Source organism: Nocardia stercoris (genome assembly GCF_003696265.1).
GTDB lineage: Bacteria > Actinomycetota > Actinomycetes > Mycobacteriales > Mycobacteriaceae > Nocardia > Nocardia stercoris.
In genome coordinates this window covers 113325-161656 of sequence record NZ_RFFH01000015.1, presented here as the reverse complement: position 1 = coordinate 161656, position 48332 = coordinate 113325, and the positions used below count along the sequence as shown (strand labels likewise).

Annotated in this window: 51 protein-coding genes, 1 tRNA gene, 1 pseudogene and 2 riboswitches (1 of these 55 only partly in view); of the genes and pseudogenes, 23 read left to right on the top strand and 30 right to left on the bottom strand. The window is 68.7% G+C overall.

Translation table 11 applies throughout. The annotated features are described in order from the left end of the window. Positions 1-311, bottom strand: a pseudogene (locus tag EBN03_RS26865) (hypothetical protein); the annotation flags it as partial. 82 nt (positions 312-393) lie between these two features. Between EBN03_RS26865 and EBN03_RS26860 the strand changes: the two are divergent. Both EBN03_RS26860 and EBN03_RS26855 read left to right on the top strand, forming a co-directional pair. Beyond that, positions 394-864: a DUF3151 domain-containing protein gene (locus tag EBN03_RS26860; protein WP_122190909.1), complete on the top strand. Its 471-nt coding sequence runs from the start codon at positions 394-396 to the stop codon at positions 862-864. Between the two features lie 11 nt (positions 865-875). Then, positions 876-2024 (top strand): FUSC family protein, encoded by a 1149-nt coding sequence (locus EBN03_RS26855; RefSeq protein WP_407671244.1) that lies wholly within the window; start codon positions 876-878, stop codon positions 2022-2024. Positions 2025-2097: 73 nt separating this feature from the next. Here the strand turns inward: EBN03_RS26855 and EBN03_RS26850 are convergent, their stop codons facing one another. Both EBN03_RS26850 and EBN03_RS26845 read right to left on the bottom strand, forming a co-directional pair. After that, positions 2098-2907: a site-2 protease family protein gene (locus EBN03_RS26850; protein WP_122190908.1), complete on the bottom strand. Its 810-nt coding sequence runs from the start codon at positions 2905-2907 to the stop codon at positions 2098-2100. Beyond that, complete coding sequence (locus EBN03_RS26845; protein ID WP_122190939.1) at positions 2904-3563, bottom strand: hypothetical protein; 660 nt, start codon at positions 3561-3563, stop codon at positions 2904-2906. Before EBN03_RS26845 ends, EBN03_RS26850 begins: the two co-directional genes overlap by 4 nt. 317 nt (positions 3564-3880) lie before the next feature. Here EBN03_RS26845 and EBN03_RS26840 point away from each other — a divergent pair, with 317 nt between their 5' ends. Further along, complete coding sequence (locus EBN03_RS26840) at positions 3881-5170, top strand: adenylosuccinate synthase (RefSeq protein WP_122190907.1); 1290 nt, start codon at positions 3881-3883, stop codon at positions 5168-5170. 115 nt (positions 5171-5285) lie between these two features. Here the strand turns inward: EBN03_RS26840 and EBN03_RS26835 are convergent, their stop codons facing one another. Both EBN03_RS26835 and yczR read right to left on the bottom strand, forming a co-directional pair. Next, entirely contained in the window at positions 5286-5624 is a 339-nt protein-coding gene (locus tag EBN03_RS26835; RefSeq protein WP_147471715.1) for a hypothetical protein, read from the bottom strand. Positions 5625-5774: 150 nt separating this feature from the next. After that, positions 5775-7280 (bottom strand): MocR-like transcription factor YczR, encoded by a 1506-nt coding sequence (gene yczR, locus EBN03_RS26830; protein ID WP_122190905.1) that lies wholly within the window; start codon positions 7278-7280, stop codon positions 5775-5777. A 61-nt stretch (positions 7281-7341) separates the two neighbouring features. On the opposite strand from yczR, the gene EBN03_RS26825 reads away from it, so the two are divergent. Beyond that, positions 7342-7539 carry a hypothetical protein gene (locus EBN03_RS26825; protein WP_122190904.1) on the top strand — a complete coding sequence of 66 codons (198 nt, stop codon included), beginning with the start codon at positions 7342-7344 and terminating at the stop codon, positions 7537-7539. A 90-nt stretch (positions 7540-7629) separates the two neighbouring features. Then, the gene (locus EBN03_RS26820; RefSeq protein WP_122190903.1) at positions 7630-8184 is read left to right on the top strand and encodes a methylated-DNA--[protein]-cysteine S-methyltransferase; all 555 of its coding nucleotides are present in this window, start codon (positions 7630-7632) and stop codon (positions 8182-8184) included. A 322-nt stretch (positions 8185-8506) separates the two neighbouring features. On the opposite strand, the gene EBN03_RS26815 is transcribed toward EBN03_RS26820, so the two are convergent. The 4 genes from EBN03_RS26815 to EBN03_RS26800 all read right to left on the bottom strand — a co-directional run bounded on the left by EBN03_RS26815 (position 8507) and on the right by EBN03_RS26800 (position 12705). Next, entirely contained in the window at positions 8507-8938 is a 432-nt protein-coding gene (locus tag EBN03_RS26815; RefSeq protein WP_147471714.1) for a hypothetical protein, read from the bottom strand. 167 nt (positions 8939-9105) lie between these two features. Then, a complete protein-coding gene (locus tag EBN03_RS26810) occupies positions 9106-10200 on the bottom strand; it encodes a CaiB/BaiF CoA transferase family protein (RefSeq protein WP_122190901.1) in 1095 nt (364 codons plus the stop codon). 145 nt (positions 10201-10345) lie between these two features. Next, the gene (locus tag EBN03_RS26805) at positions 10346-11242 is read right to left on the bottom strand and encodes an amidohydrolase family protein (RefSeq protein ID WP_233608662.1); all 897 of its coding nucleotides are present in this window, start codon (positions 11240-11242) and stop codon (positions 10346-10348) included. A 74-nt stretch (positions 11243-11316) separates the two neighbouring features. Continuing rightward, complete coding sequence (locus EBN03_RS26800; protein WP_122190900.1) at positions 11317-12705, bottom strand: FAD-dependent oxidoreductase; 1389 nt, start codon at positions 12703-12705, stop codon at positions 11317-11319. Positions 12706-12947: 242 nt separating this feature from the next. Between EBN03_RS26800 and EBN03_RS26795 the strand changes: the two genes are divergently transcribed. The 3 genes from EBN03_RS26795 (at position 12948) to EBN03_RS26785 (ending at position 15266) form a co-directional block, all read left to right on the top strand. Continuing rightward, positions 12948-13412: an Rv0361 family membrane protein gene (locus EBN03_RS26795; protein WP_122190899.1), complete on the top strand. Its 465-nt coding sequence runs from the start codon at positions 12948-12950 to the stop codon at positions 13410-13412. A gap of 56 nt (positions 13413-13468) precedes the next feature. Further along, a riboswitch (SAM riboswitch) is annotated at positions 13469-13583 on the top strand. A gap of 17 nt (positions 13584-13600) precedes the next feature. Continuing rightward, complete coding sequence (locus tag EBN03_RS26790; RefSeq protein WP_122190938.1) at positions 13601-14017, top strand: rhodanese-like domain-containing protein; 417 nt, start codon at positions 13601-13603, stop codon at positions 14015-14017. A gap of 34 nt (positions 14018-14051) precedes the next feature. Beyond that, a complete protein-coding gene (locus EBN03_RS26785) occupies positions 14052-15266 on the top strand; it encodes an O-succinylhomoserine sulfhydrylase (protein WP_122190898.1) in 1215 nt (404 codons plus the stop codon). A 56-nt stretch (positions 15267-15322) separates the two neighbouring features. Here EBN03_RS26785 and EBN03_RS26780 read toward each other — a convergent pair whose 3' ends face one another. Continuing rightward, the gene (locus EBN03_RS26780) at positions 15323-16138 is read right to left on the bottom strand and encodes an HAD-IIA family hydrolase (protein WP_122190897.1); all 816 of its coding nucleotides are present in this window, start codon (positions 16136-16138) and stop codon (positions 15323-15325) included. Positions 16139-16280: 142 nt separating this feature from the next. Here EBN03_RS26780 and fgd point away from each other — a divergent pair, with 142 nt between their 5' ends. The 3 genes from fgd (at position 16281) to EBN03_RS26765 (ending at position 18683) form a co-directional block, all read left to right on the top strand. Further along, on the top strand, positions 16281-17288 hold the full coding sequence (gene fgd, locus EBN03_RS26775) for a glucose-6-phosphate dehydrogenase (coenzyme-F420) (RefSeq protein ID WP_122190896.1): 1008 nt from the start codon (positions 16281-16283) through the stop codon (positions 17286-17288). A 138-nt stretch (positions 17289-17426) separates the two neighbouring features. Next, complete coding sequence (locus EBN03_RS26770) at positions 17427-17747, top strand: hypothetical protein (protein ID WP_122190895.1); 321 nt, start codon at positions 17427-17429, stop codon at positions 17745-17747. A 3-nt stretch (positions 17748-17750) separates the two neighbouring features. Further along, positions 17751-18683 (top strand): zinc-binding dehydrogenase, encoded by a 933-nt coding sequence (locus EBN03_RS26765; RefSeq protein ID WP_122190894.1) that lies wholly within the window; start codon positions 17751-17753, stop codon positions 18681-18683. Here EBN03_RS26765 and EBN03_RS26760 read toward each other — a convergent pair. After that, entirely contained in the window at positions 18680-19291 is a 612-nt protein-coding gene (locus EBN03_RS26760) for a TetR/AcrR family transcriptional regulator (protein WP_233608661.1), read from the bottom strand. The two genes, EBN03_RS26765 and EBN03_RS26760, sit on opposite strands and share 4 nt — an antisense overlap. Before the next feature lie 89 nt (positions 19292-19380). Between EBN03_RS26760 and EBN03_RS26755 the strand changes: the two genes are divergently transcribed. After that, positions 19381-19803 carry a nuclear transport factor 2 family protein gene (locus tag EBN03_RS26755; protein WP_122190893.1) on the top strand — a complete coding sequence of 141 codons (423 nt, stop codon included), beginning with the start codon at positions 19381-19383 and terminating at the stop codon, positions 19801-19803. Positions 19804-19855: 52 nt separating this feature from the next. Here EBN03_RS26755 and EBN03_RS26750 read toward each other — a convergent pair whose 3' ends face one another. The 3 genes from EBN03_RS26750 to EBN03_RS26740 all read right to left on the bottom strand — a co-directional run bounded on the left by EBN03_RS26750 (position 19856) and on the right by EBN03_RS26740 (position 25235). Next, positions 19856-21184: a serine hydrolase domain-containing protein gene (locus EBN03_RS26750; RefSeq protein WP_122190892.1), complete on the bottom strand. Its 1329-nt coding sequence runs from the start codon at positions 21182-21184 to the stop codon at positions 19856-19858. Positions 21185-21883: 699 nt separating this feature from the next. Further along, positions 21884-23524 (bottom strand): chloride channel protein, encoded by a 1641-nt coding sequence (locus EBN03_RS26745; RefSeq protein WP_233608660.1) that lies wholly within the window; start codon positions 23522-23524, stop codon positions 21884-21886. A gap of 97 nt (positions 23525-23621) precedes the next feature. After that, positions 23622-25235 (bottom strand): GMC family oxidoreductase, encoded by a 1614-nt coding sequence (locus tag EBN03_RS26740; protein ID WP_122190891.1) that lies wholly within the window; start codon positions 25233-25235, stop codon positions 23622-23624. Between the two features lie 159 nt (positions 25236-25394). Here EBN03_RS26740 and EBN03_RS26735 point away from each other — a divergent pair, with 159 nt between their 5' ends. Next, positions 25395-25877, top strand: coding sequence for a glutathione peroxidase (locus EBN03_RS26735; RefSeq protein ID WP_122190890.1), 483 nt, complete (start codon positions 25395-25397; stop codon positions 25875-25877). Here EBN03_RS26735 and EBN03_RS26730 read toward each other — a convergent pair. Next, positions 25874-26689 carry a crotonase/enoyl-CoA hydratase family protein gene (locus tag EBN03_RS26730; protein WP_122190889.1) on the bottom strand — a complete coding sequence of 272 codons (816 nt, stop codon included), beginning with the start codon at positions 26687-26689 and terminating at the stop codon, positions 25874-25876. The two genes, EBN03_RS26735 and EBN03_RS26730, sit on opposite strands and share 4 nt — an antisense overlap. 125 nt (positions 26690-26814) lie before the next feature. On the opposite strand from EBN03_RS26730, the gene EBN03_RS26725 reads away from it, so the two are divergent. Further along, the gene (locus EBN03_RS26725; RefSeq protein WP_122190935.1) at positions 26815-28398 is read left to right on the top strand and encodes a succinic semialdehyde dehydrogenase; all 1584 of its coding nucleotides are present in this window, start codon (positions 26815-26817) and stop codon (positions 28396-28398) included. A gap of 92 nt (positions 28399-28490) precedes the next feature. Here EBN03_RS26725 and nicT read toward each other — a convergent pair whose 3' ends face one another. The 9 genes from nicT to EBN03_RS26685 form a co-directional block, all read right to left on the bottom strand. Further along, entirely contained in the window at positions 28491-29594 is a 1104-nt protein-coding gene (nicT, locus tag EBN03_RS26720; protein ID WP_122190888.1) for a Nickel transporter NicT, read from the bottom strand. A 6-nt stretch (positions 29595-29600) separates the two neighbouring features. Continuing rightward, positions 29601-29744, bottom strand: a riboswitch (adenosylcobalamin (AdoCbl) riboswitch). A 220-nt stretch (positions 29745-29964) separates the two neighbouring features. Further along, positions 29965-30492, bottom strand: a complete 528-nt coding sequence (locus EBN03_RS26715; protein WP_122190887.1) for a hypothetical protein — start codon at positions 30490-30492, stop codon at positions 29965-29967. A gap of 380 nt (positions 30493-30872) precedes the next feature. After that, complete coding sequence (locus EBN03_RS26710; RefSeq protein ID WP_122190886.1) at positions 30873-31394, bottom strand: hypothetical protein; 522 nt, start codon at positions 31392-31394, stop codon at positions 30873-30875. A 228-nt stretch (positions 31395-31622) separates the two neighbouring features. Then, positions 31623-31751 (bottom strand): hypothetical protein, encoded by a 129-nt coding sequence (locus EBN03_RS35625; RefSeq protein ID WP_267899311.1) that lies wholly within the window; start codon positions 31749-31751, stop codon positions 31623-31625. A 138-nt stretch (positions 31752-31889) separates the two neighbouring features. Further along, positions 31890-32324 carry a hypothetical protein gene (locus EBN03_RS26705; protein ID WP_199742972.1) on the bottom strand — a complete coding sequence of 145 codons (435 nt, stop codon included), beginning with the start codon at positions 32322-32324 and terminating at the stop codon, positions 31890-31892. Between the two features lie 72 nt (positions 32325-32396). Further along, on the bottom strand, positions 32397-32621 hold the full coding sequence (locus tag EBN03_RS26700; protein WP_122190884.1) for a hypothetical protein: 225 nt from the start codon (positions 32619-32621) through the stop codon (positions 32397-32399). A 314-nt stretch (positions 32622-32935) separates the two neighbouring features. Further along, positions 32936-33009 (bottom strand) — tRNA-Pro (locus EBN03_RS26695). Between the two features lie 55 nt (positions 33010-33064). After that, positions 33065-34330, bottom strand: coding sequence for a hypothetical protein (locus EBN03_RS26690; protein ID WP_122190883.1), 1266 nt, complete (start codon positions 34328-34330; stop codon positions 33065-33067). A 110-nt stretch (positions 34331-34440) separates the two neighbouring features. Continuing rightward, a complete protein-coding gene (locus tag EBN03_RS26685) occupies positions 34441-35397 on the bottom strand; it encodes a metallophosphoesterase (protein ID WP_122190882.1) in 957 nt (318 codons plus the stop codon). Positions 35398-35532: 135 nt separating this feature from the next. Here EBN03_RS26685 and EBN03_RS26680 point away from each other — a divergent pair, with 135 nt between their 5' ends. Continuing rightward, positions 35533-35997, top strand: a complete 465-nt coding sequence (locus tag EBN03_RS26680; RefSeq protein ID WP_122190881.1) for a GatB/YqeY domain-containing protein — start codon at positions 35533-35535, stop codon at positions 35995-35997. 64 nt (positions 35998-36061) lie between these two features. On the opposite strand, the gene EBN03_RS26675 is transcribed toward EBN03_RS26680, so the two are convergent. Further along, positions 36062-38404 (bottom strand): penicillin-binding protein, encoded by a 2343-nt coding sequence (locus EBN03_RS26675; RefSeq protein ID WP_158675748.1) that lies wholly within the window; start codon positions 38402-38404, stop codon positions 36062-36064. A gap of 375 nt (positions 38405-38779) precedes the next feature. On the opposite strand from EBN03_RS26675, the gene EBN03_RS26670 reads away from it, so the two are divergent. Beyond that, positions 38780-39103: a WhiB family transcriptional regulator gene (locus EBN03_RS26670; RefSeq protein WP_122190879.1), complete on the top strand. Its 324-nt coding sequence runs from the start codon at positions 38780-38782 to the stop codon at positions 39101-39103. A gap of 121 nt (positions 39104-39224) precedes the next feature. On the opposite strand, the gene EBN03_RS26665 is transcribed toward EBN03_RS26670, so the two are convergent. Next, entirely contained in the window at positions 39225-40349 is a 1125-nt protein-coding gene (locus EBN03_RS26665; protein ID WP_122190878.1) for an ArsA family ATPase, read from the bottom strand. Beyond that, entirely contained in the window at positions 40349-41368 is a 1020-nt protein-coding gene (locus EBN03_RS26660; protein WP_122190877.1) for an ArsA family ATPase, read from the bottom strand. The genes EBN03_RS26665 and EBN03_RS26660 overlap by 1 nt, the downstream gene beginning before the upstream one ends. A gap of 102 nt (positions 41369-41470) precedes the next feature. On the opposite strand from EBN03_RS26660, the gene EBN03_RS26655 reads away from it, so the two are divergent. From EBN03_RS26655 to EBN03_RS26645, 3 genes are all read left to right on the top strand, one after another. Continuing rightward, positions 41471-41635 carry a DUF4177 domain-containing protein gene (locus EBN03_RS26655; RefSeq protein ID WP_122190876.1) on the top strand — a complete coding sequence of 55 codons (165 nt, stop codon included), beginning with the start codon at positions 41471-41473 and terminating at the stop codon, positions 41633-41635. Next, positions 41635-42102, top strand: coding sequence for a RidA family protein (locus tag EBN03_RS26650; protein WP_122190875.1), 468 nt, complete (start codon positions 41635-41637; stop codon positions 42100-42102). Before EBN03_RS26655 ends, EBN03_RS26650 begins: the two co-directional genes overlap by 1 nt. A gap of 78 nt (positions 42103-42180) precedes the next feature. Continuing rightward, positions 42181-42975 (top strand): MBL fold metallo-hydrolase, encoded by a 795-nt coding sequence (locus tag EBN03_RS26645; RefSeq protein WP_122190934.1) that lies wholly within the window; start codon positions 42181-42183, stop codon positions 42973-42975. A gap of 65 nt (positions 42976-43040) precedes the next feature. On the opposite strand, the gene EBN03_RS26640 is transcribed toward EBN03_RS26645, so the two are convergent. Next, a complete protein-coding gene (locus EBN03_RS26640; RefSeq protein WP_122190874.1) occupies positions 43041-43715 on the bottom strand; it encodes a Crp/Fnr family transcriptional regulator in 675 nt (224 codons plus the stop codon). 277 nt (positions 43716-43992) lie between these two features. Then, positions 43993-44232 carry a hypothetical protein gene (locus tag EBN03_RS26635; protein ID WP_122190873.1) on the bottom strand — a complete coding sequence of 80 codons (240 nt, stop codon included), beginning with the start codon at positions 44230-44232 and terminating at the stop codon, positions 43993-43995. A gap of 160 nt (positions 44233-44392) precedes the next feature. Here EBN03_RS26635 and nth point away from each other — a divergent pair, with 160 nt between their 5' ends. From nth to EBN03_RS26615, 4 genes are read left to right on the top strand one after another with little or no spacing between them, the layout of a single operon-like run. Then, positions 44393-45136 carry an endonuclease III gene (gene nth / locus EBN03_RS26630; RefSeq protein WP_325052096.1) on the top strand — a complete coding sequence of 248 codons (744 nt, stop codon included), beginning with the start codon at positions 44393-44395 and terminating at the stop codon, positions 45134-45136. A gap of 41 nt (positions 45137-45177) precedes the next feature. Beyond that, positions 45178-45819, top strand: coding sequence for a TlpA family protein disulfide reductase (locus EBN03_RS26625; RefSeq protein ID WP_122190871.1), 642 nt, complete (start codon positions 45178-45180; stop codon positions 45817-45819). After that, entirely contained in the window at positions 45816-46559 is a 744-nt protein-coding gene (locus EBN03_RS26620; protein WP_122190870.1) for an NUDIX hydrolase, read from the top strand. The genes EBN03_RS26625 and EBN03_RS26620 overlap by 4 nt, the downstream gene beginning before the upstream one ends. Beyond that, positions 46556-47749: a MarP family serine protease gene (locus tag EBN03_RS26615; RefSeq protein ID WP_122190869.1), complete on the top strand. Its 1194-nt coding sequence runs from the start codon at positions 46556-46558 to the stop codon at positions 47747-47749. Before EBN03_RS26620 ends, EBN03_RS26615 begins: the two co-directional genes overlap by 4 nt. 3 nt (positions 47750-47752) lie before the next feature. On the opposite strand, the gene EBN03_RS26610 is transcribed toward EBN03_RS26615, so the two are convergent. Then, positions 47753-48332 carry the 3' portion of an alpha/beta fold hydrolase gene (locus EBN03_RS26610; RefSeq protein WP_122190868.1) on the bottom strand. 374 nt of this gene lie beyond the right edge of the window, so 580 of the gene's 954 nt are visible here — the last part of the coding sequence; its start codon lies beyond the right edge, outside the window; it ends in the stop codon at positions 47753-47755.

The following is a 48332-nucleotide window of genomic DNA, read 5'->3' as shown; positions in this document are numbered from 1 at the left end:
GGACGCGGGCCACCGGGTGCCGGCGGGCGCTGACCGGGCGGCACCGGCGGGGTCGCCGCGCGCGGCGGGACCGGCGGATTCGGCGGACGCACGACCTGAGTACGGTCGGCGGCGGCCCGCGCGTCGGCCTCGCGGGCCGCGCGACCGGGCAGGTCGTCGCGGCTGATCCGCATTGTGCGACCCGCGGCCGGGTCCTCCGGTGCCGCCGGACCACCGGACCGAGACGTACCGTCCGGGCCGGATGTCGGCACGGCACCGTCGGCCGGTGCCGCAGCGGAATCCGGCTTCGGGTCGTCTGTCGGATCGGACACGCTTACCCCTCGCTCAGCGGGAACAACGAAACTAGATGGTCAGCCTAACGAGCATTCGGACCGCCCGTGCACAATGAAGCCCATGACCTCCTTCGGCGATCTGCTCGGACCCCAGCCGGTACTGCTCCCTGAGAACATCGACGCCGAATCGGCGATCGAGGAAGGACAGGACCCGGTCCAGGTCGCGGCCGCTTTTCCGACCGCATCGATCGCCTGGGCCGCGCTCGCCGAGGCCGCACTCGACCGGGCCGTCGCCGGCGGCGCCCGCCTGGACGGCAACTCGGAAGAGGGCACTATCACACCGGATGTGATCGCCGCCTACGCGTTTGCGCGCACCGGCTACCACCGTGGCCTGGATCTGCTGCGCCGCAACGGCTGGAAGGGCTTCGGCCCGGTGCCGTGGAGCCACGAACCCAACCGCGGCTTCCTGCGGGCCGTCGGCGCCCTCGCCCGGGCTGCCCGGGCGATCGGCGAGTCCGGCGAATACGCCCGCTGCCTGGACCTGCTCGAGGACTGCGACCCGCAGGCCGCGGCCCAGCTCGGCCTGGACTGAGCCGTCGGCAGGTGTTCAACGGGCAGCTGCTGACCGACACCGTCCGCGACCGCGGTAGCGAGCGGCTGCGCGGCGGCTGGTTGCGGCTGCGCGGATCGGCGCTGCCGATCCTGCAGTGCGCGCTGGCCGCCGGACTGGCCTGGTTCGTCGCCCACGACCTGCTCGGGCATCAGCGCCCGTTCTTCGCTCCGACCGCCGCGGTGATCTCGATCGGGGTCTCGCTGGGTGCGCGGTTGCGCCGCTCGGTGGAACTGGTGGTCGGTGTCGCGGTGGGCATCGGGATCGGTGAGGTGTTCATCAGCTGGGTGGGCACCGGGCCCGCCCAGATCGCGCTGGTGGTGGGTGCCGCGATGGCGATCGCGGTGTTCCTGGATCGCGGCGCGATCATCCCGATGCAGGCGGCGAGTTCGGCGGTACTGGTCGCGACCCTGCTGACCCCGTCGGTCGGCGGGTCCGGGCTGCGGATGATCGACGCGCTCGTCGGTGGCCTGGTCGGGATCGCCGTGGTGGCGGTGCTGCCGCAGAATCCGTTGCGGCGCAGCCGGGAACAGGCCGCAGACATCCTGGCCGTGGTGAGCCGCGCGCTGACCGACTGCGCCGACGGCCTGCACGAACAGGACGCCGATCTGGTCAAGTCCGCGCTGACCGCGGCCCGCGCCACCCAATCGCAACTGGACTCGCTGCGCAGCGCGCTCGCGGGCGGCCGCGAGGTGAGCCAGATCTCGCCGGTGTACTGGCATTCTCGTTCGCAGCTGGAAACCATCCGGGCGGCCGCCGAACCGCTCGACAACGCGGTCCGCAACGTGCGAGTCCTGTTGCGCCGCGCACTGTCGCTGGTCCGCGACGACGAGATCCTGAACCCCGGCATCGTGGCCGAGATCGAGCAGCTGGCGGCCGCGGTCGACGTGGTGCGCCGGTTCATCGTGGCCGAGCCGGGCGAACAACCCGATGCCGCCGCCGCGACCCGGGAACTGCGGCGGGTCGCCAAGGGCGCGCGCAAGGAACTCGTGGAGGGCGGCGGACTGTCCGCGCACGTCGTGCTCGCCCAGATCAGGTCGGTACTGGTCGATCTCATGCAGGTGTGCGGCATGAAACGGCTGTCCGCGCTGGCGATGCTGCCGCCGACCGTGCCGCACCCGTACGTGCAGCCGGCCGACTGAGGTGGTCAGCGGGCGGAGGCGGCAGCGCAGCGTAACCACGTAGCCCGCCCACCTCGGTCGCGGTAGGCGCGGCTCAGTAGAGCGGCTGCCAGAAGGCGACGTGGTCGAAGCCGTAGGCGATCCAGTTCGGGTTCAGGCCCGACAGATCGAACAGCCGGTACACCAGCGAATAGAACGCGTCCCGCAGCGGCGGCACCCCGATCAGGATCGCGAACAGCAACAGAAAACCGTACGGCTTCACCTGGTCCAACGAGCGCCGGGTCTGGTAGCTCAGCGACGGTTCGAGGATGCCGTAGCCGTCGGTGCCCGGGATCGGGATCAGGTTCAAAACCGTTGCGGTGACCTGTAGGAAGCCGAGGAAGGTCAGACCGAACCAGAAGGCCGCGTGGCCGCCCGCCCGGTGCAGCTGCTCGGGTGCGCCGAACCGGACCGTCGCCAGCAGCACCACCGCGCAGACCGCGTTCACCGCCGGCCCGGCACCACTGATGATCCGGCGGGTCTTGGCCGAGAAGCCCTCCGGGCGGATGTACACCGCGCCGCCGGGCAGCGCGAAACCGCCCATCGCGATGAACAGGATCGGCAACCCGATCGACAGCACCGGATGGCTGTACTTCAGCGGGTTCAACGTGAGATAGCCGCGCGCCTCGATCTCCCGGTCGCCGGCCCGCCACGCCGTGTAGGCGTGCCCGAACTCGTGCAGGCAGACACTGACGATCCAGCCCGCCACCACCAGCACGAACACCCCGACCCGGGCCGGCGCCGACCACACGTCCGAGACCCACGCGAGCACACCACCGCCGACGGCGATCGCCACGATCAACAGGAAAACGGGACTCGGATGGATAGCGCCCGCGGTGTGACTGCGGGTGAACCGATAACTCATCGCACCAGCATCCACGGTTCGTGGTGACTGTAGAAACTCAAGCGGCGCACCGTATGTGGTGCACTGATGCCGTCGCGGACCACGGCCGCGCCCGGCGAGCCCAATTGCATCGCGCGGCCGGTCACCCAGCGGCGCTTGCGAAGTCCGCGCTGCACCGCCGCGCGGACACCCGAACCCTCCAGCGTCGGTGACACCTGCAGGCCACCGACCCGGCCGGTGAACAACCGGAGCTCGTCGACGTAGGCCTCGCCCTCCAGCTTGCCGCCGTCGGGCCCGGTGACGCTGGCCCGGCCGACCAGCACGGTGGCGGTCTCGTCGCGAATCAGGGGGACCGCCTGAGGTTTTCCCTCCAGCGCGCGCTTGGCCGCCGCCGAACCGGTCCCGGTCTGGTAGGCGCGCGAGGCGTAGGTGCGGTCGATCGGGACGTAGCCGATCTCGATGTGCAGCCGCTCGGTCCGCAACAGGTGCGTGAGCACCGCGGCCAGGGCCGCGTCCTCACCGAGGACGATCAGGCGCGGCAGACTGTCGGCCGCGAGTACCGGCAGCAGCTCGTCGAGTTCGGTAGGTTCGGGAATGGCCGCAACCTGGCTGGTCGGCAACGCCGCCAGGGCGATCGGCACGGGTGCGCCGTTGCAGCGGAGAACATGGGTACTCAACTGCCGAAAATCCTCCTCGGATGCGACCGCCGGACGGGTCGTTCTTCGCTGCACGCGCCGGACCCGACCGGGCCGGTCCACCGCAGCCACCATAGTCCCGCGAAGGCCACCGTGCCGATCTCGGCTCGGTCACGGTCTGGCGGGGAGCCCGTCGCAAACGAGACATTCTATGGTGGCGGTCACAAATCTGTCCGGCGGCCTCCGGGGAGCGTCACAGGCATCCATTAGACTTTCCCTCCGGCTTCCGGCCCGGATCGGCAGGTAGCTACAGCGCCGTGGCTGCGGTGGCTGCAGGTCGAACTCGTAGGAGACTCCAGATGCCGGCAATCGTCCTGATCGGCGCCCAATGGGGCGACGAGGGCAAGGGCAAGGCCACCGACCTGCTCGGCGGACGGGTCCAGTGGGTGGTGCGCTACCAGGGTGGCAACAACGCCGGTCACACCGTCGTGCTGCCCAACGGCGACAACTTCGCGCTGCACCTGATCCCCTCGGGCATCCTGACCCCCGGTGTCACCAATGTCATCGGCAACGGTGTGGTCGTCGACCCGGGCGTGTTGCTGGCCGAGCTGGCCGGCCTGGAACAGCGCGGGGTCGACACCGACCGGCTGCTGCTGTCCGCCGACGCGCACCTGATCATGCCGTACCACGTGGCCATCGATAAGGTCACCGAACGCTTCCTCGGCAACAAGAAGATCGGCACCACCGGCCGCGGGATCGGTCCCTGCTACCAGGACAAGGTCGCCCGGGTCGGCGTCCGCGTCGCCGATGTGCTGGACGAGAAGATCCTCACCCAGAAGGTCGAGGCGGCGCTGGAGTTCAAGAACCAGGTGCTGGTGAAGATCTACAACCGCCGGGCGCTCGACCCGCAGCAGGTGGTGGATGAGGTGCTGGCCCAGGCCGAGGGCTTCAAGCACCGCATCTCCGATACCCGGCTGCTGCTCAACCAGGCCCTGGAGTCCGGGGAGACCGTGCTGCTGGAGGGTTCGCAGGGCACCCTGCTGGACGTCGACCACGGCACCTACCCGTATGTGACCTCGTCGAACCCGACCGCGGGTGGTGCGGCGGTCGGTTCGGGTGTCGGCCCGAACAAGATCACCGCGGTGCTGGGCATCCTCAAGGCGTACACGACCCGCGTCGGTTCCGGCCCGTTCCCCACCGAGCTGTTCGACGAGTCCGGCGCCTACCTGGCCAAGACCGGCGGCGAGGTCGGTGTCACCACCGGCCGCGCCCGCCGCACCGGCTGGTTCGACGCCGTGATCGCCCGCTACGCGACCCGCGTCAACGGCATCACCGACTACTTCCTCACCAAGCTCGACGTGCTGTCCAGCCTGGAGGAGGTGCCGATCTGCGTGGCCTACGAGATCGACGGTGAGCGCGTCGAGGAGATGCCCACCACGCAGACCGAGTTCCACCACGCCAAGCCGATCTACGAGACGATGCCCGGCTGGTGGGAGGACATCTCCGGCGCCAAGACCTTCGAGGAACTGCCCGCCAACGCCCAGGCCTATGTCCGCCGGCTCGAGGAACTCTCGGGTTCCCGGGTGTCGTGCGTGGGTGTGGGCCCGGGCCGCGACCAGACGATCGTCTGCCACGACGTGCTGAGCTGATCCGCACCCGCGTACAGACGAAAGCACGGCGGCCGCATCGCGACCGCCGTGCTTCGTAGCTGAGGGCGTGGCATGTCTTCCCTGTCCCGAGGGGAGACACCCACCTATCCGGTGACTAGAGCTCCAACCAGTCCGCCCGGCAGTGGCAGCCCGCTCCGCCGCGGTAATGGATCTCGATCAGGTGCCCGGCCGCTACCGCGATCGAACGGTTCGCGGGGGCCCGGACCGTGTGCGTGGTGGCGATGCCGTCGCGGCCGGTGATCCGGACCACCGCCCGGGGCCGCTGGTCGGCGTCCGCTGCGATCCGCACGACCAGGACACCGGTTCGTTCCGGCTTCTCGGAGCAGGAGGTGGATTCGGTGGACTCGAACAACGCGCGAGGAGGGGCGAAATCGGGGGTGTCGGTGGCGAGAGCCGTGCTCGCCACTGGTGGTTGTACCGCAAGTTCAGGCATGCGTTCCTCCTCGAACCTCTGCCGATCAAGGCGTCGGAGCTCGAAATCGGACTTACCGAATCGGGACATCTCAAGGCTAACCGGAACTACGTCGATAGCGCACGGGAATTCACCCCGACATCACACTGCTGGGTGTTTGCCGGTTACGGATCAGTAACAGGTCAGCGGCGACAGCGGATTTGCGGCGTGCGGGCTGAGCGTCTCGTAGGCCGCGGCAATTCCCTTGGCGGCCAAGCGAAGATCTTCCTCCTCGTGCGTGAAGGGCAGGCGCAGGAAACGTTCGAACGCGCCCTGCACGCCGAAACGCGGGCCGGCTGCCAGCAGTACGCCGTGGTTGGGTGCGGTGGCGGCCAGCGCGGTGGAGACCGGCGCCGGGAGCTGGGCCCACAGCGACATCCCGCCCGCGCAGGTGCCGACGTGCCAGCCGGGCAACTCCTCGGCCAGCGCGGCGCGCAACGCGGCACGCCGGGCCTGTAGGTGTTCGCGCCGCCGGGCCAGGATGGTGTCGGCGTGTTCGAGCAGGTGGACGGTGGCGAGCTGGTCCATGACCGGGGTGCCGAGGTCGATCGTCGAGCGGGTGCCGAGCAGCTTGGTGATCAGCGGCCGGTTCGCCCGCACCCAGCCCACGCGCAGGCCGCCCCAGAACGATTTCGACGCCGAGCCGATCGTGACGATCTCGGTGCCGCGCGCGAAGGAGGCGGCCGGTGGCTGGGGTTCGCCGTCGAGGTGCAGGTCGGCCATCGATTCGTCGACGATCACCGTCATGCGGGTCTCGCGGGCGATGGCGGCCAGTTCGGCCCGGTCCGCCGCGGACATCACCAGCCCGGTCGGGTTGTTGTAGTCGGGCACCAGGTAGGCGGTGCTGGCCGCGGTTTGCCTTGCGGCGCTGCGGATTCCGTCGAGGTCCCAGCCGGCGTGCGGATGCTCGGGACGCAGTGGGACGGGCACCGGGCGGGCGCCGACGTCGCGGATGGCCTCGATCGCGTTCGGGTAGGTGGGATGGTCGATCAGTACGCGGTCGGCGGGGGCGGTGAGCACGTTGAGCAGCAGGCGTAGCCCGTGCTGGGCGCCCACGGTGACCAGGATCTGGTCCGCGTCGGTGGGCAGGCCGCGCTCGGTGTAGCGGCGGGCGATCGCCTCACGCAGCGTGGACACCCCGACCGGGTCCATGCCGTGGGTGCCGAGAAAACGCGGAAGCCCTTGGAGCGCAACCGAGTACGCCTCGGTCATTTCCGGTGGTGCGGACATGGCGGCGTAGGTCAGGTCGATCGCGGGCCGGTCGTCGGGTGACATGGTCACCAGCAGGCTGCGGGCGGGCCGGCTGCCGTCGTGCGGGACCGAGGCCGGCAGCGCGACGGTACTGCGTGAACCCTGGCGGCTGACCAGATATTCGTGGTCGCGCAGCAGTGCGTACGCGGAGGTGACGGTGGTGCGGCTGACCGCGAGCGCGGCGGCCAGATCGCGTTCACTGGGCAGCGCGGCGCCGAGCGGGGCCCGGCCGTCGTGGATCAGGAGCCGAATGCTTTCCGCCAGTGCGAGATACGCGGGCCGTCCGCCGCGGCGCGCGGTCTGCTCGCCGCCGGCCGGTGCTTCGTCGAAGCGCCAGCCGCCCAGGTCGCGGGTGAGGGTGGCGGCACTGATCACGCGCGTCGTCATAGGTCCAGTATTGGGGTAAGTGGATATTTTCTTCAAGTCCAGTCCGGCTCACGCTGGGGGCATGGCTGCTGTACTTCTCGCCCTGATCGCTCTCGCCGTAGCCGGTGCCGGCGGGTACCTGTTGCTGCGCCGACCCGCTGGACCGTGGGTGCGGCCACCGCTCTACGGTGCACCGGACGGGCCGGATCGGGACCGGTCGCGGCAACTGGCCGAACTGGCCGCGGTCGCCGCGCACGCGGAGCGGGCCGTGCTGCCCTAGTTCGCGACACCGTCCGATTCGATAGGTCCAGTTTTCCCGAACTGGACTGCCCGGGCGAGACTTGTCGGTCCACGTGGTGATACTGGGGGTATGCCCGAACCGGAACGCCCTCTTTCCGCCGCGCTGTTCGACACCGCGATCGGTGCCTGCGCGGTGGTGTGGACCGAGGCCGGTATCGTGCGCTTCCTGCTGCCCGACCGCACGCCGGAGATCACCCGAACCGCGATGCTGCGCTCGAACGGGCGGGAGGTCCGCGAGGTGGAGCCGACCGGTGCGGTGGCGCCCGCGATCGCCGGGGTGCGGGCGCACCTGGCCGGCGAGCTCGACGATCTGCGCTGGATCACGTTGGACCACAACGGAATATCGGAATTCGACCTGGCTGTGTACCGGGTCACCAGGGCCGTCGACCCTGGCCACACCCTCAGCTACGGCCAGGTCGCCGCACGCATCGGCGCACCCGGCGCCGCCCAGGGGGTGGGCCGCGCGCTGGGCCGCAACCCGATACCCCTGATCGTCCCCTGTCACCGCATTCTCGCCGCCGACCATGCGCTGCACGGGTTTTCGGCTCCGGGCGGTCTCGCGACCAAGGAGCGGCTGCTGGAACTGGAGCGAACCCCGGGCTTCGGCGAACCTACGTTGTTCTGATGCCGTCGGCAGTCGCGCGGTTCGAACCGCGGCCGGCTCGGCGCTGGGCCGGCGATTTCCGCTGCCGCCGTTGGCAGCGGTGCTGCGAGGCGTTGCCTACTCTGCGTTGAGCGGGCAGTCGCGCGCTGTCGTCGTCGGCAGCGGTGGTCTCGCCTCTGTCGGCACTTCATCGTGCCGAGGTAAATGCGTTGCCCTCGTTGGCAATCGCGGTTTTCGTGTCTGCCGCCGGCGCGGCTCTGGGCCGGCGGCAGACGTACGCCTCAGCCAGGTGAGGCGCAGCAGTGCTCGGCAGCGTCGACAAGCTCTGCGGGCTCGGGGCGGATCAGCGCGACAACGAGTGCTCGCGGGATCCGATGGTGCCGCCTACGGCGTGGACAGTGGGGGTGGCGGTGCGCAGGCCGGCGCCCAGCGGAGGCGCGGCGGGGCGGTGCGGCGCGGGGCGCTCGACACCGGATGGGTACGGCCGCAACGGGTTCGGGGCGGTGAGGTCGACGATCGAGCCGATGCCGGAGCCGGCGAGGGTGCCGGGGTGGGCGGCGCGCAGCGGGCGGGTGCCGACGCGGTGGCCGAGGGCGCCGGTCACCGGGGTGCCGGCAACCGGCAGATGCCACGGTGTGGTGGGCTGCGGGTGGGCGCGCTCGGCGCAGCCGAGAGTGACCGCGAGTGGGAGTACGGAGAGGGCGGCCAGCGAGCGGCGTCGCGACTGTCTCCGCATCACTGTGGATCCACCGCCTTCGACTTCCATGCTGCTCATGGTCATTCGTTCGGAATGACGCCTTGATCACATGGTAGCGGTAAGGTTGCTGAAAAGTCACAGTTTTGTGACGGGCGGAACAAACTGCCCATAAAAGGACTGGCCAGAGCCTTTTTTATGTTCCCGGAACGGGCGGGCCGCGTGGTTACCTAACCCGCCCGGTCGCCTCAGTTCGCCCAGACCGACGTGATCGGGGTCGCCACCGAGGGCGGGGGAGTCGGGGTGCCGCCCTGGGTGCGGGAGAACCGCGGCGCCGGCGCGTGCTGCACGACGCCGTCGATCTCGACCAGGCTGTTTCGGGCGGCGAGATGCTCGTTCCGCTCCGCCTCGGCGAAGGTCAGCACCGGCGTGCAGCACGCGTCGGTGCCCTCGAAGATCGCGGCCCACTCGTCGCGGGTCTTGGTCTTGAACCGCTCGGTGAACAGCTTCTTCAGCTGGTCCTGCCCGGCCGGGTCGAGCTGGAACGGCAGACCCGACGGGTCGATCTCCAGCCCGGCCAGCAGCTGCGCGTAGAACTGCGGCTCGATCGCGCCGACCGCCATGAACCGGCCATCGGAGGTCTCGTACACCTCGTAGAACGCCATCCCAGTGTCGAGCAGGTTCACACCCAGCTCGTCGCGCCACAGGCCGGTGCCGCGCATACCCCAGATCATGTGCGCCAGCGCGATCGAACCGTCGACCATGGCCGCGTCGACCACCTGACCCTTACCCGAGATGCCGCGCTCCACCAGCGCGGCCAGGATGCCGGTCACCAGGAACATCGAACCGCCACCGAAGTCGCCCACCATGTTCAGCGGCGGCACCGGGCGCTCACCCTTGCGGCCGATGGCGTGCAGGATGCCGGTCATCGAGATGTAGTTGATGTCGTGGCCGGCGCGGTCGGCCATCGGGCCGTACTGGCCCCAGCCCGTCATCCGGCCGTAGACGAGTCGCGGGTTGCGCTCGAGCGTGGTGTCGGGACCCAGGCCCAGCCGCTCGGTGACACCCGGGCGGAAGCCCTCGATCAGCACGTCGGCCTGGTCGACGAGGCGCAGCACCTGTTCGATGTCGGCCGGGTTCTTCAGATCGGCCTCGACGATGGTGCGGCCGCGCCACTGCGGGCGCTCCAGCGAACTGTTCAGGCCACCCGCCCGCTGTACGCGCACCACGTCGGCGCCCAGGTCGGCCAAGAGGATGGAGGCATGCGGCGCGGGGCCGAGCCCGGCCAGCTCGACGACCTTGATGCCCGCGAGCGGGCCCTGTCCGGTAGAAGGAGCACTCACGTCTACACCTCTGATCTCACGTCCATCGCCGGGTGCTGGGTCGCACCGGCCCGTCGACTGTATGTCAACTGTATCGGCGAGTATGTCAGCCGTATTGCGACAACTCGGGCGCCACCCCTACCCGTGAGTACGCGGCGCTATGTAATCACCTGTGCCACTTGTGAATCGACCGCGGCTTCCACGGCGTCGCGGGCAGCTCGTCGGTATCGAGCTGCAGATCCGCCGTGTTCAGCCGCAGCGTCGGCGGGTCCTTCCGCTCGATCTGCGGCAACGGCTGGGTCGGCGCCGGATCGGCACCCCGATCCCGGGCCGGCAGCCGATAGCAGGCCCGCGCGTTGTCCTCGAACACCCGATACAGGTCGGTACCGAGCGCGTCCGCGATCAGGCGCACGTCCTCGTCCCGGAACGGCCGGCCCGCCCGCGTGCCCGGCAGATCCGAACCGAACATCAGCGCTTCCGGGTTGATCGCGTGGATGCGGCGCAGCGTCGCCGGAATGTTCATCGACACCCGGCCGAAGCCGGACGCCTTCACCCGGGCACCGCGATCCACCAGATCCAGCAGATAGGGCAGGCAGTCGTCGGACATGCCGAGATGGTCCACCGTCAGGGCGGGCAGCTTGGTGATCACCGGTTCCAGGGAGGCCAGCATCGAACCGTCGATGTAGAGCTCCACGTGCCAGCCGGCCACCTCGTAGGCCCGCACCGCCTGCATGGTCAGCTCGGCGATGTCGCCGGCCGCCCGCTTCAGGTTGAACCGCAGCGCGCGGACCCCGGCGCGGTCCAGTTCCGCGATGTCCTCGTCGGTGGTGTCGTGCGGCAGGTTCACCACACCCACCCAGCCGGGACCCAGCTCCGCGATCGCGGTACGCAGGAACTCGGTGTCGTAGCCCTGGAACGAGGCACTGACCACGGCGCCGCCCTGAACCTCGAACGCTCGCATCCGTTCCCGGTAGTCGGCGATGGTGAACGCCGCAGGGATGAAGCCTTCGTTCTCGATCAGCGGGAACCGCGGATCGATGATGTGCACATGTGCGTCGAACACGTGATCATCATGCCTTTGCGGGGTGACGAAAACGGGCCGGAAGAGTTTCCGGCCCGTTTCTGCGAGCGATGGTTCTAGATCTTGTGCGGTTCGCTGGCCGCGAGCATGTCCTCGCGCTCGACGACCTTGACCCGCTCCCGGCCCTGCGGCTCGCCGAGCGCGCGCTCGTGGGCGTCCAGGCGGTACCAGCCGGCCCAGGTGGTGAACGGGATGCCCTTGGCCTCCAGGAACGCGGTGACCGCCTCCGGGTCCGGCTCGGCGGCCGGGGTGAACCCGGGCGCGTCGTCGAGCAGGCAGGCGATGGTCTCGTTGGCGTCGCCCTTGGTGTGACCGATCAGGCCGACCGGGCCGCGCTTGATCCAGCCGGTCACGTAGGTGGCGGGCATGAACCGGGCGGCGCCGTCGGCGTTCTCGTCGGCGATCACGCGACCGGCCTCGTTGGGCACGGTGCCGGCCTGGTCGTCGAACGGCAGCAGCGGGATGTTCTGCGACAGGTAGCCGACGGCCCGGTAGACGGCCTGCACGTCCCAGTCGGTGTACTCGCCGGTGCCCTTGACGTTGCCGGTGCCGTCGAGCTGGGTGCGCTCGGTGCGCAGGCCCGAGACCTTGCCGTCGGCGCCGATGACCTCGGCCGGGCTCTCGAAGAAGTGCAGGAACAGCTTGTGCGGGCGGTTGCCCACATCGCGGATCGCCCACTGCTCGAGGGTGTTGCAGACCATGTCGACCTGCTTGGAGTGGCGGCGCGCGGCCTCCGAACCCTCGTCGTAGTCGATGTCCTCGGGGTTGACGATGACCTCGATGTTCGGGGAGTGATCGAGTTCACGCAGCTCGAGCGGGGTGAACTTGGCCTGCGCGGGACCGCGGCGGCCGAACACGTGCACCTCGACGGCCTTGTTGGCCTTGAGACCCTCGTAGACGTTCGGCGGGATCTCGGTCGGCAGCAGTTCGTCGCCGGTCTTGGCCAGCACGCGGGCGACGTCCAGCGCAACGTTGCCGACACCGAGGACGGCGACCTTCTCCGCGTCCAGCGGCCAGGTGCGCGGCACGTCGGGGTGGCCGTCGTACCAGGACACGAAGTCCGCGGCACCGTAGGAACCGTCGAGGTCGATCCCGGGCACACCCAGGGCGCGGTCGGCGTTGGCGCCGGTGGAGAAGATGACCGCGTCGTAGAAGCGGCGCAGCTCCTCGAGATCGATGTCACTGCCGTAGTCGATGTTGCCGAGCAGGCGGACCTCGGGCTTGTCGAGGACCTTGTGCAGGGCGGTGATGATGCCCTTGATGCGCGGGTGGTCGGGCGCGACGCCGTAGCGGATCAGCCCGAAGGGGGCCGGCATGCGCTCGTAAAGGTCGATCGACACCTGCGCGTCGGACTTCATCAGCGCGTCGGCGGCATAGATGCCGGCCGGACCGGCACCGACGATGGCGATACGCAACGGGCGGGTCGCTGCACTGGTTTCGGTCATTCTTATGCGCACCCTCTGGTCGAAAACTCGGTCGTCTAGGTCTCAGCCATCATGCTTAGCACAGGCTAAGTCGACGTACGGTGGGCGAGCCCGGGGTCCCGGCCGAGGCCGGTCTCACCCCCGATTCTATCGGGTGCCGTGCGCGGACTTCGCCAGGTGGTGCCGACCCTGCTGTCGACGCGGAACCCGCGACGTCCGGGGGTGATCCGTGACACACCAGGTGGGTGGGGATGATAGCGGGTATGAGTGAGTCCGATCCCGCCGCGAACACCCCGGCCGACCCGGAGCCCGACCTGGTGGTCGACCAGGCCGACACCCGGTCGGCGACCCCGTTCATCGCCGCCGCCGTCGTCGCGGTGCTGGTGCTGATCGGGATCTTCGTGGCCGGCGCGCTGCGCCCGGCCGACCGCAATGTCACCCAGGCCGACCGCATCGCCGACGCCGTCCGCAATTTCGCTCTGGCGCAATCGGATTCCGATTCCGGTCAGCTGGCGGCCAACACGTGTACCGGATTCGACGCTACCCGCTCACCGCTGGGCGCCGACACCGGCAAGCGGGTGGAGATCGTCTCGGTGACCGATCCGAACATCGACGGTGACCGCGGTAAGGCCACCGTGACCAGCAAGGTCGAGGGCGGTCAGCCCAGCACCGGCGTCTGGAACCTGGTCCGGCAGGGCAGCGCCTGGAAGGTGTGCGACGGCAACTGACCTGCGGGCGAGCAGAGGTTTGACACCGGAGCCGGGACCGGGCACCCTCAAATCACGGTCATGAGTACCAGCATCAAGCCCCGGCTCGCTGGTCGGCAACCCTCTTCCGTAGTGGGGTGCTCCGGGTGACGACCGGGCCGCAGCTGGAGTTCGGTGCGGCAAGTACGGATTTCGAGGAGGAATCACTCATGAGTTACGCGGGCGATATCGATCCTGCCCAGGCGTGGGATCTGTTGCGCGAACATCCGGACGCGGTCCTGGTGGACGTGCGCACCGAGGCCGAATGGCGGTTCGTCGGTGTGCCCGACACCAGCCCGATCGAGCGGCCCACGGCCCTGATCGAGTGGGTCGACCTGGCCGGTGCCCGCAACCCGCAGTTCGTGGAACAGCTCGGACGCGTTCTGGCCGAACAGGATCCGGAAGCCCCGGTGATCTTCATCTGTCGTTCCGGGCAGCGGTCGATCGCCGCGGCCGTGGTGGCCACCGAGGCGGGCTTCGGTCCCGCCTACAACGTGACCGAGGGTTTCGAAGGCCCCCTCGACGCCGACGGGCATCGCGGCGGGGCCGGGTGGCGGGCGCGTGGACTGCCGTGGCGGCAGTCGTGACGAGGACCCGCTGTAGCGACAGGAGTTGTGCATCGTGATCACCGGTGGATCGTTCGAGCGGCCGCTGCCCGAAGGCGTCGGCCCGGCCACCTTGGGTGTCCGCGGCGGTACCCGCCGTTCGGGTTTCGAGGAGACGTCGGAGGCGCTGTTCCTCAACTCGGGTTTCGTCTACGAGAGTGCCGAGGCCGCGGAGGCCGCGTTCACCGGCGACGTCGAGCACTTCGTGTACTCGCGCTACGGCAACCCGACGGTCGCCATGTTCGAGGAGCGGATGCGGCTGATCGAGGGTGCCGAGGCCTGCTACGCGACCGCGTCCGGCATGTCGGCGGTGTTCACGGCGCTGGCCGCGCTGGTCGGCAACGGTGACCGGCTGGTCGCCGCGCGCAGCCTGTTCGGTTCCTGTTTCGTGGTCTGCAACGAGATCCTGCCCCGGTTCGGGGTGGAGACGGTCTTTGTCGACGGTGAGGACCTCGACCAGTGGGAGGCGGCCCTGTCGCAGCCCACCCAGGCGGTGTTCTTCGAGACCCCGTCCAACCCGATGCAGACGCTGGTGGACGTGCGCAAGGTGTCCGAGCTGGCGCACGCGGCCGGCGCGAGCGTGGTGCTGGACAACGTGTTCGCGACCCCGCTGCTGCAGCGCAGCCTGCCGCTGGGCGCCGATGTGGTGGTCTACTCGGGCACCAAGCACATCGACGGTCAGGGCCGGGTGCTCGGCGGCGCGATCCTGGGCACGAAGGAATTCATCGACGGCCCGGTCAAAAACCTCATGCGCCACACCGGCCCCTCGCTGAGCCCGTTCAACGCGTGGACGCTGCTGAAGGGCCTGGAGACCATGCCGCTGCGGGTCCGCCAGTCCGTGGAGTCGGCGCTGCGCATCGCGGAATTCCTGGAACGGCACCCCGACGTGTCCTGGGTGAAGTACCCGTTCCTGCCGTCGCACCCGCAGTACGACCTGGCCCGCGCGCAGATGTCCGGCGGCGGCACCGTGGTCACCTTCGAGCTGGACGCGCCCGAGGGCGAAGCCAAGAAGCGTGCCTTCGAGGTGCTCAACCGGCTGCGGATCATCGACATCTCCAACAACCTGGGTGACGCCAAGTCCCTGATCACCCACAACGCCACCACCACGCATCGCGCGATGGGCCCGGAAGGCCGTGCGGCCGTCGGCATCACCGACGGTGTGCTGCGGCTGTCGGTCGGCCTCGAGGACCTCGAGGACCTGATCGGCGACCTGGAACAGGCTCTGGGATAACGGAATTGACAGCAGAGGCCCCGGACGATCCGTCCGGGGCTTCGCTGTTTCCGGGGTCAGGCCCCGAACGGGTCGCCGACGTGGCCGACCAGGTCGGCCACCGAGTCGATGACGCGCGTCGGCCGGTAGGGGTAGTTCTCGACCGATTCGCGGGTGGAGATGCCGGAGGTGACCAGGATGGTGCGCATGCCCGCCTCCAGGCCGGCGATGACGTCGGTGTCCATTCGGTCGCCGATCATCAGCGTGGATTGGGAGTGGGCGCCGATGCGGCGCAGGGCCGACCGCATCATGAGTGGGTTGGGTTTGCCGACGTAGTAGGGCTCACGCCCGGTCGCGCGGGTGATGAGGGCGGCCACCGAGCCGGTGGCCGGGAGCAGACCGGCGCGGGACGGGCCGGTCGGGTCGGGGTTGGTGGCGATGAAGCGGGCACCCCGGTCGACCAGGCGGATCGCGGTGGTGATGGCCTCGAACGAATAGGTGCGGGTCTCGCCGAGGACCACATAGTCGGGGTCGCTGTCGGTGAGGACGTACCCGATGTCGTGCAGGGCGGTGGTGAGGCCGGACTCGCCGACCACGTAGGCGGTGCCGCCGGGACGCTGGTCGTCGAGGAAGGTCGCGGTGGCCAGGGCGGAGGTCCAGATGCATTCCTCCGGGATGTCCAGCCCGGTGTGCCGCAGGCGGGCCTGCAGGTCGCGCGGCGTACGGATGGAGTTGTTGGTCAGCACCAGGTACGGGATGCCGTTGGTCTGCAGCTCGGACAGGAACTTGTCGGCGCCTGGGATCAGGTGATCCTCGTGCACCAGCACCCCGTCCATATCGGTCAGATACGACAGGATCGGTTCGTTGTCATCCACGCCACCAGTGTGCGCCATCGATCGAAGCGTCGGGTGTGCGGCTGTGGTGGCGGCGGTGACGTCCGGTGCGGCGTCGCCTAATGTCGCTGGAGAGCCGTCAAATATCCGGAATGTGGTGTGTGCGTCGTGACGTCGCACGTCCAGGGAACAGGAGTGGCCCGTGAGTGGACTCAAGCTCGGGTACAAGGCATCTGCGGAGCAGTTCGGCCCGCGTGAGCTGGTGGAGCTCGGTGTCGCGGCCGAGGAGCACGGCCTCGACAGCGCCACCGTGAGCGACCATTTCCAGCCGTGGCGGCACGAGGGCGGGCACGCCCCGTTCTCGCTGGCGTGGATGACCGCGGTCGGCGAGCGGACGAAGCGGATTCAGCTCGGTACCTCGGTGCTGACGCCGACCTTCCGCTACAACCCCGCGGTGATCGCGCAGGCGTTCGCCACCATGGGCCTGCTCTACCCGGGCCGGATCATGCTCGGGGTCGGCACCGGTGAGGCGCTCAACGAGATCGCCACCGGATTCCGGGGCGAGTGGCCGGAATTCAAGGAGCGTTTCGCCCGGCTGCGCGAGGCGGTCGACCTGATGCGCGCGCTGTGGACCGGTGAGCGCACCGATTTCGACGGGCAGTACTACCACACCGTCGGCGCCTCGATCTACGACGTGCCCAAGGGCGGGGTGCCGGTCTACATCGCGGCCGGCGGCCCGGTGGTCGCCCGCTACGCGGGCCGCGCCGGTGACGGTTTCATCTGCACCTCGGGCAAGGGCATGGACCTCTACACCGAGAAGCTGATGCCGGCCGTGGCCGAGGGGGCCGAGAAGGCTGGCCGCAGCCTGTCCGATATCGACCGCATGATCGAGATCAAGCTGTCCTATGACACCGATCCCGAACTGGCCCTGCAGAACACGCGCTTCTGGGCGCCGCTGTCGCTGTCGGCCGAGCAGAAGCACGACATCACCGACCCGATCGAGATGGAGGCCGCCGCCGACGCCCTCCCGATCGAGCAGGTCGCCAAGCGCTGGATCGTCGCCAGCGACCCCGACGACGCGGTCGAGCAGATCAAGCAGTACGTCGACGCGGGCCTGAACCACCTCGTCTTCCACGCTCCCGGTCACGACCAGCGTCGCTTCCTGGACCAGTTCGCCCGCGATCTGGCACCCCGGCTCCGGGCGCTCTGACCAGCCGGGCCGTGCGCTCCGAGTGCTCGATGCGAGCATTCGGAGCCGCTCGGCACCCCTTCCCACTCCTGGGAAGGGGCTAACGTGCCGCAGGCGGGAGGGGACTCGCCACTCCCGTTGCGAGAACGGGTTTCATAGATGACATCACTGGTCAAGCGCGTCGGTATTCCGCTCACGATCGCGGCCTCGGTTGTACTGCTCGCGGGCTGCAACGACTCGAAGTCCTCGTCGGGGCCGTCGAACTCGGGTGGTGGCGACCCCAAGTCCGCCATCTATCAGAAGGAATGCCAGGCGATGCTGCCGATCTTCTCCGACCCCAATACGCCTGCGGCGTCGAAGGATCCGGAGAAGGTCATCGCCGGTCTGAAGGCCGGCCCGGGTTGGGGCGCCATGACCAAGCAGCAGCAGGACGACGCCGTGGCGGGAATCCGCAAGGCCGGCACCGGTTCCTGCAACTGAGACATGCGTGGTTTCATCACCGATCCGGCGGGCGCGGCCGGTCTGCGGCTGGCCGACGATCTGCCGGAACCGGTTCCGGCGGCCGACGAGGCGGTTGTCGCGGTCCGGGCGTACGCGCTCAATTCCGACGAGCGGAATCTGATCGCCCGCCGTCCGGACGGCTGGCGCCCCGGTCAGGATGTGTCGGGTCTGGTGGTGCGGGCCGCCGCGGACGGGACCGGTCCGGCCGTCGGTGCGCGGGTGGTCTGCTACCTGGATTGGGAGGGCTGGGCCGAACGGATCGCGGTCCCGGTCCGCAGGATCGCCGTGCTGCCCGACAACGTCTCGTTCGAACAGGCCGCCGCGCTACCGATCGCGGGTATCACAGCGTTGCGCGCGCTGCGGGTCGGTGGCGCGGTGCTCGGCCGGCAGGTGCTGGTGACCGGCGCGACCGGTGGTGTCGGCCAGTTCGCGGTACAGCTCGCGGTCGCCGCCGGTGCGACGGTGACCGCACTGGTGAGCGGCCCGGCCCGGGTCGAGGAGGCGCGGGCGCTGGGCGCGCACCGGGTGGTCACCACTCTGGACGGCGACACCCTGGGCCCGTTCCACCTGGTCCTCGAGGGGGTCGGTGGTCCCGTGCTGCCGCAGGCGATCCGCCGGGTCGCCGCGGGCGGGCACATCGCTTGGTACGGCAATCCGAGTCGCCGAGGCGCCGAGATCACGCTCGCCGACTTCTTCGGCTACGCGCAGGGCTGGAACGCCCATTTGGTCGGCTTCATCAGCCCTGTCCCAGAGGAGACGTTGGGCGAGGACCTGGCGATCCTGGTCGCGCTGGTGTCCGACGGCCGGCTGCGTCCCCTGATCGGCCTCGTCCGAGACTGGACCGAGACCGCCACGGCCTTCGCCGCGTTCGAAGACCGTTCGGCGCGCGGCAAGTTCGTCCTGACCGTCGGCTAGCGGGCGCGCAGCCCGTCCAGGATCACCGCGAAGGCCCGGCGGCGTTGCTCGTCGCCGGCCGCCTGGGCCGTCGCCATGAACGCCCCCTTCAGGACGAGCATGAGATCGTCGACGGCCAGGTCGGGCCGGACCGCCCCGCAGTCCTGTGCGCGATGCAGCAGGGAGCCGATCAGTGCGACCAAAGTCTTCTGGGGTGCGACGAATTCGGGTGACAGCTGGCCGTGGGCCGCATCGGCGCCGCTCTGGGCCGACAGGTTGCCGCCGACGGCATCGGCGAGATCCCGTTTGACGGTGCTCTCGGCAAGGAGTCCGCCGAGGAATTCGAAGAAGGCCGATCCGGGGTCGGCGGCCGCGCTCAGCTCCCGGGCCCGCGCGATCGTCCGTTCCATATTGTCGAGGATCGCCGCGTGGAAGAGCGCTTCCTTGGTCGGGAAGTGCCGGTAGACGGTGCCGGGCCCGACTCCGGCGCGGCGGGCGATCTCGTCCAGTGGCACCGAGATCCCTTCGGCGGCAAAGGCTTCGCGGGCGGCCGCCAGGACGCGTTCGCGATTGCGACGGGCGTCGGCGCGCAGCGGGCGCGGTGTATTGGGGGAGTCCAGAGCTGACACGGGTCGATTCTATCGACACGGTTGACAAACGGGGCGTACGTTCCGGATCATAAGCGGGGCAATGGTTCCGTTTGTCGAAAGGTGAACCCATGACCCAAAATTCCGTCCGCACGCCCCGCGAACTGGTCGAACATCTCTTCGGTGGCCTGCCTTCCCGTGATGCCGACGCCTTCCTGGCCCATTTCGCCGAGGACGCGGTCTTCGAGATCCCGTTCACGGTGCCGGGCATGCCGCAGCGCCTCGAGGGCCGTGCCGCCATCCGGGAGCATCTGGCCGAGCGCTGGTCCGGACCCATCCAGGACATTCAGGTCCACGGCATGCGTCAGGAGATCTACGAGACCACCGACCCCGAGGTGGTGGTGGTCGAGAACGACGTCGACATCACACCGGCCGGCGGTGAGCGGGTCCAGTTCCGCGGTTCGCTCAATGTGATTCGCATCCGGGACGGCCGGGTGGTCCTGTTCCGCGACTACATGGACACCGCCCGGCTGGCCGGTCTCCGCGGGAACTGACCGCCGGGCTCGGGCGAGCGCTGCCCACCGGCGCTCGCCCGAGGTCCGTGGGTCAGCGGATCCCCGGAGTGCGGGGGTCGTCGCCGAGACAGATCGCCAGGAAGCAGCCGGGCGGGGCATCGGTGAACGGCGCGACCATGGGCTGCCCCAGGCAGTCCACCATGCTGCAGCCGGGATAGGCGTCGGGGCCGAAGCCGAGCGCACCGGCGAGCATCGCGAAATCGAAGTCGTTCGAGATGCCCTGCAGGTTGTCCAGCGGGTTGGTGGTGTCGATGTAGGGGCCGGGGTCGGGCAGTGGCGGATCGAAGGCGGAGTACAGGCGGCGGAAGAACTCCCACGGCAGCTCCTCGTCCCAGAGCGTGCCGCCGTTGCCGGTCCACATCACCACCAGGTCCAGATCGGGGACGACGAAGACGTTCTGCAGATTGAACCCGGAGATGGTGTAGCTGTCGGCCGGCAGGAACAGGGGAAGCTCGGCGCAGCCGGGGCCCACCCAGAACAGGTAGCCGTAGCAGTGGTTGGTCCCGGTCGGCGAAAGCGCCTGGTGCAGATACTCAGCGGAGATGACCTGCCGGTCGCCCCAGCGGCCGTCGCCGGCCAGGAGCAGGCCGATCTTGGCGAAGTCGGACGGCGGGATCAGCAGATTCGCGAAGCCGTAGGTGTGGCCGGTCCGGTCCCGCGCCCAGTAGTAGTCGGAGCGCCGGATACCCAGCGGATCGAACAACTCGCGTTGCGCGAATTGCTGAAACGGTTCGCCGACAGCGGCTTCCACGACGGCGGAGAGCAGATCGATGGCCCGCCCGCTGTAGGCGAAAGTGGATCCGGGGGCGGTCACCATCGGGACCGCCATTGCTTCGGCGCCCAGACCCGGATCGCTCGCGCCGAAACTTGTCAGCATCTCCATCGTCGCAGACGTTTTCAATCCCGATGTTTGGGTAAGCAGGTTGCGCGCGGTGATCGACCGATGCGCCGCATCGCCGAAACCCGATGGCAGATATGTGCCGATCGGGGCATCCAGATCCAATTTCCCGTCGTCGGAGGCGATTCCGGCTACCAGCGAGGTTATCGCCTTGGTAGCACTCCAGATATTCCACGGGATACCGTCGTTCCGGTCGTTGGCCGGCCCCCGCCCGACGAGGCAGCCGCGCCGGAATATCTGCACGTCCAGCCGGTTTCGTGATGCCGCGAAGCCGAGCACGCCGGCCAGCCGGGCCGAATCGAAACCTTCCTGTTCGGGTGTGGCGGTCTCGACGGTTCTGCCCGAACTCACCGCGCAGCGCGGCCCTTCGCCGGAATTGTCCTGTGCCGCACCGGTTGCCGGAATACCCAGCGCAAGCGTCGATGCGACGAACAACGAGAATACTGCCTTCGACCACCCCATGATTCGAGTAAAAGGCCGGTCGGCGTATTTCGCGATATGAAATGCCGGACCGTGACCGGTCCGATCAGATAGATATCCGCATCGTCCCGGACGGAGACCATCGGTGGCCGCACCGCTATCGCGTCGCAATGCGTGATCATCATCACCCCGGGGGGTGACACCGCCGGGGAGGGTTTTCCGGCGGTGTCGCGGCAGGCACTGGGTCCCACCCGCGCCGACGCCGCACATGCGCCTCTCGGCGAGTGGTCGCTCTAGGCGACTGAAGGTGAGGCCCGGGGCTGTCCCGGCGCCGGCGAACGGTATCAACCGGGGGGTGGGCGGATCTATTCCGCGCCCCGCGGAACTACAGCAAACCCCACCAATAGAACAGACAGGCCAGCACGAAGGTGACGACCGTTTCCATTGCGGCTCCCCAATCTCGGCGGCGTGCTCACCGACCATCATTCCCGAAGATCGCGTGCGATGGGAGGCGCGGCTCACAAACCGGACACTTCGTCGCCCGTTCGAGATGTCGTCGTTGCCCTGCCATCCCCGCCGTGGCAGGGCAACGGTCCCCGCCGCCCGGTCGGCCGGGCGCGGTCGAACACCCCTCGAGTCCGTTGCGCCCGGCCGACCGGCCGGCGGCGTCACCGGGGCGGTGTCGGAAGTGCCGCGCCCCGGTGTCGAGTACTACGATGCGACGCCCGGCTTTTCAGGTGCTTAACGAGACCTTGTGGTCCGGGAAACGCCTGTTCGAGAGCGGAATCCGAGCAGCCGCTCGCGGTGGCGGTCCTCGTGGACGTCGCGGCGGCGGGCGGCGAGCAGTTGGGCCACGGTGATCTCGCCCAGCAGCCGGTCCGGGTCGGCGCGGTCGACGACCGCCGCGCGGGTGTGCTCGTGGGTGGCGAGCAGATCGGCGACCTCCCGCAAGGTGCTGTCGGGGTGGACGAGCGGACCTGTCCCCTCGGCCACGTCGCCGGGGGTCATCACCTCGTGGGCGAACGACGTCTCCAGCGGATCGATGCTGTATTCGCGGGTCAGGTGCAGGCGCCGGCGGGCGATCTTCTCGGTCAGCACCGAGCGTTTCAGCCACAGCACCGACACCGCGTACGCGGCGACCGCGGACACCACCAGCGGCAGCAGATCCGCCCAGGCCTGGGTCAATTCGCAGGTGAACACGATGCCGGTGAGCGGTGAGCGCATCACCCCGCCGACCACGGCGGCGAGCCCGCACAGCGCCCAGAACCCGGGTGCGGAATGCGGCAGCAGCCCGCCCTCGGCGGCCCCGAGCGCGGCGCCGATCATGAACACCGGGGCGAGGACGCCGCCGGATGTGCCCGAGCCCAGCGACAATCCCCAGATCAGGGATTTCACGACGAGGATGCCGACGATCAGGTCGACGGTGGCGTGCCCGGTCAGTAGCCGGTCGATCACGTCGTAGCCGACGCCGAGGGCGCGCGGCTCGATCAGCCCGCCGATGCCGATGATCAGTCCGCCGATGGCCGGCCACCACATCCAGTGCACGGGCAGCCGCCCGAACATGTCCTCGGCGCAGTAGACCAGCGCGGTCACGGCGATGGCGAGCAGTCCGCCGGTGATGCCGCCGGGGATGAGGGCGAGCACGGTGTTCGCGGTGCCGGGTGCGGTCGGGGGTGCGGGCAGCGCGAACACCGCGGTGTTGCCCAGTAGCCACCAGCGCAGCAGGGTGCCGGTCACCACAGCCGCCGCGACCGGCACGAAACTTCTTGGGCGCCACTCGAAGAGCAGCAGTTCGACCGCCAGCAGGATCGCGGCGAGCGGCGCGTCGAAGGTGGCCGCCATGCCGGCGGCGGATCCGGCGACCAGCAGGGTCTTGCGTTCGTCGGCGGACAGGTGCAGCAGCTGGGCCAGGATCGAGCCGATCGCGCCGCCGGTCATGATGATCGGGCCCTCGGCGCCGAACGGGCCGCCGCTGCCGATGCTGATCGCGGCCGACGCCGGCTTCAGCAGGGCCACTCGGGGTGCGACGCGGCTACCTCCGACCAGGATGGCCTCGATGGCTTCGGGCATGCCGTGGCCGCGGATCTTCTCCGAGCCGTAGCGGGCCATCAACCCGATGATCAGCCCGCCCAGGACGGGCGCGCAGAGGGTGAGCCACCACGGGTGGCCGCCGGCACCGGGCGCGATCAGGTCGGTGCGGATACGTTGGTAGAAGACCAGATTCGTGATCAGCCCGATGAGTTTCAGCAGGCCGTCGGCGGCCAGGGCCGCGGTCGCGCCGATCGGGATCGCGATCGCGGTGATCGTGAGCATGCGCGGGCTGACCTGGAAGTCGCCCAGATGCATGGCGCGGGGCGGCGGGGCCGCGGTACCGTCGTGCACACTGCAACGATTGCTGAGTGCAAGTATTTCCGTCAAATCGATCCGCGCCCACGGTGACGCGAGTCACCCCGGGCGCGGATCGGATCGCCGAAGAAGATCAGCCGTTGATGAGCTGAGCCGCCATCTCGCCGATCATCAGGCTCGGCGCGTTGGTGTTACCACCGGTGATGCTCGGCATGATCGAGGCGTCCGCGACGCGCAGGCCCTCGATACCGCGCACCCGCAGCTGCGGGTCGACGACCGCACGCTCGTCGTTGCCCATCCGGCAGGTGCCGACCTGGTGGTAGACCGAGTGCACGCGGTTCGGCAGCTCCTTGCGCAGCGCCGCCTCGTCCATCAGGTCCGCGCCCGGCGCCTGCTCGTACTTCAGGTCGCCCGCGATCGACGGGTGGGCCATGATCTCGCGGATGGTCCGGATGCCCTCCATGAGGAATTCGACATCGCGCGAGTCGGTCAGGTAGCCCGGGTTGATCAGCGGCTGCTGGAACGGGTCGGTCGAGGCCAGGCGCACCTCACCGCGGCTGTGCGGGTAGATCAGCGTCGGCAGCACGGTGAGCGCGGCGGAACGCTTCACCATGTGGATCTTGTCCGCGTCCTGGTTGGGCATCGGGTAGTTCCACGGCAGCGTGTGGATCTGCATGTCGGGAATGGCGCCGGCGAACGAGGTCTTGGTGAAGGCGACCGACTCGAACACGGTGTTGGCGAAGAAGGTGCTGCCCGGGTTGCGCAGCTCCTTGACCAGGTTGCGGCCGAAGTAGGTCGGGATACCGCGGTGCACGGCCTTCTTCGACACGTAGGTCATGGGCACGAACAGGTGGTCGTGCAGGTTCTGGCCGACCGGCAGGTCCGCGTGCACGGTCAGGCCCAGCTTCTGGAGCTGGTCGGCCGGGCCGATACCCGAGAGCAGCAGCAGGTGCGGCGAACCCATCGCGCCACCGCTGACCACGACCTCCTTGGCGGCGCGAACGATGCGGCGCCCCTTGCCTTCCGCGATCTCGACGCCGGTGGCCCGGCCGTTCTCGATGATCACGCGGGTGGCGTGCGCGCCGGTGACGACCGTCAGCGAGGCGGGCTTGGTCTCGTGCAGGTACGCCTGCGCGGAGCTGTAGCGCAGGCCGTTGCGCACCGACTGCTGGAAGAAGCTGACACCCTCCTGCGTCTCACCGTTGTAGTCGGCGATCTGCGGGATGCCCAGCACCTTCGAGGCCGCGACGTTGAACAGGTCGGAGATCGGGGTGTGGTTCTTCGGGCGGGTGACCTCGACCGGGCCGCCGGCGCCGCGCAGCTCGCTGGCGCCGTCCTCGAAGTTCTCCAGGCGCTTGTAGGCGGGCAGGATGCTCTGGTAGTCCCAGCCCTCCGCGCCCTCGGCGGCCCAGCTGTCGAAGTTGGCCTTGTTGCCGCGGACGAAGAGCATGCCGTTGACCGAGCTCGAACCGCCGAGCACCTTGCCGTGGGTCATCGGGATGCGACGGTTGGCGGCAGCGGTCTGCGGGGTGGAGTACTGACCCCAGGTGACCTTGTGCTTGAGGAACGGCAGGGTGTGGACCATGGAGATCATGCCGGGGATCTGCACGAGCTTGGTGTTGTCGTCGCGACCTGCCTCAAGCAGGATGACCGAGGCGCCCGTCTGGGCGAGCCGAGCTGCGGCGATGGCGCCGGCGCTACCGGCGCCCACCACGACGTAGTCGGCCTCGTTGGTGGATTGGCTCATCGTTGATTACCTCGCGTTCGTGTGCCGCCTGCCACAGGTCGGTCCTGTTGGTCACTGTAGAACAAGTTCTAATTTTTGTGTAGGCGTCTAAGTTTCCGATGTCCGGTTCGTCGGACCGGGGCCGAGCGGGGGGCACGGGCCGGGCCTACCATCGGCGGGGTGACTCTTCGTGAAATCCCCGTCCACACCCTTTCGGGTGAACCGACGACCCTGGCCGAGCTGGCCGGTTCCGGGCCGCTGCTGGTCGTGAACGTGGCCAGCAAGTGCGGCCTCACCCCGCAGTACACCGGCCTGGTCGAACTGCAGAAGCAGTACGGCCCGCGCGGTTTCACCGTCGTCGGTGTGCCCTGCAACCAGTTCATGGGCCAGGAGCCCGGCACCGCCGAGGAGATCGCGCAGTTCTGCGCGACCACCTACGGCGTCGACTTCCCGCTGCTCGCCAAGGTCGACGTCAACGGCGACGACCGCGACCCGCTGTACCGCGAGCTGGTCGAGACCCCTGACGCCGAGGGCACGGCCGGAGACATCCAGTGGAACTTCGAGAAGTTCCTGATCGACCGGGACGACAAGATCACGCGGTTCCGTCCGCGCACCGAGCCGACCGATGCGGCCGTGGTGGCCGCGATCGAAGCCGCTCTCTAACGACCTTCGAAGTTGGGCTTGCGCTTCTCGGCGAAGGCGCGCGGGCCCTCCTTCGCGTCGTTGCTCGCGAAAACCTTTGCGCCGATCTTGGATTCGATGACGAAGGCCTCGTTCTCCGGCATGCCCTCGGTTTCGCGGATGGTGGCCAGCATGGCCTGTACGGCCAGCGGGCCGTTGTTGTTGATCATCTCGGCCAGCTCGAGCGCGGTGGTCAGCGCCTCGCCGTCCTCGACCACGCGGCCGATCAGGCCGATCTCCTTGGCCTCGGTGGCGGACAGATGTCGGCCGGTGAGCAGGATTTCGGCGGCGATCGTATAGGGGACCTGACGCGGCAACCGGACCGCCGAGCCGCCCATCGGGAACAGGCCCCAACGTGCTTCGGACACACCGAATTTCGCGCTCTTGCCGGCGACGCGGATGTCGGTGGCCTGCAGGATCTCGGTGCCACCGGCGATGGCGGCACCCTCGACCGCGGCGATCAGCGGCTTGGTGAGCCGGCGGCCCTTGAGCAGGCCGTCGATGCGGGTGGGGTCGAAACCGCCGCCGTTCATGGCTTTACCGGGATGGTTGCGGTTCATGTTCTTGAGGTCCGCGCCCGCGCAGAACGTGCCACCGGCGCCGGTCAGGATGCAGCTGCGGATCTCGGGGTCGTTGTCGACCATGTCCCAGGCCTGCACCATCAGTTCCAGCATCTCGCCGGAGAGGGCGTTGCGGACCGCGGGGCGGTTCATCGTGACGATCAGCGTGGCGCCGCGGCGTTCCAGGAGGGCGTGCGGTTCGGTACTGCTGTCGGCTCCGGCGGTAGCGGTCATCGTTGTCCTACTCCTACGGTCATTTCGCGCTGTCGGGACGAAGTTACCTCGAACGATGGCGCCTAACAAGAACGTGTTCTATTTTGGTGGTGTGGCCGCCGCCGGGTGGCCGGCAGGAGGTCCGGATGGACGCCACCACTGATGGGGCTACGGCGACGTTGCCGTCCCGCATCACGCCGGAGCTCATCGCCCGGCTGACCGACTACGTCGCCACGGGCAACGGCACCGTCGATCTCGTCGAGGTCTACACCGGAGCCGTCTACGGCACATTGCCGCAGTCCGGCACCGACCAGGTGGCCGCCGCGGTCGCGACCGCGCGCACCGCACAGAAGAAATGGGCCGCGACCCCGCTGAGCGAGCGCCTCGCCGTCTTCCAGCGCTTCCACGACCTGATCCTGGAAAACCACGAGATCATCTCCGACCTGATCCAGATCGGCACCGGCAAGACCCGGCGGATGGCGTTCGAGGAATCGTGCGACACCCCGATGGTGATCAGCCACTACCTCAAGACCGCCAAGCGCGTGCTCGCGCCGATCAAGCGAGCCGGCGGAATCCCGTTCGTGAACGCCTCGATCGAGATGCACAAGCCCAAGGGCGTCGTCGCGGTGATCTCGCCGTGGAACTTCCCGTTCGCGATCTCGCTGTCGGACTCGGCGCCGGCGTTCATCGCGGGCAACGGCGTCGTACTCAAGCCGGACAACAAGACCGCCCTGTGCGTGCTGTTCGCCGTCGACCTGCTGATCAAGGCGGGTCTGCCGCGCGACCTGGTCCAGGTCGTGTGCGGTACCGGCCCCGACATCGGCCCCACGCTGATCGACAACGTCGACTACGTCATGTTCACCGGATCCAGTGCCACCGGCCGGATCATCGGTTCGCAGGCCGGTGCCAATGTCATCAGCTGCAGTCTCGAGCTCGGCGGCAAGAACCCGATGCTGATCCTCGACGACGCCGACCTCGACGTCACAGTGCCCGGCGCCGTGTTCGCCGTCTACGGCAACTCCGGCCAGGCGTGCATGCACATCGAGCGGATCTACGTGCACGAGAGCAAGTACGACGAATTCCTGCGCCGATTCACCGAAGCCGCGGAGGAACTGGGCAAGAAGGCGGGCGCGGCCTACGACTTCGAGCCCGAGTTCGGCTCGCTGGTCTCGGTCGACCACATGGAACGCGTCTCCGCGCACATCGAGGACGCGAAGGCCAAGGGCGCCACCGTGGTCACCGGCGGTTACCCCCGCCCCGACCTGGGCCCCGCCTTCTACCAGCCGACCGTCCTGACCGGCGTCACCCCGGACATGGTGCACGCCAAGGCCGAAACCTTCGGCCCGGTCGTCTCGATCTACAAGTTCCGCGACGTCGAGGAGGCCATCCGCCTCGCCAACGACACCGACTACGGCCTGAACGCCAGCGTCTGGGGCAAGAACATCGCCCGCGCCACCGAGATCGGCGCCCGCCTGGAGGCCGGAAACGTCAACATCAACGACGGTTTCATCACTTCCTACAGCTCCAAGGCCACTCCGTCCGGCGGTGTGAAGCAGTCCGGGATCGGCACCCGCCACGGTGACGCCGGCCTGCTCAAGTACACCGACACCGTCCACATCGGCGTCCAGAAGATCCAGGTGATGGCCGCCCGCGCCAAGCAGCCGTACGCCCAGCAGCTCAAGAGCACGCTCATGACGCTGAAGTTCATGCGGCGCTTCGGGATCCGCTGATCCGATAAAGACCTCGCCGGGTTGCTAGGCCCTGGGGTGAGAGAACTGAGCTCGGCCGAATTTCGGCCGAGCTCAGTGCTTTCCGGGCCTTTTCAGTCCTCCACGGCAGGCGCCGGGGTCCAGCGCTGTTCCACGCGGGCGAGCTTCCAGTAGGCGACCGCGGCGACCCAGGCCGCCACGAACAGGCCCACGATGGCGACGCCGACATTGTTCAGGTCGATGCCGGAGATCCAGTTCGTGATCGGGTCGTCGAGGTCGAAGTTCTTGTGCAGCACGCCGATCAGTTCGATCGAGCCGATCAGGAAGGCCACCGCGATGGACAGGCCGGTGATGGTGAGGTTGTAGAAGATCTTGCGGACCGGGTTGGAGAACGCCCAGTCGTAGGCCACGTTCATGAACAGGCCGTCCATGGTGTCCATCATGGTCATGCCGCACGAGAACAGCAGCGGCAGTAGGAGAATCGCGTACCAGGGGAGGCCGGCCGCCGAACCGGAACCGGCCATCGCGAGCAGCGCGACCTCGGTGGCGGTGTCGAAACCCAGCCCGAACAGCACACCCATCGGATACACCTGGACCGGCCTGCTCACCATGCTCATCAGCGGGCGCAGCAGGCGAGCGAACAACCCGCGCGAGTCGAGCGCGGTCTCCAGCTCGGTGGCGTTGTAGTTGCCCTGCCGAGTTTCCCGGAACACCTTCCAGATGCCTGCCAGCGCAACGATATTGAATGCCGCGATCAAGTACAGGAAGGTGCCCGAGCTGATCGTGGAGATGGTGCCCAGCATGTGCCGGGCCGGTGACTGATCATCGGTGAGGGTGCCGACCGCCTGCGCGCCGGCGATCACCAGCCCGGCGAGCACGAACACGATGGTGGAATGCCCGAGCGCGAACCAGAATCCGACCGACTTCGGCCGCTTCCCGTCCGTCATCAGCTTCCGCGTTGTGTTGTCGATCGCGGCGATGTGGTCGGCGTCGAAGGCGTGCCGGAGCCCGAACGTGTAGGCGGTCAGCCCCAGTCCGACCCCGAAGACCGAGGTGCCCAGCTGATACCGGTGCGGCGCCACCACCGCGAACAACAGACCGAACGCGACCACGTGCGCGACCGCTACGAAACCGAGCAGTCCGGCCGCGGCGATCCAATCGCGGCGGGTCCAGGTGCCCAGCACATCCCGGAAGAACCGGGCTCCGGTGGAAGACATTGGGGTACAACCCTTCTGGGGATTCCGCGTCCCCTTCGGCAACAGTCGCACCGAGGGGAGGTCTGACTCCCAGCACAGGGCTGGACACAGTGGCGCGACCGTTCCGGACTCTCACCGGATTCCCGCACCTCGACGCGTTCGACCTTCGGACTATATCCGCAGGCCATAGGGTTTTTCAGCAGTGAAGTGACAGAGTGAGAGTGGTCACTTCGCCTGGTCGCAACACACGGGCACCCCCGAGCTCGTTCGATCGAGCCCGGGGGTACCGGTGAGTGGTGATCACGACCGGCCGGTCGGCCGCATCTGCCGGTCGTGGGTGGCGAGTGGGCCGGTGTCGGTTCGTTGCGGAACCAGGCGCGGGTCAGCGGGCCTAGTGGGCCAGCGCGCCCGCCAGCCGACCACCGCCGAGGACAGCCGCCGAACCGCCGAGCGCGACGGTACCCACCACGGTGCCCAGTCCGGCGCCGGCCACCGCACCGGCGAGGCAGCCGCCGGGCGCGCCGCCGAAGAACAGCGGAGCGGTGAGCCCGCCGGCGGTCAGCCCACCGAGCACACAGCCGCCCACCAGACCGCTACCGGAGCCGAGCAGGGTGCCGAGGCTGGTGCCCAGCCCGAGCTGGGTGCTGAAGTTGCTCAGGGCGTCGTCGAAGTTGTCGTCCTTGGACTCGTGCTTGTCGTCGCCGTGGATCGGCTGCGCGTCCGGGGTGCCGGCGGGCGCGTCGGGGGCGGGCGCGTCGATCGCGGCGGCCGGAGTGGGGTTCGAGGTCAGCACCACCGAGTGGTCCGCGGTGTTTCCGGACACGACGGCTGCGGCGGGGGCTTCGGCGCAGGCGGTTCCGGCGGCGCCGGCCAGGATGGCGATCGTGGCGGCGGCGGTGAGGGCATAGGTGGTCTTCATCAGAGTCCTAACTGTGCGAACGAGGTTCGCGGAAGAAGGTGTGTCGCAGGGGATGACTGCGGCAGTGCGGTTCGACGTGAATTACCGACGGATATTTCCGGGCAGGCGAGGTGCCTTTCCGCTGGTGTCGGAATATCGGTCGCAGGCACTGGGGAAATTGATTTCCGGCATGCAGGTATCCACAAATGTCCGGAGATCGGAATTCCCTGGAATTATCCGGCGCTCGGCGCGAACTAATTCACGAGAACATGCCGGTACTGGATTGCGGTCGCCGCGGTTGCCGACCGGAACGGTCGGCGTGATCAGCGCGGGATCCGCACCGCCAACCGATGACCGGATGTGGCGGTGAAGCGAGAGCCGCAGGCAGCTGGACCGATAGGTCAGTGTGCGGCGGCGAAGACCGGCGGCCCGCGCCGGGAAATCGAGACGGACAGCCCCCGGCGGCCCGCCCAGGCGATCGCCTGCGGGCCCTGGATCAGCTGATCCGGGTTGTGCGGTCGTGGGTCGAAGAGACGCAGCAGCGCCCAGGCCACCCGCGTCAACGCCCGATGGAACCGTTCGGCCGCCGCGATCAGCAGCGTGCACATTGCGGTAGCCACCGCGTGCGCGCCCACCATCGCCCAGCCCGGCTGCCCCGGCATCGCCATCCCGCCGTGACCAGGCGCGATATCCGCCGCCAGCAGCGCGTGGCACAACGCCTGCCCCGCGCCGAGCAGCCCGAACAACCGGATCCGGCTGCCTCCGGCCACCGCGACCCCGGCCCCCACCAGCGCGCTGACGAGCAACAACAGGGTGGTGTCGCTGGAACCCGGCAGCGTCCCGGCGGATCCGTGCGCCGCCACAGCCAATGCGCCACAGGCGGTTCCGGCCGCGGCCCCGCGCACGCGAGTCGCCGCCGTCATGATGTCACCACCGAATATCCAGCAGCGGAATCGAACTCCGCACCGCGCGCCGAGGTATACCGAGATGCGTCACCAACGTGGGCGAGCGACAACATCATCGAACGACAACCTTCATTTCCGGGCACACGAATGCGAGCAGTTTCGCCAACTATAAAACAGTTCCCGGCCGCCAAAAAATCGGGCCGACCTCCTTGTGGAAAAGAGGCCGGCCCCGGTGTAATCGAAGTCTCAGAACGGCTTGCCCTGCAGGATCTGCCCGAGACCCAGCACGATGAACAGTGGCACGAACAGCGCCGAAGCCACAGGATCCCCGTTCTTGTATCCGGCGATGACCCAATCGAGCGCAGCGGAACCCATGACATCTCCAGTTCTGTTCGGCATGGAACCTTTCCAACCAGATCTTCGTACCCCGCCCCACCGGCGTTAACCATCCCCCGCCCCGACGGCCCGACACTCCCGCACGGACGTAGAAACAACCACACCGCCGACCCGCGACTACACACCATCGTCAACAGGGCGAACGTCGCCTGACGGCTGCTGCTCGACCTGGTCACGCAGGTACCAACGAATATCGTCCAGTCCGTCGAGCGCGCGCCCATCGACATCGGACGGGTCTGCCCCCGCTCGTGCGGCCAGAGCCTCGGCCAGCTCGACCGCTCGATCACTCAAATACCCGAAGCGACGAGCCGTGTGGCCCAAGCACAATCCGGCAAGTCCGAGCAGAGAACTCCCCGGCACAGCCCGTGTCCCCACTTCGAGACAGCAATACTCGATGAACTCCCGGTCGTCGTCATCGAGGGCGATGCCGACCAGGGCCTCCGCCGCAGCATCTTCCCCCGCCCCACCCCCGAGCACCCCGTCCAAGATCTCCACCACATCGGTATGAGGCAATGCCGGCGGGTTCTCGAAACGAGGGAGGTCACAGGGCACCCCGTGAGACTACGCAGTCTGCGTCCAGCGGCCCCGACGACCACGACGGTATCGGCGCCTGCTCGGTGTCACTCAGCCGCGGATTCGTGTCGTCCGGTGCCATCCGGTCCGGTCGTTCTCGAAGTGTCGATACTCCATGACCACCGCGGCGAAGGCGCTGTAGGCGCTCAGGCGGTCCTGTCTCAGTCGCTCGCGGAATCCCTGGCGCACAGTCCTGTCGGCTGTGAGTCGCTGGAATCCAAACGTCACGATGGAGCCGAGAAGCGTTCCACCGACAGCGATCAGCGCGGTAAGCACGTCGTCAACCTAGCGTGGCTGAGAACCCGGTCAGCCACGAATCATTATGCGGCGTGATCGTTCTCACCAGATCGACCGACGGTGGTCCTCAACTTGGTCGGTCATGCCGCGGTTCGGTAGACCGGGCCACAGCCAGGCCGATCGCTGGTGCCGGCGGCTTCGCCCCTCATGCGTGCCAGGCTGCTCGGTGAGGTTTCCGAGGCCGACGGCAGGTACGAAGCGGGCAATAACGTCCAGTTGTCGATCCCGCCAACAAGAACGGCTCCTGACCAGTCGAACTGGTCAGGAGCCGTAATCGTGTCTCCACACACGAGTCGGGGTGACAGGATTTGAACCTGCGACCTCTTCGTCCCGAACGAAGCGCGCTACCAAGCTGCGCCACACCCCGTGATGTGAACGGGATCAGCTTAGCGCAGGGTGGGGGCTGGCGTTAAATCGGCTGGTCAGTGGCCTGAAATCGGGCGAATGGAGGTTACGATGCGCTGGGCGGTGGCGGGGTCGATGGCCTGGCTGATGCCGGTGTCGGCGGCGATGGTCATCACGTAGTAGCCGGCTTCGGCGGGGAAGGCGAACGTGTAGACCGCGAAGGATTTGGCGCAGCCGGGGGCGGCGCCGGTGACGGTACCCGTGGTCTGCACGTAGCTGCCCTGCATCTCGCCGTCGAGCGAGCTGATCTGTTGTGTCGCACCGGTTGTCACGCCGGTGGTGTTGGCCCAGGCGGCCTTCGCGGTCCGGGAGCCGACGTCGACGGCGGCGGAGGGGCCGTCGGACTTGTCGGAGGACGCCAGGAACGCGGTCGTGCGGGACCCCTTCGGGCAGTATCCGGAACCGTCCTGGGTCATGCCCGCGACCTGGACAGCCGTTGCGCCGGAACCGATCTGGCCCGCCGCCTGGGTCTGCCAGCCGGTGGGTGCGTCGTAGGCGGCGCCGTGATCGGGGATCTGCACCATCTGGTAGCCGGGGATCAGCGGGCCGGTCACCGGGGGCTTCGTGGTGGTCGTGGTCTTGGTGGTGCTGGTCGCGGAGGTCGGTTTGGTGGTCGTCGACAGTCCGGCGTTCGGGTCCAGCGAGGTGGTGGCCGCGCCGGTCGTGGTCGCGGCCTGCGTCGTCGTGCCGGTCTTGGCGCCGCTGAACATGAGCACGGCCACGGCGACCACCACGATCACCAAGGCGCCGACCCCGAAGCCGGCCAGCATCATGTTGCGGTTGCGGTTGTTCGGCGCCGGCTCGTTCCCACCCCGATCGGGCTCGGCGTAGTCCGGCTCGGCGGCGTAGCCGCCGGTCTGCGGCCACTGTTCGTCGCGGTACGGGTCGTTGCCGTATCCGCCGCCGGGGTACATCTCGGTGCGGTCGTAGCCGCCTTGCGGGCCGCGGCGGCCGCCGGGAGCGGCGCCGTACTGCTGGGTCGGCTCGTACCGCTGCTGATCGCCGTGCTGCTGGGCGTTGTACTGCTGCGTGGCCTCGTACTGTTGGGCGCCGAACTGTTGCGTCGCCTCGTACTGCCGGCTGTAGGCCTGCTGCTGACCGCCCGGCTGGGCGTTGTACTGCTGGGTCGCCTGGTACTGCTGGGCGCCGAACTGCTGCGTCGGGTCGTAACCCGGTTGCTGCGGCGCCTGGAACATCTCGGTCGCATCGCCGCCGCCGCTGGGCGGCTGACGGCGGATCGCCCGCGTCTGGTCGTCTTCCCGGCCCTCGAACCCACTGGTCACGCTCTTGCCCTGCCTTCTGTCTCGGCTGGGCCGAATACTAGCGCCTGAACGGCCCGCGAGACGACGCAGCGGCGAACCCGCTGCGTGCTCGCGGGCTCGAGCAGCGAAAACTAGTGGGCGCCAGCAGTTGTCGCGGCGATATCGGGAGCGGTGCGGGACTGTTTCGGCGCCGCTGCGACCAGAGTGATCAGTGTGGCCTCGGGCCGGCAGCAGAAGCGGTACGGCGCCCACGGCGAGGTGCCCAGGCCGGCCGACACGTGCAGCCGGGTGTGCGCACCCCAGCGGGACGGGCCCTTGACCCGGGCCCGGTCGATCCCGCAGTTGGTGACCAGGGCGCCGAAGAACGGCAGGCAGAGCTGCCCGCCGTGGGTGTGCCCGGCCAGGACCAGGTCGTAGCCGTCCGCGGCGAACCGGTCCAGCACTCGCGGTTCGGGGGAGTGGGTGAGGCCGAGGCTGAGGTCGGCCAGCGGGTTCGGGGCACCGGCGACGGTGTCGTAGCGGTCCCGCTGCAGGTGCGGGTCGTCGACCCCGGCGGTGGCGATCTTGATTCCGGCGACCTCGACGTCGCGCCGGACGTGCGTCATGTCCACCCAGCCGCGCTCGGCGAACGCCGCGCGCAGATCCTGCCAGGGCAGCGGGTCACCGAAGACGCGCTTGTGGTTCTTGTCGAAGTACTTCAACGGGTTCTTCGGCACCGGCGCGAAATAGTCGTTGCTGCCGAACACGAACATGCCCGGCCGCGACATCAGCGGCGACAGCGCCTGCACCACGGACGGCACGGCCCGCGGGTGGGCCAGGTTGTCGCCGGTGTTGATCACCAGGTCGGGTTCCAGCGCGGCCAGCTCGCGCACCCACTGTTGCTTGCGTTTCTGCCCGGGCGTCATGTGCAGGTCGCTGATGTGCAGCACGCGCAGGCTCGCCGAGCCCGGGCGCAGCACCGGCATGGTGGTCTCACGCAGGACGAAAGCGTTGCGTTCGATGAGGGAGGCGTATCCGACACCGGCGACGGCGACTCCGGTGGCTCCCAGCGCGGCCCGGCGGAGAGCAACAGACGAGATGACGGGCATTCGACCAGGATAGGCGACCGAACCGCCGAACGCGCAGCCCGTTTCCGCCGCCCGGCAGGGGTCGCGCCGACGACGCGGCGACGGCACGGCCGGAATTCACTGGGACCCGGCGCCGGTACGCGTTACGTTGAGCGCATGTCGGAACTCAAATCCACGCTTCGGGCCGATCTCACCACGGCGATGAAGGCCAAGGATCCGCTGCGCGTGAACACGCTGCGGATGCTCCTGGCCGCCGTCCAGAACACCGAGGTCGCCGGCGCCGAGGCGCGGGAGCTGAGCGACAGCGAGGTGCAGGCCGTCCTCGCCAAGGAGGCGAAGAAGCGCTCCGAGGCGGCCGTCATCTACGAGCAGAACAACCGTCCCGAACTGGCCGCCAACGAGCGGGCCGAGGAGGAGATCATCGCCTCCTACCTGCCCACACAGCTGTCCGACGCCGAGGTCGCCGAGATCGCGGACACCGCGATCGCCGAGGTGGCCGAGCAGACCGGCGCTCGTCCGCACATGAAGCAGATGGGACAGGTCATGAAGGTCGCCACGGCGATGGCCCAGGGCAGGGTGGACGGGTCGCGGCTGTCCGCCGCGGTCAAGGCCCGGCTGTAGCGGCCCCGGAACGAACTGTGCCGCCGAACCTCGAAAGGTTCGGCGGCACAGTCGTTTTCGTCGGCTACCGCGGTACCGGGATCGGCAGCGGAGGCAGTCGCGGAATCGGGATCGGGATACCCGGCGGCGGCGGCCCGGCGGGCGCCGGCGCACCGGGCGGCGGCAGTTCCCGCTGGGTGCCGTCGCTGATGTTCATGGTGATCACCGAGCCCGGGATCGCGGACCCGTTCGGTGACGTGCTCGCGACCGTGCCCTTGGCCTGGGTGCCGGGCACCGTCACCGACTGCACCTGGAATCCGGCGGCGATCAGCGTCGAACGGGCGTCGCCCTCGGATTGGCCGGTCACGTCCGGGATCTGCGAGTTGTTCGAGCCGCGCACGTACTTGTCGTCCTGCGGCGGCAGTGCGCTGGGCGGGAAGGTGTTCAACACCGGGTTGATGCCCTTGAACCAGCTCAGCGCCGGCTCGTTACCACCGAACAGGTTTCCGCTGCCACAGCTGCGCAGCGGGAACGAGCAGATCTCGCCGGGGGTCGGGGAGTCGCCGTAGATGTAGGCGGCGCCGGCCATCGAGTTTGTGAAGCCGAGGAAGGCCGAGGACTTGTTGGTCTCGGTGGTTCCCGTCTTCGCCGACACCGGCACGCTCCACCCCGCGGCGCGCGCGGAACCGGCGGCGGTACCGCTGACCGCGTCCTGGCTCAGCGCGTTGTCGAGGGTGTTGGCCAGGCCTGGGTCGACCACCTGCTCGCAGGCCTGCTGGGTGAGCGGCACCTGCTTGCCGAACCGGTCGAGCACCTGCTTGATCGGCGAGGGCGGGCACCACTTGCCCGAAGAGCCAAGCGTCGCAGCGACATTGGACAGTTCCAGCGGGTTGATCGCGAACGGGCCCAGCGTGAACGAGCCCAGGTTCTGCTGCTTCACCATGTCGGCCAGGCTCTGGTTGCCGTAGCCGGAGCTGCCGGGCTCGGTGTAGGAGCGCATGCCGAGCCGGACCGCCATGTCGACCGTCGGCGTCACGCCGACGTCACCGATCAGCTTGACGAAGGCGGTGTTCGGTGAGGTCGCCAACGCCTCGGTCACCGACATCGAACCCTTGTAGTTACCGGCGTTCTTCACGCAGTAGGACTCGGCCGGGCAGCCGGGAGTACCACTGTTACCCATGCCTTTCGCGACGAAGAAGCCGGGCACGTCGAGCTGAGCGTTGGTGCCGAGACCCTTCTCCATGGCCGCGGCGGTGGTGAAGATCTTGAAGATCGAGCCGGCGCCGTCGCCGACCATGGAGAACGGCTGCGGTTGCACGGTCTGGTGCAGGCCCTGGTCCAGGCCGTACACGCGGCTGGAGGCCATGGCGAGCACCGGGTGCGAGTCCTGACCGGTGCCGACGATGCTCATGACCTCGGCGATGTCGGGCAGGTCGGGCTTGGTGACGTCGTTGATCGAGGCCTTGACCGCGTTCTGCACGACCGGGTCGAGTGTGGTCTCGATCCGGTACCCGCCCTTGTTGATCTGGTCCAGGCTGATGCCGGCGTTCTCCATGTACTCCATGGCGTAATCGCAGAAGAATCCGCGATCGTCGGCGCCGATGCAGCCCTGCTGCAGCGACTTCGGTTCGGGGAGCACGCCGAGCGGCTCGTCCTTGGCCTTGCGGTACTCGTCGGCCCGGCCCGGGTTGTTCGTGATCAGGGTGTCGAGCACGGTGTTGCGGCGCTCGGTGACGCCCTTGGGGTTGGTGTACGGGTTGAGCTTCGACGAGCTCTGCACCATGCCGGCGAGCATGGCCGACTGCGGCACGTTGAGGTCCTTGGCGTCGACCCCGAAGTAGGTCTGGGCCGCGTCCTGGATGCCGTAGGAACCGTTGCCGAACGACACCAGGTTCAGGTAGCGGGTGAGGATCTCGTCCTTGCTGAGCCGCTTGTCGAGGGTCAGTGCCATCCGGATCTCGCGCAGCTTGCGCGCGGGGGTGGTCTCGACGGCGGCGCGGCGCTGCGCGTCGGTCTTGGCGACCACCAGCAGCTGGAAGTTCTTCACGTACTGCTGGTCGAGGGTGGAGCCACCCTGCTGGACGCCGCCGGACGAGGTGTTGGTCAGGAACGCCCGGAAGGTTCCCTGCCAGTCCACGCCGTGGTGGTCGAGGAATCGCTTGTCCTCGATGGAGACGATCGACAGCTTCATGTCGTTCGAGATCTTGTCGCTGGGGACCTCGAAGCGACGCTGGTCGTAGAGCCAGGCGATCGGGGCGCCGGTCGCGTCGACCATGGTGGAGACGGCCGGGGCCGTACCGTCGAGTAGTTCCGCGGAGACGTTGTCCACGGCGTCGGCCGCGCGGTTGGACAGGTATCCGAAGCCGCCGGCGAGGGGGAACATCAGCCCGGCGAGGAGCACGGCCGCCAGGACGCAGGCCGTGGCCATCTTTCCGAGCGTTTGTGAGATCGGCACGGGCGACAGCCTAATTGCCCGGGCTGAGAACACGTGGGCCCCGGGTCTCGGCCCGTTGGTGTCATGGGCAATTAGTGACATCTTCGGCGTGTCGCGCTTGGCGTGTCGCCCGAAACCGGGGGACTGCCCGGTTCTATGCGGCATTTGCATGGACGGTCGTACCAAAAAATCCCGAGATGGTCTTGCGCTGCCCCGGTTCCTTTACCTAGATTGGGAAACCAGTGTGATAGAGCTAACACTCAAAGTGGAATGTGGCGTGGTTCGCAGTGAGGATGGGGTACTGCGAGCCGAGCGAGATTCTGGAGCACCGATCGACCTCGGTGTTCGGACTGCAAAGGGGCACACCAAATGCATATGACAACCCCGATCGCTCGATTGGATGTAGAGCAGGCCGAGGCGCGGATCGCGTGGGTCTCCCAGGCGCGCTGCAAGGAAGTAGATCCCGACCAGCTGTTCGTCCGGGGTGCGGCCCAGCGCAAGGCGGCCACCATCTGCCGGCACTGCCCGGTGCTGATGGAGTGCGGAGCCGACGCGCTGGACAACCGCGTGGAGTTCGGTGTGTGGGGCGGGATGACCGAGCGTCAGCGTCGCGCGCTGCTCAAGCAGCACCCCGAGGTCACCTCGTGGGCCGACTTCTTCCGCGCGCAGCGACACCAGAAGGTCGCGATCTAGTTATCAGGCACAACGGTCCGAGCCTGCGGTGTGCGGGCTCGGACCGTTTTCGGCACAGGGGTCATCGCCGGCCGGCGCGGTCGCTCACGGCAACAGTCGAACTCCGCTTCCGGCGGTGGGGCTAACCGCCGACGAGCTGAGCACCGACCACACGCAACGCCTCGAGGTCCGCGACCTCGAACGGCAGCGCCGTGACCGCACTGATCGCGACCTGTGGGTGCGCGTCGGTGAACCGGTGCAGCAGATGCCGTTCCCGGTCCGCCGTGTGCACCCGCTCGGCATGGATCCGCAACACGTCCGCGGCGAGCGCTGTGGACGGGTCCGCGTCCAGCCGCTCGGCTGCGGTCAACGCCTGTTCGGGCGAGAGCGAGCACAACACCGGGTGGGTGCGATTGAGCACCAGCCCGGCCAGCGGCATGCGATCGGTCGAGAGCCGGTCGACGAAGAACGACGCCTCGCGCAGCGCGTCCGGTTCGGCGGCCGCCACCACAACGAAATGCGTACCCGCTCTGGACAGCATCGCATAGGTGCGGTCCGCGCGGGCCTGAAATCCGCCGAACATCGACTCCAGCGACTGCAGGAACAGCGAAGCGTCCTTCAGCATCTGGCCGCCGACGACCGTCGACACCCCGCGCACCGCCAGGCTCATCGCGCCGGTGACCAACCGGCCCACACCGCGGCCCGGCGCCATGATCACCCGGATCATCCGTCCATTGAGGAAGGACCCCAGGCGTTTCGGCGCGTCCAGGAAGTCGAGCGCGTTCCGCGACGGAGGCGTGTCGACCACGATCAGGTCCCACTCCTTGGTCGCGGTCAGCTGACCCAGCTTCTCCATGGCCATGTACTCCTGCGTTCCACCGAACGAGGAGGCCACCGTTTGATAGAAGGGGTTGGCGAAGACCTGCTCGGCCTTCTCCGGCGAGGTGTGCTCGAGCACCATGTCGTCGAAGGTGCGCCGCATGTTGAGCATCATCGCGTACAGCTCGCCGCGCGCGTCCGAGCCGAGTTCGACTCGCTGCGGGGCATTGCCGAGATCGCTGACCCCCAGCGACTGGGCCAGCCGGCGGGCCGGGTCGATGGTCAGCACGACCACCTTGCGGCCGCGTTCGGCGGCGGCCAGGGCGATGGCGGCCGCGGTCGTGGTCTTGCCGACCCCGCCCGAGCCACAGCACACCACGACCCGGGCGGCCGGGTCGTCGACGATGCGGCCGAGATCCAGCCGAGTCGTGTTCGGCGGCAACGTCATCAGCGGACTCCCTGATCGATCAGCAATGCCGCCAGCTCGTAGAGGCCGCCGAGATCCATGCCGTCGGGCAGGGCGGGCAGGAACAGCCGGTGCACGTCGACCTTCGCCAGCTCGTCAGCGTTGTCGTCCTGACCGGTGACGGTGGCCGCGTGCTCGACGGTTTCGCGCAACAGGCCATCGAAGTCGTTGTCGGACAGCTCGATTCCGGCGGCCTCCAGTCCGGAACGGACCGCGTCCACGTCGATCTCGCCGGTGGCGGCGCGCGCACGGACCTCGGGCGGCAGCAGGCTCTCACCGGCCCGGTTCACCACGACCGTGCCGATCCGGAAGTCGGCGGCGGTCAGTTCCGCGACCGCGTCGGCGGTCTCCTGCACCGGCAGCGCCTCCAGCAGCGTCACCAGGTGGATCATCGTCTGATCGGATTTCAGCAGCTTCGCGACCGATTCGGCCTGGTTGGCGATCGGGCCGCCCTTGGCGACCTCGGTCATCGCGGAGGTGACGTCGAGGAAGCCGGCGATCCGGCCGGTCGGCGGCGCGTCCACGACGATGTCGTCGTACACGGGCTTACCGGCCTTGGTGGTGCGCTGCGCGCACTCCTTGATCTTGCCGGTGAGGATGACGTCGCGCAGCCCGGGCGCGATGGTGGTGACGAACTCGACCGCGCCCATCTTCTTCATGGCCCGGCCCGCGAAGCCCAGGTTGTAGAACATGTCGAGGTATTCGAGGAACGCGTGCTCGACGTCGAGCGCCAGCCCGATCACCTCGCCACCGCCGTCCGCGGTCGCGATCTTGGTTTCGGTCGGCGGCAGCGGCGGCAGATCGAACAGCTGCGCTATCGACTGCCTGCCCTCGACCTCGACCAGAAGCACCCGGCGACCACCCGTCGCGAGCGCGAGAGCCAAGGCCCCCGACACCGTCGACTTACCGGTTCCGCCTTTGCCGGAAACGTAGTGCAGCCTGGCCCGAGCTGCCCGTTCCGGCCACCGCCCCTGCTGCTCCGGCTCCGCCGATACCGGCATCGCTGTTGAAACTCCCACGGTCGGAGCCTATAGGCCGCCTCCGCGAATCAGCACCGGATGCACCCAGTGTCCGCTACGACACACACCGATACGCTCTGGCATATGAGTGATGTGACCGTGTGGGAATACGCGACCGTGCCGCTGCTGACGCACGCGACCAAGGCGATCCTGGACCAGTGGGGTGCCGACGGATGGGAGCTGGTCACGGTGCTGCCCGGCCCGACCGGCGAGCAGCACGTGGCCTACCTGAAGCGAGCGAAGAACTGATGGGCGCCGCAACCGATTGGGCCGCCAACCTCGACCGTCTAGGCCTGAAGCTGCCGGAGGTGGCGGCCCCGGCCGGCGCCTACATCCCGGCGGTCCGCTCGGGCTCGATGGTCTACACCTCCGGTCAGCTGCCGTTCGTCGACGGCGCGCTGTCGGTGACCGGCAAGGTCGGCGCCGACGTCAGCCTGGAGACCGCCAAGGACGCGGCCGCCCAGTGCGCGCTCAACGCACTGGCCGCCGTCCACGGCCTCGTCGGCCTGGACGAGGTGGTGCGGATCGTGAAGGTCGTCGGATTCGTGGCCTCCGCACCGGGATTCACCGATCAGCCACTGGTGATCAACGGTGCCTCCGAGCTGCTCGGCGAGATCTTCGGCGACGCCGGCGTGCACGCCCGCTCCGCGGTGGGTGTGTTCGAACTGCCCAAGGGCACCCCGGTCGAGGTGGAACTCATCGCGGAAGTGCGCTGAGGCAAGGGGTGAGCACGTGAGATTTATCGGTGCGTCCAATGCTTCGCGGCAAGCGCGCCTTCTGCGACAGTGGATTTCATGAGTCTCACCCACCCGGCGTACGGCCGGCTGCGGGCGGTCGCCCCGACCGCCTCGGTCCTGCTGGCGAACAATCCGTCGCAGATGACGCTGCAGGGCACCAACACCTGGATCCTGCGGGCCCCGGGCCGATCCGACTGCGTCGTGATCGATCCCGGGCCGCAGGATCCCGAGCACACCGCGGCCCTGGTCCGGGAGACCGGCGGCGAGATCGCCCTGGCCCTGGTGACCCATCACCACTTCGACCACACCGGCGGCATCGACGGACTGGTCGCCGAGACCGGTACGCCGGTGCGGGCGATGCACCCGGCGCACCTGCGTGGTTCGGCGTTGCCGCTGGCCGACGGTGAGGTGATCGACGCGGCCGGGCTGCGGCTGACCGTGCTGGCCACCCCCGGCCACACCACCGACTCGGTGAGCTTCGTGACCGACGACGCGGTATTCACCGGCGACACCGTGCTCGGCAGCGGCACCACCGTGCTGGAATCACGGGACGGCGCCCTCGGCGACTATCTCGCCTCGATGGACAAGTTGGCCGCGGTCGCGCCCGGCCGCCGCCTGCTGCCCGCGCACGGGCCCGATCATCCGGACGCCGAACCGGTGATCGCCTACTACATCCAGCATCGGCGGGAGCGGCTCGCGCAGGTCCGCGCCGCGCTCGCGGAGTTGGGCGCCGACGCGGGCACGATGGAGATCGTCGCGAAGGTGTACGCCGACGTGGACCGCAGCCTGTGGCCGGCCGCCGCGAGTTCGGTGCAGGCCCAGCTGGCCTATCTGCGCGCCGCGGAGAACTGACGCTCGACACGACGACGGCCGGGGCGGGTGCCCCGGCCGGTCGTTCGTCTACCTCGGTGGATCCGCTATCGAGCGCGGCGGGCGAGCCGCTCGGAGTCCGAGATCAGCACGCTCTTGCCTTCGAGCCGCAGCCAGCCGCGGTGCGCGAAGTCGGCCAGCGCCTTGTTGACGGTCTCACGCGACGCGCCGACCAGCTGGGCGATCTCCTCCTGGGTGAGGTCGTGGGTGACGCGCAGCGCACCCGCCTCCTGAGTGCCGAACCGCTGTGCCAGCTGCAGCAACGCTTTGGCGACCCGGCCGGGGACGTCGGTGAAGATCAGGTCGGCCAGGTTGTTGTTGGTGCGGCGCAGGCGGCGCGCGAGCACGCGCAGCAGCTGCTCGGCGATCTCCGGGCGCTGGTCGATCCACGACTTCAGCGCGTCCCGGTCCATGGTGACCGCGCGGACCTCGGTGACCGTGGTGGCGGTGGAGGTACGCGGGCCCGGGTCGAAGATGGACAGCTCACCGAACATGTCCGACGGACCCATGATGGTCAGCAGGTTCTCGCGACCGTCCGGCGAACGCCGGCCGATCTTCACCTTCCCGGACGTGATGATGTACAGCCGATCTCCGGGCTCACCCTCGTTGAAGATCACGTGGCCGCGCGGGAAGTCGACCGGCTGAAGCTGTTTGGTGAGAGCGGCCACCGCGGTGGGCTCTACGCCTTGGAAGATGCCTGCACGGGCGAGGGCCTCGTCCACGAAATGCTCCTTATGTGAATTGGCTCTGCTTTGTCGGGACCGAAGCAGGCCGACGACAGAGCAGTCTACTTGGATCGTGCGAACGTGAGTGACCGACACCACGTAACACTCGATCCGTGCAACGCGCAGCGGGTGCTACAGGTTCCCGTGCGTCCCGTTCCGCCCCGGCTTCCGGCCCGCGAACGGGGGTCCTGTCCTGCACCCTACGGGCCGCCGCGGTGGCGGGGATTGCGGTGCTCCCAGCTGGTGGGAGGGTTGGGCCGTGGGCGCGCCGCGCTCAGCTGGCCGCTGCGACGTCCAGATTGTCGCCGCCGCGGCGGCGCGGCAACCGGGCGGCAGCCGGTGGCACACCGAGCTTGGCCAGCTCACTGACCTCGGCGTTGCTGGCGCGGTCCAGATATTGCTGGACCTCTTCGGATGGTTCGAGCAGTTTGCGGAGCCGATTCTCGACGCGTTCCATGAACAGTGCGAACAGCATCAACAGCACCGGGAACAGCACCACAGCGAGTCCTTGCATACGCGGTAGTAAACACGGCCGAGGTCTCAGATGGAATACGGAGGAGTCCGATCGTTGCCCGGCCGTAGTAGTCGCCGACCGCCCGTGCCGCCGGTCGCGGGGTACCCGGTAATCTCGCCGCCGTCGCCCGGTGCGCAGTGCGGTTCCGTATGGTGGACGCGTGCGTACCGCCCGATCCTTTGCCGCCGAAACCCGTCTGGGCCTGGTGCGTCGCGCCCGCCGGATGAATCGGGCATTGGCCACCGCGTTCCCGGCCGCGCACTGCGAGCTGGACTTCCGAAATGCGTTCGAATTGGCTGTCGCCACAATACTTTCCGCGCAGTGCACGGATGTCCGTGTGAATCAGACCACACCGGCGTTGTTTGCCCGGTATCCGGACGCGAAAGCGTTCGCCGAAGCCGATCGCGCGGAGCTCGAGGAGTACATCCGCCCGACCGGTTTCTTCCGGAACAAGGCGAATTCGCTGATCGGTCTGGGACAGGCGGTCACCGACGACTACGACGGTGAACTGCCCGCCACGATGGACGCCCTGGTGAAGCTGCCCGGTATCGGGCGCAAAACGGCCAACGTCATTCTCGGGAACGCGTTCGGTGTGCCGGGAATCACCGTCGACACCCATTTCGGCCGGCTCGTACGACGCTGGGGCTGGACCACCGAGGAAGACCCGGTGAAGGTCGAGCACGCCGTCGGCGCGCTGATCGAGCGCAAGGAATGGACCGACCTGTCGCACCGGGTCATCTTCCACGGCCGCCGGGTATGTCACGCCCGCAAGCCGGCCTGCGGCGCCTGCATCCTCGCCGCCGACTGCCCGTCCTACGGTCTCGGCCCCACCGACCCGGCCGCCGCCGCGGCACTGATCAAGGGGCCCGAGGCCGAGCACCTGCTGGAACTGGTGGGCCGGTGACGGTGACCGAACAACAGCCCGGGGGATCGGGGCAGTCCGGCATGCGCGGCCCCCGCGGCTTCCCGGCCTGGCGCTGGGCACTGCTCGCCGTGGTGCTGATCGTCGGTGCCGTCCTGGTGGCCCGGCCGTGGGACGGCTCGAGCCCGACCCGCTCGACCGTGCCGGTCGCCGAGTCCGCCGCACCCGTCCCGGGCGCGGCCCGCGCCGCCGCCGCGCTCGCCGACTGCCCCGCCGCGGCACCCGGCGTGGTGCCCGCCGGCCCGCTGGCCGGTCTCACCCTCGACTGCTTGGCGACGGGCCGCCCGGTCCCGCTGGCCGCGGCACTGGCCGGCCGCCCGGCCCTGCTCAACCTGTGGGCGTACTGGTGTCAGCCCTGCGCGCAGGAACTTCCGGCGCTGCGCGACTACGCCCAGCGCGCCGGAGACAAGATCACCGTGCTGACCGTGCACAGCGACCCGGCCGAGGCGAAGGGCCTGGCCCGGCTCACCGATCTGGACGTGCACCTGCCCGGCGTGCAGGACGGTGCCGGCCGGGTCCAGAACGCGGTGGGCGCGCCGCAGGTGCTGCCCGTCACGGTGCTGATCCGCCCGGACGGTACTGTCGCGAAGCTGGTGGTCCGCCCCTTCAGCAGTGCCGACGACATCGCGGCCACGGTTGCCGCCGCCCTGGGAGTTACAGCGTGACCGAGGAATTCGCCCGGAATACGGCGTTGCGGCCGCCCGGGCTACCGGACTGGCTGCGCCGTGTGGCCGACCACGAACTCACCGACCCGACCGGGATCAACCAGGTCATCGACCGCACCCCGGGCGCGCTGCTCAGCGCCGTGCTGCGGCCCCGGCAGGCCGCGGTGCTCGTATTGTTCGGTGGCGCACCGGAATCCGATCCGAGCGCGCCCGGCGGGCTGCCCGCCGACGCAGATGTGCTGTTGACCCAGCGCGCGGCCACTTTGCGCCAGCACCGCGGTCAGGTCGCCTTCCCCGGTGGCGCCCGCGACGACGGCGACGACTGGCCGATCGGCACCGCGCTGCGCGAGGCCCAGGAGGAAACCGGGCTCGACCCCGCCGGCGTGGAACCGTTCGCGGTATTGAAGAAGATCTTCGTGCCACCGTCGCGCTTCGACGTCACCCCCGTGCTCGGCTACTGGCGTTCTCCCGGCGAAGTCGGTGTGGTCAGCGCCGCCGAGGCCGCCCGGGTGGTACGAGTTCCCATGGCAGAGTTACTCGACCCGGCCAACCGTTTCGTCGTCCGCCACCCGCTGGGCTATATGGGTCCGGCGTTCGCCGTGGACGGAATGCTGGTCTGGGGCTTCACGGCCGGCGTCCTCGCCGGCGTGCTCGCGGTTTCGGGATGGGAACGGGACTGGGATCACCACGATGTGCGTGACCTGGAAACCACCATGGCAGCAATGGGGATGACACCATGAATTCCTCCACCTGGCTCGACATCGGCGTCGTGCTGCTCGCGTTGCTGGCCGCCACCTCCGGCTGGCGGCAGGGCGCGGTCGCGTCGGCGTTGTCCTTCCTGGGTGTCGTGCTGGGCGCGGTCGCCGGGATCCTGATCGCCCCGCACATCCTGATCCATGTCAGTGAGGGCCGCCGCCGCGTGCTGGTCGGCGTGGTGCTGATCGTCGCGCTGGTCATCGTCGGTGAGGTCGCGGGCATGGTGCTGGGCCGCGCGGCCCGCGGCGGCATGCACCATCCGGCGCTGCGCGCCGCCGACAGCGGGATCGGCGCGGGCCTGCAGTGCATCGCGGTGCTGGTCACCGCGTGGCTGCTCGCACTGCCGCTGGCCACCTCCTCGCAGCCCGCGATCGCGGCCGCCGTCAACGGTTCCCGGGTGCTGTCGGACGTGAACCAGGTGGCGCCGAACTGGTTGCGCCGGGTACCGAACGAATTCTCCCGCCTGCTCAACACTTCCGGGCTGCCGGACGTCATCGGCCCGTTCGGCCGGGCGCCGATCGCGCCGGTGCAGCCGCCGGACCCGACCGTGCTGCAGAGCCCGGTGGCCGGCAACCTGCAGCTCAGTGTGCTGCGGATCCACGGCCTGGCGCCCAGTTGCCAACGGCAGCTGGAGGGTTCGGGTTTCGTGGTCGCACCGGAACGGGTCATGACCAATGCGCACGTCGTCGCCGGCACCTCGAGCGTGTCGGTGGATACCCCGCACGGCCCGCTGGAGGCCATCGTCGTGCTGTTCGACCCCGACACCGACGTGGCGGTCCTGGACGTGCCGGGTCTGACCGCGCCGGTCATCCCCGTCGCGCCCAGCTCGGCGAAGGCGGGCGAAAGTTCCATTGTGCTGGGCTATCCCGGCGGCGGGAACTACACCGCCAGCGCCGCGCGCGTGCGCGAGACGCTGGATCTGACCGGCCCCAACATCTATCGGGACGGAACCGTCGAGCGCGAGGTGTACACCGTGCGCGGACAGGTCCGGGCCGGCAATTCCGGTGGGCCACTGGTGGATTCGGACGGCAACGTGCTCGGCGTGGTCTTCGGTGCCGCCGTCACCGACGACGAGACCGGTTACGTGCTGACCATGGGCGAAGTGGCCAAGCAGCGCGACCAAGCCGGTGACCTCACCACCAAGGTCGGCACCGGCAGCTGCGTGCTGTCCTGACCGTCATTCGGTCAACAGTTTCGCCAGCTCGCCGGTGACCGCCCCCGGATTCTCCTGGTGCGCGAAGTGCCCCGCGTCGGGCACGGTCACCAGGCGGCGGCGCGGGGACAGGTGCGCGCCGCGGCGCAGCGTCGAATCGAGCATGTAGCGGTCCTGGGCTCCGCGCAGCGACAGCACCGGCACGGTGATCGGCTCGCGCATCGCGCGCAGGAAGCGGTGACCGTCGGGCCGCCACTGGCTGCGGAACGCCCAGCGTTCGTATTCCAGGCCACAGTGGGCGGCACCGGCGATCCGGATCGCGGACCGCATCCGGGCCGCGGTGTCGGCGCACTCCTCGGTGCCGGCCCAGCGCTCACCGGCCCGCAGCCGCAGCATCCGCTCGATCTCGGCGCCGTCCGCCCCGGTGAACAGGCGTTCGCCGTAGAAGGGGGGCTGGCAGCGCAGGAAGTTCGGCAGCCAAGTCCGGCGCTGCCGCCGGTCACGCAGTACGGCCTGTTTCAACGCGATCGGATGCGGTGACCCGATGACCGCGATCGCCCGCACCACCCGCGGATGCAGGGCCGCGGTCGCCCAGCAGACCAGG

Excerpts from the sequence above, each read along its gene's own strand:
- EBN03_RS26815 (WP_147471714.1), bottom strand. The coding sequence starts at position 8,938 with ATGAGCAGCATGGAAGTCGAAGGCGGTGGATCCACAGTGATGCGGAGA.
- EBN03_RS26765 (WP_122190894.1), top strand. The coding sequence starts at position 17,751 with ATGCGTGGTTTCATCACCGATCCGGCGGGCGCGGCCGGTCTGCGGCTG.
- EBN03_RS26710 (WP_122190886.1), bottom strand. The coding sequence starts at position 31,394 with ATGACGGCGGCGACTCGCGTGCGCGGGGCCGCGGCCGGAACCGCCTGT.
- EBN03_RS26750 (WP_122190892.1), bottom strand. The coding sequence starts at position 21,184 with ATGGGGTGGTCGAAGGCAGTATTCTCGTTGTTCGTCGCATCGACGCTT.
- EBN03_RS26675 (WP_158675748.1), bottom strand. The coding sequence starts at position 38,404 with ATGGCCACGGCCTGCGTCCTGGCGGCCGTGCTCCTCGCCGGGCTGATG.
- EBN03_RS26840 (WP_122190907.1), top strand. The coding sequence starts at position 3,881 with ATGCCGGCAATCGTCCTGATCGGCGCCCAATGGGGCGACGAGGGCAAG.
- EBN03_RS26635 (WP_122190873.1), bottom strand. The coding sequence starts at position 44,232 with ATGCAAGGACTCGCTGTGGTGCTGTTCCCGGTGCTGTTGATGCTGTTC.
- EBN03_RS26660 (WP_122190877.1), bottom strand. The coding sequence starts at position 41,368 with ATGCCGGTATCGGCGGAGCCGGAGCAGCAGGGGCGGTGGCCGGAACGG.
- EBN03_RS26615 (WP_122190869.1), top strand. The coding sequence starts at position 46,556 with ATGAATTCCTCCACCTGGCTCGACATCGGCGTCGTGCTGCTCGCGTTG.
- EBN03_RS26755 (WP_122190893.1), top strand. The coding sequence starts at position 19,381 with ATGACCCAAAATTCCGTCCGCACGCCCCGCGAACTGGTCGAACATCTC.
- EBN03_RS26655 (WP_122190876.1), top strand. The coding sequence starts at position 41,471 with ATGAGTGATGTGACCGTGTGGGAATACGCGACCGTGCCGCTGCTGACG.
- EBN03_RS26730 (WP_122190889.1), bottom strand. The coding sequence starts at position 26,689 with ATGACCGCTACCGCCGGAGCCGACAGCAGTACCGAACCGCACGCCCTC.
- EBN03_RS26790 (WP_122190938.1), top strand. The coding sequence starts at position 13,601 with ATGAGTTACGCGGGCGATATCGATCCTGCCCAGGCGTGGGATCTGTTG.
- EBN03_RS26780 (WP_122190897.1), bottom strand. The coding sequence starts at position 16,138 with ATGGCGCACACTGGTGGCGTGGATGACAACGAACCGATCCTGTCGTAT.
- yczR (WP_122190905.1), bottom strand. The coding sequence starts at position 7,280 with ATGACGACGCGCGTGATCAGTGCCGCCACCCTCACCCGCGACCTGGGC.
- EBN03_RS26850 (WP_122190908.1), bottom strand. The coding sequence starts at position 2,907 with ATGAGTTATCGGTTCACCCGCAGTCACACCGCGGGCGCTATCCATCCG.
- EBN03_RS26800 (WP_122190900.1), bottom strand. The coding sequence starts at position 12,705 with ATGACCGAAACCAGTGCAGCGACCCGCCCGTTGCGTATCGCCATCGTC.
- EBN03_RS26650 (WP_122190875.1), top strand. The coding sequence starts at position 41,635 with ATGGGCGCCGCAACCGATTGGGCCGCCAACCTCGACCGTCTAGGCCTG.
- EBN03_RS26645 (WP_122190934.1), top strand. The coding sequence starts at position 42,181 with ATGAGTCTCACCCACCCGGCGTACGGCCGGCTGCGGGCGGTCGCCCCG.
- EBN03_RS26860 (WP_122190909.1), top strand. The coding sequence starts at position 394 with ATGACCTCCTTCGGCGATCTGCTCGGACCCCAGCCGGTACTGCTCCCT.
- EBN03_RS35625 (WP_267899311.1), bottom strand. The coding sequence starts at position 31,751 with ATGGGTTCCGCTGCGCTCGATTGGGTCATCGCCGGATACAAGAACGGG.
- EBN03_RS26740 (WP_122190891.1), bottom strand. The coding sequence starts at position 25,235 with ATGAGCCAATCCACCAACGAGGCCGACTACGTCGTGGTGGGCGCCGGT.
- EBN03_RS26795 (WP_122190899.1), top strand. The coding sequence starts at position 12,948 with ATGAGTGAGTCCGATCCCGCCGCGAACACCCCGGCCGACCCGGAGCCC.
- EBN03_RS26680 (WP_122190881.1), top strand. The coding sequence starts at position 35,533 with ATGTCGGAACTCAAATCCACGCTTCGGGCCGATCTCACCACGGCGATG.
- EBN03_RS26670 (WP_122190879.1), top strand. The coding sequence starts at position 38,780 with ATGCATATGACAACCCCGATCGCTCGATTGGATGTAGAGCAGGCCGAG.
- EBN03_RS26685 (WP_122190882.1), bottom strand. The coding sequence starts at position 35,397 with ATGCCCGTCATCTCGTCTGTTGCTCTCCGCCGGGCCGCGCTGGGAGCC.
- EBN03_RS26725 (WP_122190935.1), top strand. The coding sequence starts at position 26,815 with ATGGACGCCACCACTGATGGGGCTACGGCGACGTTGCCGTCCCGCATC.
- EBN03_RS26770 (WP_122190895.1), top strand. The coding sequence starts at position 17,427 with ATGACATCACTGGTCAAGCGCGTCGGTATTCCGCTCACGATCGCGGCC.
- EBN03_RS26835 (WP_147471715.1), bottom strand. The coding sequence starts at position 5,624 with ATGCCTGAACTTGCGGTACAACCACCAGTGGCGAGCACGGCTCTCGCC.
- EBN03_RS26715 (WP_122190887.1), bottom strand. The coding sequence starts at position 30,492 with ATGAAGACCACCTATGCCCTCACCGCCGCCGCCACGATCGCCATCCTG.
- EBN03_RS26820 (WP_122190903.1), top strand. The coding sequence starts at position 7,630 with ATGCCCGAACCGGAACGCCCTCTTTCCGCCGCGCTGTTCGACACCGCG.
- EBN03_RS26625 (WP_122190871.1), top strand. The coding sequence starts at position 45,178 with ATGCGCGGCCCCCGCGGCTTCCCGGCCTGGCGCTGGGCACTGCTCGCC.
- nicT (WP_122190888.1), bottom strand. The coding sequence starts at position 29,594 with ATGTCTTCCACCGGAGCCCGGTTCTTCCGGGATGTGCTGGGCACCTGG.
- EBN03_RS26665 (WP_122190878.1), bottom strand. The coding sequence starts at position 40,349 with ATGACGTTGCCGCCGAACACGACTCGGCTGGATCTCGGCCGCATCGTC.
- EBN03_RS26825 (WP_122190904.1), top strand. The coding sequence starts at position 7,342 with ATGGCTGCTGTACTTCTCGCCCTGATCGCTCTCGCCGTAGCCGGTGCC.